The organism is Pseudomonas nabeulensis (genome assembly GCF_004682045.1).
GTDB lineage: Bacteria > Pseudomonadota > Gammaproteobacteria > Pseudomonadales > Pseudomonadaceae > Aquipseudomonas > Aquipseudomonas nabeulensis.
In genome coordinates this window covers 1-57,671 of record NZ_QUZT01000026.1, presented here as the reverse complement: position 1 = coordinate 57,671, position 57,671 = coordinate 1, and the positions used below count along the sequence as shown (strand labels likewise).

Here is a 57,671-nt window from a genome sequence, read left to right as displayed (position 1 = left end):
GGCGTTCGGCGTCCACCGGCAACATGCCGCGCCCCTGATAGAGTTGGTTCACCGCCAGCCAATCCGCCTCGCTTTGTACCCGGCGGATACGAAAGCCGCGGAACACGCGAGTGGCAGGGCGGTAGTCGGTAAACCACAGGCGCAGGGTATCGGACGGGTCGAGAAACAGTTGCTGCGGGTCGATCCCAAGGATTTGCTGGGGCGCGGCCACGTACAGCGCGATGTCGCGTTCACCGGCCTGTTCGTTGAGCAGTTCCTGGGCCAGGCTCGACGGATCGGGGAAGGTATGCCCGATCAGCAACCGGCCCCAACCGCAATGCACGGCAATCGGTTCGGCGCTTGAGGGGCTGCCATCTTCGGCCAGTCGGGCTTGCAGGCGCTCGTACGACGGCGCCTGACCCTTGATCAAGCGTTGGCTGTAAGCCGCTGCATGGGGTTTCATCGGTCAGATTCCTTGTTCACTGAGCCACAGGTTCAGTGCCGCCAGTTGCCACAGCTTGGAGCCGCGCAGCGGGGTCAATTGGCCTTGCGGGTCGGTGAGCAGGCGGTCGAGCATCGCCGGGTTGAACAGGCCGCGATCTTGGCTCGGGTCCAGCAGCAGTTCGCGCACCCAGTTCAGGGTGTCGCCCTGCAAGTGCTTGAGGCCGGGCACCGGGAAGTAGCCTTTTTTACGGTCGATGACTTCGCTCGGGATCACGCGGCGTGCGGCCTCTTTCAAGACCTGCTTGCCGCCGTCGGGCAATTTGAATTTGCCCGGTACGCGGGCCGACAGTTCAACAAGGCGGTAGTCGAGGAACGGCGTACGCGCCTCCAGGCCCCAGGCCATGGTCATGTTGTCGACACGTTTGACCGGGTCGTCCACCAGCATCACCGTGCTGTCCAGGCGCAGGGCCTTGTCCACCGCGGCATCGGCGCCGGGCATGGCGAAATGTTCACGCACGAAGTCGCCGGCCGCGTCATTGGCAGTCAGCCATTTCGGCGCGACGGTGGCGGCGTAGTCGTCGTAGCTGCGGTCGAAGAATGCCTCGCGATACGCTGCGTAAGGATCGCTCGCGCCGTCCACCTGCGGATACCAGTGGTAGCCGGCAAACAACTCATCGGCACCCTGGCCGCTTTGCACCACTTTGCAGTGCTTGGCCACTTCCCGCGACAGCAGGTAGAAGGCGATGCAGTCATGGCTGACCATTGGCTCGCTCATGGCGCGGAATGCCGCCGGCAGTTGCTCGATGATCTCGCTTTCGGCGATGCGCAGTTGGTGATGACGGGTGCCGTAGTGCTTGGCGATCAAGTCCGAGTATTGGAATTCGTTGCCCGCTTCGCCACCGGCATCTTCAAAGCCGATGGAGAAGGTCGACAGATCTTGCACGCCTACTTCCCGCAGCAGGCCGACGAGCATGCTCGAATCGACGCCACCGGACAGCAATACGCCGACATCCACCGCCGCACGTTGGCGAATCGCCACGGCTTCGCGGGTGCTGTCGAGCACGCGGTCGGTCCAGTCTTCCAGTGTGAGGTTTTTCTCGTCATCACGTGGACCGTACGGCAGGGTCCACCAGGTTTTCTGTTCGGTCTTGCCGCTGGCATCGATGCGCATCCAGCTGGCGGGCGGCAACTTTTCAATGCCCGCGATCAAGGTGCGCGGGGCCGGCACCACGGCGTGAAAGTTGAGGTAATGGTTGAGGGCGACCGGATCGAGGATCGGGTTGATATCGCCACCCTTGAGCAACGCAGGCAATGCCGAGGCGAAACGCAAGCGCTGGCCGGTACGCGACAGGTACAGCGGTTTCACACCGAGGCGGTCACGGGCAATGAAGAGACGCTGGGTATCGCGCTCCCAGATGGCAAACGCAAACATGCCGTTGAGCTTGGGCAGCAGCGCCTCGCCCCAGGCGTGATAGCCCTTGAGCAGCACTTCGGTGTCGCCACCGGAATAGAAGGCGTAGCCCAGGGCTTCCAGCTCTTCTCGCAGTTCCGGAAAGTTGTAGATCGCACCGTTAAAGGCTAACGACAAGCCCAACTGCGCATCGACCATCGGTTGGGCCGAGCCGTCCGACAGGTCCATGATTTTCAGGCGACGATGGCCCAGGGCAATCGGGCCTTGGGCATGGAAGCCCCAGGCGTCGGGGCCACGAGGGGCCAAGTGATGGGTGATGCGCTCAATCGCAGCCAGGTCGGCAGGTTGGGCATCGAAACGTAATTCTCCAGCTAATCCGCACATAAATTCCTTACCGGTTTTTCCGTTGGGGAGGGGAAACACTCAATACGCCCAGAGGACGCGTACCCAGAAACTGACCCGATGCATTTCTGGGAGTTTTAGAACAATAAGTTATAAGCGCGCAGGCGTTGTCGCCGACGAATGAGCGTGGCGGCCCATGGGGCCTGCGCTTGAGGGGTAGTAGATAAGGTGCGCTTGGACGCAAATTCCCGGTGAATCCGACCGCTGACCGGCCCGGTATTCGAATGCATTTGCGCGCGTGGGGCGCATAGGGTGTGAAGTCATCAATGGCCGCTATGAAGGAGCGATTCTGATGACGCTAACCCCCGACTTGATTGATGCCACTCCCTCCGTGACTGCGGACGAGCTGGACACCGCGCTGCTTGACCTTTCGGGCGACCTGGACAAAGCACGCGTACTGCGCCGAACCCTGGCGCCCTGGATGATCAAGGCCAAGCTGCAAACCTTGCAGGCACTCAAGCACGCTCATATCGATAGCGAAGAGCTGCGGCGACGTGCCAAGGCTCGGTTGGCGCGCTTGCAGCCTTTGGACAAGTTCTGCGCGGCCTTGCTCAAGGATTTTCTCGCGGCCAAGGGTTTTGCCTCGCTGGACATCGAGCGCGACACCCTGGAGTTGCCAAGACGCAAACTCTCAGGGGTCAGCCCGGACCTGGGAGGCGGCCTGATACAAACCGTCACCGTGACCAAGTACAGCCTGCTACAGGCTGCGATGCAGAATTTCACCCAGGCGCAGGCCGAGGGCAGTTTGTCGATTGCCGCGCTGATCCGCTCCCATGCCACCCAGCAGCCGATTTCCGATCTGAGCGCGCTGGCATTCGTCGGCTATTGCCGTGAGTTGGATCTGGGGGAGGCCTATCAGCGGCATGTGGTCGATGTCATGGGGGTGTTGCCCAAAGACGACGACGGCCATGCAGGGATGTCCTTCAACCCGGCAGCGGCGGACATTGGCCAGTCCCGGTGCCAGGACATGCAAATTGACCTGCACATTGCATTGGGCAAGGGGCATATCAGCGAGGCCACCTATTCCCGGTTGCTTGGGCTGATCAGGATCAATCGGCCCGCCAAAGAGTCGGAGCGTTTTTTTCCGTTGGAAAAACCCTGGATATGGCAGGGGGTAAATCTGCTTGGCGCCTGTCTATGGGGCGTTTTGGTGATTTCAGATGACGTGCCAGGCCAGTTGGTCGCTGACCCCGTTGTGGTCTACATGCCCAATGAACCGAATAGACCCTGGTACGAATACGCGTCGCTGGCTGACTTCCTGTTGTACCTGACATTGAATTTGCAGGTGGCGAGTTATCGGGCGTTCTTCAAAGGGTATCTGGATGAGTCCCAGTGCCTGAGCTTTTTTACCAAGATCGATGCGCCGGGGAGTGTGGCCCGGCTGGAAGCGATGCCAGTGGTCCTGTGTTTCGAGCACTTTTTCTTCAGCGCCTGCTTGGGAAAGATTCAGATGGACGCGCAAGTACTGGCGGTGCCCAAGGCTCAAGTGGATGACGATGCAAGTGAACGGCGTTGGCTGGCTTATATGGACGTGGGCCTGGATGTGTTGAACATCGCTGCATTTGTAGTACCCGTGATCGGGCAGTTGATGATGGGTGTGGCGGTCGGTCAGTTGCTGGGAGAGATCTTCGAGGGGGTCGAGGACTGGTCCCATGGTGACAAGACCGAAGCGCTTGGACATCTGATCAACGTGGCTGAAAACATCGCCACCATGGCGCTCTTTGCCGCTGGCGGGCGAGTCGTTGGTTCGCTTAAACCATCGACGATGTCCTCGACGCACTTCTTCGACAAATTCGAAGCCGTCAGCCAGGCGCCCGAGCGATTGCGGTTATGGCGACCACGGTTGTTCCGTTATCGGCAACCGAATGTGTTGAGCGAGCATGCGGTTGCCAATGCGCAGGGGGTCTATCAAGCGAATGGTCGGTCCTATATCAAAATGGATGGCGACCTGTATTGGATCAGTTATGAGCCAGGCCAGGGGCAGTGGCGTATCAATCACCCGACTCGCGCCACGGCTTATCGGCCTGCGCTGGTGCATAACCATCAGGGCGGCTGGCAACACGTCTACGAACAAACCGAGCGCTGGCGTGACATTCACTATCAACTGTCGCGCCTGGACCCCAGGCTGGCAACGTTGCCTCATGAGCAGCTGGACGGCGTCGCCTCGATCACCGGTGTGTCCCACGACAAACTGAATCGCTTGAGCCTGGAGCACCGGCCATTGCCCGAGCGGTTTCAGGACGCGGTGGCGCGCCTGCGTCAGGACCAGAAGATCCGCGATCTGAAGCATTACTTGCAGCGCGAACTCCAACCCCCTGCGACCACCGCGCGCACTCAACTGCTGGCATTGCCATTGATGCCCGAATGGCCCACCGGGCGTTTTTTCGAAGTGCTGGATGCTAAAGGTAATCTGCTTGAAAGCTACCCGAACATGGCGCCCTTCGATTATGAAGACCTGAGTATTCATATCACCCGGGACCAGCTTGAGGCGGGGGAGGTGATGCCCACCCTGTTGCAGCAATTGAGTGAGGAGGAGCGCGCGTCGCTAGTGGGCGAGGTGGCCGAAGGGGAACAGCCTGTACAGGCATTGTCGCGGCGATTATTGCTCACACTCAAGCAACACCATCAGGCTTTGCACGAACAGTTGTACCGGGACTACAACGGTAAGGCCGTTGAAGATCTGCTGCCTTTGAACACGCGCTTCCCGCACCTGCCGAATCGGCTGGGCCGAGAGTTGCTCGCCCAGGCCAGCGACGCTCAACGCCGGCACATGCGCGGCACCGGACGGGTTCCCTTGACCCTGGCCGAGCAGGCCCGCCTGGCTGCGGACAGCGTGGAGGAAGACAAAGCCTTGCTGGGGTTGTATGTGCCGGCCCTGGCCACCGATGCGACGCGCCGTGTCACTGTCGGCCTGCTTCAACATCTTTCCGGTTGGCCAGGCGATTTGCGGTTGGAGGTTCGCTTGCAGAACCTGCGTGGCAACCTATTGGCCTCGGTGGGCCCGACAACGGCACGGCTGCGGCACACGGTGCTCAAGACGGCTGCGGGGTTTCAGGCCGTGGACGCTGCCGGAGTGTCCTTGGGGACGGAGGCGACTGGGGTGGAGGGCTTCTATCAGGCCGTGGTTGATGCGTTACCTGCCGATCGTCGTACGCGTATGAACCTAAATTCGCCCTCGGCGGCGGGGATATTGAACAATCAGGTCAAGATGACTGCGCAAACGGAACGCCGCCGTCTCGCTGGCTATCTTTGGCCGGAGCGGGCTGAGCCGGAACCCCTGGCCTTGTGTGCCCTGGCGCAGTTGCCAGCGGTCGAGCCGCCTCCGCCGGCCTTGATGCGCAAGGTCAGGAAACTGTATCCCCTATTCACGGATACTCAGATTTCAACCTTTATCCAAGAGGCAGGCGCTGACCACTTGGCGCGTGCCAGAGCGGTGGACGGCCTTGAGCAGACCTTGCGTACGTTGCACCGTGCGTTGAAAACCTGGCGCAAAGACAAATCCAGCTACACGGCCAGTGACGCGCCCTTGTGGGATTACCGCTTGAGCCGCTTTCAAGTGGCACGGGCCATTGAGCAGAGCTGGAGACGCACGGTCCTGGTGACCAACCGGTACGGTGTGAAAGTCCAGGGATTGTCGTTACAGGAATTGCTGCGAGGCCGTTTACCCACGCTGCCGCCGCAGGTGAGCTTTGACCATGTGCAGCACCTGTGCTTGAAAGGCTTGAAGCTGGACGACGATTGCGCTTATTTCCTGAAGCACTTCAAGGGGCTGCGTAGCCTGGACCTGGCCGGTAACGCACTCACCCGACTGCCCGAAGTGCTCTCGCAAATGCCGAACCTTGAGCACCTGATCCTCGCGGGTAACAGGCTGCAGTTGAACCTGTATGACCGTAGCCGTTTGGCAGACATGCGGGGCCTTCAATCGTTGAACCTCAGTGATAACCCCTTGATCGATCCACCTGACGTTAGCCGCATGTTCGAACTGCGTGAACTGATCCTGCGCGACTGTCGGCTCAAAAGCTTTCCTAAGGAAGCGTTACGATTGCCGTATCTGGAGTTGGTCGACCTGCGCCAGAACGACATCGACACGTTGCCGGACGGGGTATTCAAGTTATCTCGTCAACGGGCGCAAGCCTACAATTTGCGTCACAACCCATTGGACGCGCGAACCCAAAGGTTGCTGCAAGACTTTCGTAACAACGTCGGGACGGGGATGGGCTTTGCCGAAGATGACATTCCACGTCTGAATGAGCAGCGCGCCCGGGAATTATGGTTGGCCGATGATGGGGTTGAGCGCTATCCGGAAAAAAACCTTATCTGGGCAGGCTTCAAGGACGAGCCGGAGTCCGACAGCCTGTTCAAGTTGTTAGGTGATTTGGGCGGAACCGCGGATGCCGTCCAGGTACGTGAAGACCTGGACCGCCGCGTGTGGCGGGTGCTGGAGGCTGGGGCGCGTGATTCTGGCTTGCGTGCTGAGCTGTTTGAGCGTGCGGCCACCCCCCTTAACTGTGATGACGCGGTGGCTAACAGCTTCAGCAACCTTGAAGTGCTGGTAGAGCTGCACGAGGCGTCAAAGCGGGTGGGCAGTGGTCCGGGCACCAGTAAATCGTTGCTCGCCCTGGGCAAAGGGCTGTTCAGGCTGGACCAATTGGAGTCGTACGCCCGCAAGCACAGTGATGAGCACCCCAGTGCCGACCCGCTGGAGGTCAGCCTGGCTTATCGAACGGGGCTGGCGGATCGTTTTCACCTGCCGGGCCAGCCCCGGCATATGCGCTTCTCCCGGCTCGGCGGGGTGACGGGACAGGCCCTTGCTCAGGCAGCAGTCGAACTGCGGGCCGCCGAGCAATCGCCGCGGATGTCGCAGTACCTCGCCAGGCTGCCGTTCTGGATCAGTCACCTCAAACGTACGGCCAGCAACCTGTTTGCCGGGGTTAATCTACCGTTCAATCAACGCATGGAAACGATCTTCGAACAGGCCGAAACCCTGGGCGATGTCAGTTACCGCGAGCAGATGGACACGGTCCTGCGCGAGCAGGAACAGGCTGAACACACGGAGGTGGTGCGTCAGACCGAAGAGGCGTTGAAGGTGGATACGCTGGAAGCCTGCGACTTGCCTTGATGAGCCTCATGGCCGGGGCGCATTGCTGCGAACCAGCGCCCGTACGGCGAAGCGGTTCGGATGGCAGGCCTCGGCCACGCTGCGCGGCAGTGGCAACGGCTCGTTATCCAGCCAGGCCGTCAGCAATTCGGCGGACAGCGGTGCGGTGATCAGTCCACGTGAGCCATGGCCACTGTTGACGTACAGGCCGTCCAGCCAGGGACAGGGCGTGTCCGGCGCATGCCGGGCGTCCTTGCGCAGTACGGCGTAGGCGTCGGCGAAGGCTACCGCGTCGGCCAGCGGACCGACGATGGGCAGGTAGTCCGGGCTGGTGCAGCGGAAGGCCGCGCGACCTTGCAACGTAGCCGGCTCGAGAGTGCTGGCGCCGAGGCGTTGGGCCAGGTCTTGGGAGATGTCGCTGAGCATCGCCAGGTTACCGGCGTGGTCGGCGGCGGTGGGCGTGAGGTCATCGCTCTTGAAATCGAAGCTGGCGCCGAGGGTGTGTTCACCCAGGCGCGGCGGGGCCACATAACCTTCGGCGCACACCACGGTGGCCAGTGCCACACTCGCGGCGGTCTGCGGTAACCGGGTGATTTGCCCGCGAATACGCTTGAGGGGTAGCTCGGTGAAACGCTGTACCTCGGCGGCACCGGCCAATACCACCACGGGCGCGCTGGCCAGCAGGCGCTCGCCGTCCCAGGCTTGCCACTGGCCGTCGGCTTGGCGCAGGTCGAGTACGTCGTGGTGGGGCAGCACGGTGACGCCAGGTTGATCCGCTTGCCATTCGCACAGCGCGGGCGGATGCACCCAACCGCCTTCGGGGAAAAACAGCCCACCGTGGTCCAGGGCGATACCCGCGCGGGCTTGGGCTTGATCGCGGTCGAGCAAGTGCAGCAAATCCGGCGCAAAGGCTTCGGCCAACTGCGCCTGGCGCTGGCCCTCCTTGGCATCGAAGGCTAGTTGCAGCACGCCGCAACCCTCCCAGTCCACGCCACGGTGCAGGTGTTCCAGCAGGCGACGGGTGTGACCGAAACCGGCGACGATCATCTGCGACAGCGCCGTGCCGTGGGCGGATAGCTTGAGGTAGAGCACGCCTTGCGGATTGCCCGATGCCTCCTGGGCGAGTGCGTTGTGGCGCTCCAGCAGACTGACCTGCCAACCCCGTGCGGCGAGGCTGGCAGCGGTGGCGCACCCCGCGAGGCCGCCGCCGATCACCAGGGCTTTGCGCTCACCGGTGACCGGTGCAGGTCGGGCGAACCAGGGTTTGACGGCAGGCGGTGGGGCGGCGTCTTCGGGCCAGCCAATAAATTCCCCACGCAGGATCTCCCATTTATGGCCGATGCCCGGTGTGCGTTTCATCTTGAACCCGGCGGCGTTGATCAGCCGTCGTACCCAACCGGTGCTGGTGAACGTGCTGATGGTCGAGCCCGGCGCTGCCAGGCGTGCCAGTTTGGCAAACAGCTCGGCGGTCCACATATCAGGGTTTTTCGCCGGGGCGAAACCGTCGAGAAACCAGGCGTCAACCTGTGCATCCAACTGCGGCAATTGTTCCAGGGCATCGCCGATCAGCAGGGTCAGGGTCACACGGCCGTTATCCAGCACCAGGCGCTGGAAGCCTGGGTGGATAGCGATGTATTGCGCCAACAGTTGCTCGGCAAACGGTTGCAATTCGGGCCAGAGGGAGAGGGCGCGTTGCAGGTCGGCGTGGCTCAGCGGGTACTTTTCCACACTGACAAAATGCAGCCGCGCACCGGGCACCGCGTGTTGTTCGAACAGTTGCCAGGCGCACAGGAAATTCAAACCGGTGCCGAAACCGGTCTCGCCAATCACCAACCGCCCACCCACGGGCAGTGCCGCAAAACGTTCCTGCAAGCGGTTTTGTTCAAGGAACACGTAGCGGGTTTCTTCAAGGCCCGATTTGTCGGAGAAGTACACGTCGTCGAACACCCGCGAGTGCGGGCGACCTTGGTCGTCCCAGTCGAGCTGGGCGTGGGTGATGGGGTTCATGGGCGGCTCGGTCAAGGCAAGGCCGCTATTCTAGCCGATCAACCGGCGTGGAATTGACCCAACGCAAGCATCGATGGAATTTCCTCCCGCGTGTTGCTGCCCAATCCGCTAGTCTTGAGCTATCTTGAAACGGAGCTGCCCATGTTCGAATCCGCCGAAATCGGTCACGCCATCGACAAAGACACCTACGAGGCCGAAGTACCGGCCCTGCGTGAAGCCCTGTTGGAAGTGCAGTACGAGCTGCAACAGCAGAAGCGCTTCCCGGTAATCGTGCTGATCAACGGCATCGAAGGCGCCGGCAAGGGCGAGACCGTCAAGTTGCTCAGTGAATGGATGGACCCGCGCCTGATCGAAGTGCGTACCTTCGACCAACAGACCGACGAAGAGCTGGCCCGCCCACCGGCCTGGCGTTACTGGCGGCAATTGCCGGCCAAGGGCCGCATGGGGATTTTCTTCGGTAACTGGTACAGCCAGATGTTGCAGGCGCGGGTGCACGGGCAGATCAAGGATGCCCGCCTGGACCAGGCCATCGCCGGTGCCGAGCGCCTGGAAAAGATGCTGTGTGATGAAGGCGCGCTGATCTTCAAGTTCTGGTTTCACCTGTCCAAGAAGCAAATGAAAGCACGGCTCAAGGCCCTGGCCGACGACCCGCTGCACAGCTGGCGCATCAGCCCGCTGGACTGGCAGCAGTCCGAGACCTACGACAAGTTCGTGCACTTCGGTGAACGTGTGCTGCGTCGCACCAGCCGCGACTATGCGCCGTGGCATGTGATCGAAGGCGTAGACAGCAACTACCGTAGCCTCACCGTCGGCAAGTTGCTGCTCGAGGGCATTCAAAATGCACTGAAGTTGCCCAAGGGCAAGGCCAGCGGCATGAACCCGGCGCCACTGATCGCCGCAGTGGACAAAAAGAGCCTGCTGGACAGCCTCGACCTGACTCAGCGCCTGGACAAGGACGATTACGAAGAACAACTGATTACCGAGCAGGCACGCTTCTCCGGCCTGATGCGTGACAAACGCATGCGCAAGCACGCACTGGTCACCGTATTTGAAGGCAACGACGCGGCGGGCAAGGGCGGTGCGATCCGTCGTGTCGCGGCAGCACTCGACCCGCGCCAGTACCACATCGTGCCGATTGCTGCGCCCAGCGAAGACGAGCGCGCCCAGCCATACCTGTGGCGGTTCTGGCAGAAGATCCCGGCGCGGAGCATGTTCACCGTGTTCGACCGTTCGTGGTACGGCCGTGTGCTGGTGGAGCGTATCGAAGGCTTCTGCACCCCGGCGGACTGGATGCGCGCCTATGGCGAGATCAATGACTTTGAAGAGCAACTGCGCGATGCGGGCGTAATCGTGGTCAAGTTCTGGCTGGCCATCGACAAGCAAACCCAACTGGAACGCTTCCAGGCACGCGAAGAGATCCCGTTCAAGCGCTTCAAGATCACCGAAGACGATTGGCGCAACCGCGAAAAATGGGACGACTACCGCGCCGCCGTGGGCGATATGGTCGACCGCACCAGCACCGAAATCGCGCCCTGGACCCTGGTAGAAGCCAATGACAAGCGCTGGGCGCGGGTCAAGGTGCTGCGCACGATCAACCGGGCGTTGGAAGACGCGTTCGACAAGTCCGACAAGCACGATAAAAAGAAGAAATAACCTGTGGCGGTGCTGTTCTGTGGCGAGGGAGCTTGCTCCCGTTGGGCTGCGCAGCAGCCCTGATCAAAACACCTCCGTGTGCCATGCAAACGCGCATCGGCTGATTTGGGGCCGCTTCGCAGCCCAGCGCGAGCAAGCTCGCTCGCCACAGGGTGCGGGGTGCGGGGTGCCCATGCTTTTGCATATGCGGGGTGAATGATCATCGCGATTGGGCAGGGCTGGATCTATCCTCGATCCATCTCCCAACCATCACAAGATCGAGGTAGCCCATGCGTGAAGTAGTGATCGTCGACAGCGTACGAACCGGCCTGGCCAAATCCTTTCGCGGCAAGTTCAACCAGACCCGTCCGGATGACATGGCGGCCCATTGCGTCAACGCGTTGCTCGTCCGCAACGGCATCGACCCGGCGACGGTGGAAGACTGCATTGTTGGCGCCGGCTCCAATGAAGGTGCGCAGGGCTACAACATCGGGCGCAATGTGGCGGTGCTGTCGCAACTGGGCACCGGCACGGCGGGGATGACCCTCAACCGGTTCTGCTCATCGGGCTTGCAGGCGATTGCAATTGCCGCCAACCAGATCGCTTCGGGTTGCAGCGACATCATTGTTGCCGGTGGCGTGGAGTCCATCAGCCTGACCATGAAAAGCGTCAACACCGACAACCTGATCAACCCGCTGCTAAAGGAGCAGGTGCCGGGTATTTACTTTCCCATGGGCCAGACCGCCGAAATCGTCGCCCGTCGCTACAACGTCAGCCGCGAAGAGCAGGACCTGTACGCCCTGCAAAGCCAACAGCGCACCGCTCAGGCCCAGGCCGATGGCTTGTTCAATGACGAAATCGTGCCGATGGCGGTCAAGTACAAGGTCGAGGACAAGAACACCGGTGAAGTCCAGGTACTCGACGGCGTGGTGGATCGCGACGACTGCAACCGCCCCGACACCACCCTGGCCAGTTTGCAGGGCTTGAAACCGGTGTTTGCCGAAGACGGTTCGGTGACGGCGGGCAATTCCTCGCAGCTTTCCGACGGTGCCTCCATGACCCTGGTGATGAGTCTGGAGAAAGCCTTGGCGCTGGGCCTCAAGCCCAAGGCGTTTTTCCGTGGCTTTACCGTGGCCGGTTGCGAGCCGGACGAGATGGGTATCGGCCCGGTATTCTCGGTGCCCAAATTGCTCAAGGCCAAGGGCCTGCAGGTGGCGGATATCGACCTGTGGGAACTCAACGAAGCGTTCGCATCCCAGTGCCTGTATGCGCGCAATCGCCTGGAGATTGATAACGCCAAGTACAACGTCAATGGCGGCTCGATCTCCATCGGCCATCCCTTCGGCATGACCGGCTCGCGGCAGGTGGGGCATCTGGTGCGTGAGCTGCAACGACGCAACCTGCGCTACGGCATCGTCACCATGTGCGTGGGCGGCGGCATGGGCGCCACAGGCCTGTTCGAAGCCGTGCGCTAATTTCAATTGGCTAAATGAGGTCAATGTGGGAGGGGGCTTGCCCCCGATGGCGGTGTGTCAGCCACTGCATTTGTAGCTGGCCCACCACTATCGGGGGCAAGCCCCCTCCCACATTTGAACTGCAGCGTATCGCGAATCGTGTTCTTCCCCCTAGAATGCCCACTCCACTTCCTCTGGCCTCTGGGGCACTCATGCACATTTCTTCCGGCCGCTGGGTCTATGGTTTCCTCCTGACCCTGCTGACCGCGTTTCTCTGGGGCATCCTGCCGATCAAACTCAAGCAAGTGCTGCAGGTGATGGACCCAATCACCGTCACCTGGTTTCGCCTGACGGTGGCCGGTGGTTGCCTGTTCATCTACCTCGCACTCACCAAACGCCTGCCCAGTCCCAAGGTGCTCGGCCCCAAGGGTAAATGGCTGGTAGGCATGGCCGTGTGCGGCTTGGTCGGCAACTACGTGTTGTACCTGGTGGGCCTGCAAATGCTCAGCCCTGGCACCGCGCAACTGGTGGTGCAGATGGGCCCGATCTTCCTGATGATTGCCAGCGTGTTTGTGTTCAAGGAGCGGTTCAGCCTGGGCCAGGTGTTGGGGCTGGTGGTGTTGATCTGTGGTTTCGGCTTGTTCTTCAACCAGCGCCTCACGGAATTGCTCACGTCCCTGGGGACTTATACCGCTGGCGTGCTGACGATCCTGCTCGCGACTTCTATCTGGGTGTTCTACGCCCTGGGCCAGAAGCAACTGCTGACGGTGTGGAATTCGCTGCAAGTGATGATGGTGATTTACCTCTCCTGCGCGCTACTGCTTACGCCTTGGGCCCATCCCTTGGAAGCGCTGGACCTGAGCCCATTGCAAGGCTGGCTGTTGCTGGCCTGCTGCATGAACACGCTGGTGGCCTACGGTGCGTTTGCCGAAGCGCTGGCGCACTGGGAAGCGTCACGAGTCAGTGCAACACTGGCGTTGACGCCCTTGGTGACCTTTGTCGCGGTGGCCCTGTCGGCCTGGTTGTGGCCGGACTATGTGCAGGCCGAAGAGATCAACGCCCTGGGCTATGCCGGGGCACTGGTGGTGGTGCTGGGGTCGGCGACCGTGGCACTCGCGCCGTCGCTGATTGCCGGGCTCAAGGCCCGGCGGTTGCGCATGGCGTCTTAGCTGCCCAGCATGTTTTCCGGGCGAACCCACTGGTCGAACTCGGCGTCGGTGAGGTAGCCCAGGTCCAGGGCGGCCTCGCGCAGTGTCAGCCCTTCGGCATAGGCCTTCTTGGCGATCTCTGCGGACTTGTCATAACCGATATGCGGGTTGAGCGCCGTCACCAGCATCAGCCCGCGTTCCAGGTGTTCGGCCATCTGCACGGCGTCGGGCTCAAGCCCGGCCACGCAATGTTCCTGGAAGTTATTACAGCCGTCGGCCAGCAGGCGGATTGACTCCAGCAGGTTATGGATGATCACCGGTTTGTACACGTTCAACTGCAAGTGGCCTTGGCTGGAGGCGATGCCGATGGTCACGTCATTGCCCAGCACCTGGCAGGCCAGCATTGACAACGCTTCGCACTGGGTGGGATTGACCTTGCCGGGCATGATCGAGCTGCCCGGCTCGTTGGCTGGCAACTTGACCTCGGCCAGCCCGGCGCGCGGGCCGGAGCCCAGCAGGCGCAGGTCGTTGGCGATTTTCATCAGGGCCACGGCCAGGGTTTTCAGCGCGCCGTGCAGGGTGACCAAGGGCTCATGGCCGGAGAGGGCGGCGAACTTGTTCGGTGCCGTGACGAACGGCAGACCCGAAAGTGCGGCCAGCTCGGAAGCAATCGCCTCGCCAAAACCGTGGGGCGCATTCAGCCCGGTGCCCACGGCGGTGCCACCCTGAGCCAGCTCGCACACGGCGGGCAGGGCGCTGCGCACGGCACGTTCGGCGTAGTCGAGCTGGGCGATAAACGCCGAGAGTTCCTGGCCGAAGGTGATCGGCGTGGCGTCCATCATGTGGGTGCGGCCGGTTTTCACCAGCTTCATGTGCTGCGCGGCCAGTTCGGCCAAGCCACCGGAGAGCGTGGCGATGGCGGGCAGCAAACGCTGATGCACCGCTTGTACCGCCGCGATGCTCATCGCGGTAGGAAAGCAGTCATTCGAACTTTGGGAGCGGTTCACGTGATCGTTGGGGTGTACCGGGCTTTTGCCACCCCGTTGATTGCCCGCCAGTTCGTTGGCGCGGCCGGCGATCACTTCGTTGGCGTTCATGTTGCTTTGGGTGCCGCTGCCGGTCTGCCAGACCACCAAGGGGAACTGGTCGTCGTGTTGGCCGGCAAGTACTTCGTCGGCGGCCTGTTCGATCAGTCGGGCGATATCGGCGGGGAGGTCGCCGTTGCGGTCGTTGACCCGTGCGGCGGCTTTCTTGATCAGGGCCAGGGCGTGCAATACCGCCAGTGGCATGCGTTGCTCGCCGATGGCGAAATTCACCAGCGAACGTTGGGTCTGGGCGCCCCAGTAAGCGTCATCCGGGACCTTCACATCTCCCAGGCTGTCGGTTTCGATACGGCTCATCGGGCACTCTCCTTGAAGTCGGTTTGCGCAGTTTAGGCCGTGATCGGCCGGGTGGGTTCCATTAAAGACTTTTCATCGGCTAATCCACGCCCGACAAGGCCCGGGGTTGAGCCATAAGGTTTATTAGGCGCAGAATGGGCGCCCTTGGGGTCTTACCTCGCCTGCTAGAAAAGGAAACTCGATGACTCGTCTTCGTGCCATCTGTACCGCGGTTGCTCTGGTTTGCGCCAGCGGCCAGGTTCTCGCCGATACCGCCAGCCACAACGCCAGTGCCGAAGCCTTCCTTACCCTGGCTCACGCCGACAAGCTGGGTACCCCGGTGTACATGCAAGTGCAGCAAATGTTCGCCCAGCGTTTCGAACAGACCAAGGCGCCTGCCGCCAAGCAGTCCGTACTGGACAGCTACCAGGCCAAGGCCAACGCCGCCCTCGACCAGGCTATTGGCTGGAATAAGCTGAAGCCGGACATGGTCAAGCTCTACACCACCAATTTCAGCGAATCCGAACTCAAGGACCTGGTCGCGTTCTACCAGTCGCCACTGGGCAAGAAAGTCCTGGAAAAAATGCCGCAACTGACCCAGCAATCGGCCCAGATGACCCAAGCCAAGCTGGAAAGCGCCGTGCCGGTGGTGAACAAGCTGTTGGAAGACATGACCAACGAGCTGACGCCCAAAGCCGCCGCTCCGGCCAAGAAGAAGTAAGCAGGAATGACCATGCAACAGCGTATCGAAACGGCGCTTGCCGCCCTGGGCACCGACCATTTGAGCGTGCTGGATGAAAGCCATATGCACAGCCGTGGGTTGCAGACCCACTTCAAGGCCGTGCTGGTCAGCCCGCAGTTCGAGGGGCTCAACCGCGTCAAGCGCCACCAGAAGGTCTACGCCATTTTGGGAGACCTGATGAGCGAATTTCATGCGCTGGCGCTGCATACCTACACGCCTGAGGAATGGGCGAAAATCGACGCAGCCCCGGCCTCGCCGACCTGCGCTGGCGGACACTGACACGGTAGTGTGTCGGCCTGCTGTGGCGAGGGAGCTTGCTCCCGCTGGGCTGCGCAGCAGCCCCAATACCGGCCACCGCGATCTTTCTGAAAGATTGCAATCGCCTGGTTGGGGCCGCTTCGCGGCCCAGCGGGAGCAAGCTCCCTCGCCACAGTAAAGAGGCGGTCCATAAACGTCGCCAATTTGTTAGAATCCGCAACGCGCCGCTTAGCCGGCGCGTTTTTTTTGCATCCGGTTCACCCTTTGCGAGGGTAGCCACCTGGAGAGAACACCCATGACTCAACCGATTGTCGTGGCGGCACTGTATAAGTTCGTCACCCTCGAAGACTACGTCGCCCTGCGCGAGCCACTGCTGCAGGCGATGGTCGACAACGGCATCAAAGGCACCTTGCTGATCGCCGAAGAAGGCATCAACGGCACCGTCTCCGGTAGCCGCGAAGGCATTGATGGCCTGATCGCCTGGCTGAAAAACGACCCGCGCATGGTCGACATCGACCACAAAGAATCCTATTGCGACGAGCAGCCGTTCTACCGCACCAAGGTCAAGCTCAAGAAAGAGATCGTGACCCTGGGCGTCGAAGGCGTCGACCCGAACAAAAAAGTCGGCACTTACGTCGACCCGCAGGACTGGAACGCGCTGATCAGCGACCCGGAAGTGCTGTTGATCGACACCCGTAACGACTACGAAGTGTCCATCGGCACTTTTGAAGGCGCGATCGATCCGAAAACTACCAGTTTTCGCGAATTTCCCGACTATATCAAAGCCAACTTCGACCCCGCCAAGCACAAGAAGGTCGCCATGTTCTGCACCGGCGGCATTCGTTGCGAGAAGGCGTCGAGCTACATGCTCAGCGAAGGGTTCGATGAGGTGTATCACCTCAAGGGCGGCATCCTGAAATACCTCGAAGAGGTGCCTCAGGAAGAAACCAAATGGCAGGGCGACTGCTTTGTTTTCGACAATCGCGTCACCGTGCGCCACGACTTGAGCGAAGGCGACTACGATCAATGTCATGCCTGCCGCACACCGGTGAGTGTCGAAGACCGCGCATCCGAGCACTACGTGGCTGGCATCAGCTGCCCGCATTGCTGGGACAAACTGCCGGAGAAGACCCGCCGTAGCGCCATCGACCGGCAAAAGCAGATCGAGCTGGCCAAGGCCCGCAACATGCCGCACCCGATTGGTTTCAACTATAAGCAAGCACCTTCCGAGGCCTGAGTCATGTCCGCACGCCTGCTCTACGTAATGGACCCGATGTGTTCCTGGTGCTGGGGCTTTGCCCCGGTGGCCAAGGCGTTGGTGGAGCAGGCCCAGGCGGCCGGCGTGGAGCTGCACCTGGTGGTGGGCGGTTTGCGCACCGGCAGTGGCGCGGCCCTGGAGCCGACCACGCGGCGTTATATCCTTGAACACTGGCAGGCGGTTACCGAGGCCACTGGCCAGCCGTTCACGCGCGAAGGCGCGTTGCCCGATGGCTTTGTGTATGACACCGAGCCTGCGTGCCGCGCCATCGTGACGGCACGCAGCCTGGCGCCGGATTGCGCATGGACGCTGCTGGGGCTGATCCAGCATGCGTTTTATGTGGAGGGCCGCGATGTGACCCTCGCCAGCGTGCTGGTGGAGCTGGCCGAGGAGGCGGGCATCCCGCGTATCGAGTTTGCCGGCGCGTTTGACCGTGCCGAGCAACACGCCGCGACGGCCGCCGATTTTACCTGGGTCCAGGACCTGGGCATCGCCGGTTTCCCGACCCTGCTGGCCGAGCGCAATGGCCAATTGGCGTTGCTGACCAATGGTTACCAGCCGCTGTCCGAGCTGTCGCCTCTATTGGGCCGATGGCTGGAGCGAGCAAGCTGTGCATGACCAGCCACAACGCACCGACCGACTGACCTGGGCGGAAATCCGCCGCCTGGCCTTGCGTCACAAGAAATCCCTGTGGATCGCCAACGGCGTCGCCGTGCTGGCGACCCTGTGCAGCGTACCGATCCCGCTGTTGTTGCCGTTGCTGGTGGACGAAGTGCTGCTGGGCCATGGCGATGCCGCGCTCAAGGTGATGAACCACGCATTGCCCTTGGGTTGGCAGAAGGCCGCCGGTTATATCGGCCTGATGCTGTTGGTCACGCTGTTTTTGCGCTGCGGTGCGCTGGTGTTCAACGTGGTACAGGCGCGATTGTTTGCACGTTTGGCCAAGGACATCGTCTACCGCATCCGCGTGCGCCTGATCGAACGGCTCAAGCGCATCTCCCTGGGCGAATACGAAAGCCTGGGCAGCGGGACCGTCACCACGCATCTGGTCACCGACCTGGACACCCTGGACAAATTCGTCGGCGAAACCCTTAGCCGCTTTCTTGTCGCGATGCTGACACTGGTCGGCACCTCGGCGATCCTGGTGTGGATGCATTGGCAACTGGCGCTGCTGATCCTGCTGTTCAACCCGCTGGTGATCTACGCCACGGTGCAATTGGGCAAACGCGTCAAGCACCTGAAAAAGCTGGAGAACGACAGCACGTCGCGCTTCACCCAGGCGCTCACTGAAACCTTGGATGCGATCCAGGAGGTGCGCGCCGGCAACCGCCAGGGCTTTTTCCTCGGGCGCTTGGGCCAGCGTGCCCAGGAAGTGCGCGACTACGCGATCAACTCCCAGTGGAAAAGCGACGCCTCCAGCCGCGCCAGTGGCTTGTTGTTCCAGTTCGGCATCGACATCTTCCGTGCCGCGGCGATGCTCACCGTGTTGTTTTCCGACCTGTCCATCGGCCAGATGCTCGCGGTGTTCAGCTACCTGTGGTTCATGATCGGCCCGGTGGAGCAACTGCTGAACCTGCAATACGCCTACTACGCGGCGGGCGGGGCGCTGACGCGGATCAACGAGCTGCTGGCCCGTGCCGACGAACCGCAGTATGCCGGGGGTGAAGACCCGTTCACTGGGCATGAGACCGTGGGGATCGAAGTGCGTGGCCTCGATTTTGGCTACGGTGAAGACCTGGTGCTCGACCAGTTGAACCTGACGATTGCACCGGGTGAGAAGGTCGCGATTGTCGGCGCCAGCGGCGGCGGTAAAAGTACCCTGGTGCAGCTGTTGCTGGGGCTCTATACCGCGAAGGCCGGCAGCATTCGTTTTGGCGGGGCCACCCAGCAGGAAATCGGTTTGGAGACCATTCGCGAGCACGTCGCGGTAGTGCTGCAACACCCGGCGCTGTTCAACGACACCGTGCGCGCCAACCTGACCATGGGCCGCGAACGTACCGACCAGGCCTGCTGGCAGGCACTGGAAATTGCCCAACTGGATGCTACCGTCAAGGCGTTGCCCCAGGGTTTGGACAGCGTGGTGGGACGTTCCGGGGTACGCTTCTCCGGCGGGCAGCGCCAACGTCTGGCGATTGCACGCATGGTATTGGCCGAACCGAAAGTGGTGATCCTTGATGAGGCCACTTCCGCGCTGGACGCCGCCACGGAGTACAACTTGCACCAGGCGCTGGCGCGGTTTCTCAGCGGCCGTACTACACTGATTATCGCCCACCGTCTGTCGGCGGTTAAGCAAGCCGATCGAGTCTTGGTGTTTGACGGCGGTCACATTGCAGAGGATGGCGACCATCAGCAGTTGATTGCCGATGGCGGCCTGTACGCCAAGCTATATGGACACTTGCAACAGGTGCGTTGATTTGGCCAAGGCCGAGCTACCGGGAGCGAATTTTCGCGTGCGTATCCAGCAGTGCATGTGCAAGGAGCTTCATGAAGCAAAAGCGGACTCTCGGAACGCCAAGGCTGTTGGGCATTGTGTGGCCCTTTATCGCCGTGGTGCTGTTCCAGGCATTGTTGGGTTGCGTCAGTCTCTACATGCTGTCGGCGGTGCGCGGCTATGTGGCCGGCGAGAGCCTATGGTCCAAGGGCCAGAAAGACGCGATCTACTACCTGACGCTCTACGCCGATAATCGCGACGAAGCCACCTATCTCAAATACCAACAGGCGATTGCCGTGCCCCAGGGCGGGCATGAGCTGCGTATTGCGCTTGATCTTTCGCCCCCTGATATCGCGGCGGCGCGCCAGGGCATTCTCAAGGGCGGCAATCACCCGGATGACGTTTCCAGCCTGATCTGGCTGTACCTCAACTTTCGCCATTTCAGCTATCTGGAAAAGGCCATTGAGCTGTGGACGGTGGGTGACGGCTACCTGATGCAGCTGGATGACTTGGCCAAAGAGATGCACCAGCAGATTACTCGTGATCAAGTCAGCGCCAACGATGTCAGCCAGTGGAAGGCCCATATCATTGCGATCAACGAGGGCGTTACGCCAGCCGCCAAGGCCTTTAGCGATGCGCTGGGAGAAGGCTCGCGGATGATCCTGCGGTTGCTGCTGATCACCAACCTGGCCACGGCATTGGGCTTGATCGTGTTGGCCTTGTTGCGCACGCATAAGTTGCTGGCCCAGCGCCACGCGTTCGCCGATGCCTTGCAAGAGGAGAAGGAGCGGGCGCAGATCACCCTTGAGTCGATTGGCGACGGGGTGATCACCACCGATGTCGACGGTTCAATCACCTTTATGAATCCCGCAGCCGAGGCGCTGACCCACTGGAATTCAGACCAGGCCCACGGCTTGCCCTTGGCGGCGCTGTTCAACCTGCTGGATGACAACGCTCAACCGGATGGCTTTACCCTGATCGAACATATCGTCAAGGGCCAGCTCAGCGGCGGCAGCGAGCACTCCAAAACCATCCAGCGCCTGGATGGCAGCACGGTTTCGGTGACCTTGGTGGGTGCGCCGATCCGCAGCGCCGGCAAGGTCAGCGGTGCGGTGCTGGTGTTGCACGACATGACCCAGGAACGCCAATACATCGCCAACCTGTCGTGGCAGGCGACCCATGACGCCCTGACCGGTTTGGCCAACCGTCGCGAATTCGAATACCGCCTGGAGCAGGTGCTGCATCCTGCCGGGCTCGGCCTGGGCGGGCGGCATGCGTTGATGTTCCTCGACCTGGACCAGTTCAAGCTGGTCAACGACACCTGCGGCCATGCGGCGGGGGACGAGTTGCTGCGGCATATTTGTGCACTGCTGCAATCGGACCTGCGCGAAGGCGACACCCTGGCACGCCTGGGAGGCGATGAGTTCGGCATCCTGCTGGAGAATTGCCCGGCGCCGGTGGCGGAGAAAATCGCTGAAAGCCTGCGCCATACCGTACAAAGCCTGCATTTTGTGTGGAAAGGCCGGCCATTCATGACCACCGTCAGCATTGGCCTGGTGCACCTGGGGCACACCCCAACCACCCTGGAAACCTCCCTGCGGGCCGCCGATATGGCGTGCTATATGGCCAAGGAGAAAGGCCGCAACCGCGTGCAGGTGTACCACGCTGACGACTCTGAGCTGTCTTTGCGTTTCGGTGAAATGGCCTGGGTGCAGCGCTTGCACATGGCCCTGGAAGAGAACCGGTTCTGCCTGTATGCCCAGGAAATTTCCGCGCTGGGGCATAGCGAGGGCGACACGGGGCATATCGAGATTCTGTTGCGTCTGCATGACGAGGCCGGGCGGATCATCCTGCCGGACAGCTTTATCCCGGCCGCCGAGCGTTATGGCTTGATGACCTCGCTGGACCGTTGGGTGGTGGAGAACGTCTTCAAGATCATCAACCGGTGCATGCAGGAACGTCCGGGGCGACCGATGGCGATGTGTGCGATTAATCTGTCAGGCATCACCATTGGTGATGACGACTTCCTCGGGTTCTTGCGTGAGAAATTTGATAGTTACAACATTCCGCCGGGGATGATCTGTTTTGAAATTACCGAAACCAGCGCGATTGCAAACTTGGGCAGCGCGATTCGCTTTATTAATGAACTCAAAGCCTTAGGCTGTCATTTCTCGCTGGATGACTTTTGTGCCGGAATGTCCTCATTCGCTTATCTCAAACATTTACCTGTAGACTTCCTGAAGATCGATGGAAGTTTCGTAAAGGATATGCTGGACGACCCGATTAACCGCGCGATGGTCGAAGTGATCAACCACATCGGCCACGTCATGGGTAAGCGCACAATTGCAGAATTTGTCGAGACACCGCAGATCGAACAGGCGTTACTCGAGATCGGTGTGGATTACGCTCAGGGTTACCTGATTGAACGACCGCAGTTGTTTACCTTTGATAGTTTGCAGTGTCGACCTGTGCGACCGCAGCCTTTGCTGTTCAAGGCGCCCGGCACATTCCGCTGAAACATTTGCTGGTCTGTACAATCACACTAAAAAAGGAGCCCGACAGTGATCGACACATTCAACAGAACCGGCCCGCTTATGGAAGCCTCGAGTTACCCCGCCTGGGCGCAACAATTGATCCAGGACTGTAGCGAGAGCAAGCGCCGCGTTGTCGAACACGAACTGTACCAGCGCATGCGCGATAACACGCTCAGCGCCAAGACCATGCGCCACTACCTGATTGGTGGCTGGCCCGTGGTTGAACAGTTTGCCTTGTACATGGCACAGAACCTCACCAAGACCAAATTTGCCCGCCATCCTGGGGAGGACATGGCGCGCCGTTGGCTGATGCGCAATATTCGCGTGGAACTGAACCACGCCGACTATTGGGTGCATTGGGCCCGCGCCCACGGCGTCAGCCTGGAAGAGCTGCAAGCCCAGAACGTGCCGCCGGAATTGCACGCACTGAGTCACTGGTGCTGGCACACCAGCTCGGCCGATGCGCTGATCGTGGCGATTGCCGCCACCAACTATGCCATCGAGGGGGCGACCGGGGAGTGGTCCGCCGTGGTGTGCTCCACCGGCGTGTATGCGGCGGCCTTCCCCGAGGAAGAGCGCAAGCGTGCGATGAAGTGGCTGAAGATGCACGCCCAGTACGACGACGCCCACCCGTGGGAAGCCCTGGAAATCATCTGCACCCTGGCCGGCACGAACCCGAGCAAGGCCTTGCAGGTTGAGCTGCGCCAGGCCGTGTGCAAGAGCTACGACTACATGTACCTGTTCCTGGAAAGCTGCATGCGCCTGGAGAAAGAAAAGGAAAAGGCGCCCGTAGCCGTTCGCGAGCGACAGGCGCGTGTGGCCAGCGAAGCTTAAGCAATAGAAAGAACGCGATATAACTTGTGGCGAGGGAGCTTGCTCCCGCTGGACTGCGCAGCAGTCCCATTCAACGAGTGGGGCCGCTCCGCGACCCAGCGGGAGCAAGCTCCCTCGCCACAGATACAGTGTTTTATCCTGCCATTGCCAGGCGATTCCGCCCTTCGCGCTTGGCCACGTACAACGCGCTGTCCGCCCGGCGCAACAGGCTTTCGGCCGACTCGGCAGCCAACAACGTCGAGCAGCCCAGGCTTACCGTCAATTCGATCCGCGTGCCATCTGCCCGATAATCCTGGGCCTGTGCCGCCTGGCGCAGGCGTTCACCGACCATCGCCGCCGCCTCACGGCCGGTGTTGGACAGCAGGATCAGAAACTCTTCCCCGCCAAACCGGAACACCATGTCCACATTGCGCAATTGACTCTTGATCGCCCCCGCGACGGCCCGTAGCACATTATCGCCAGCGGTATGGCCGTAGGTGTCGTTGATCACCTTGAAGTGGTCGATGTCCAGCATCAGCAATGACAGCGGGTTGAGATGGCGGCGCGCCATGTCGATTTCCCGTTGCAGGGTCTGGTCCATGGCGATGCGGTTACCGGTCTCGGTCAGCGGGTCGCGCAGGGCGCTGCGGGTCGCCGCGCGGTAGAGCAGGGCGTTGCGCATCGGGTACAGCAGGGTCGCCAGCAGGGATTCGAGTTGGCTGAGTTCTTCTTCCGTCAGGCGCTGGTTACGGCGAAAGATCAGCTCACCCAGATGCTCGCCTTCATGGCTCAAGCTGTAGCTCACCGAGTGGTGGCCGCGATGGCCGAACTCCAGGCGCAGGTCGCTGGCGTCGTGGCAGTATTTCAGGGCGTCCAGAGGTACCAGGCGCTGGATCTCGCGGAAAAACGCCGCCAGGATGCGCTCCGGCTCCAGGCTGGTCTGCAGTTGCAGGCCCAACTGCTGGCGTAGTTGTGTAAGGGTGACGGGGCGACGCGGTAGGAGAGACGGCTGACCAAAGCCCAGGCGTTGCAATTTGGCACTGTCAAAGTCAATTGCGTTGGTCTGGGTGGGTGTTTTCATAAACGAACGGCCTCTAAGCACTTAGCTGTCTTACAGGCTCGATGAGAGTGGCGAATGCCAAGCGTCTTACTGTTCCTTCAGTTCCGTAAAACATGTGTAGCAGTTTAAACCGCTTTGCAACGGGTTATAACCCCTGGGCACTGCCGCACGTCTTGTCATCGCGTAACCTGCTTGAAAAAACTTAGAGCGATGTTCCTGCAGAATCGTTTAATAAAAATAAAAAGCCTTATAAATCAAACGACTGTTTTTATCCCTAAGAACAGTCGCTGAACTATGGCGCCAGTTATTTGGCAAGTAAGGGTTGCTGTTACTGTTTTTGCGGATCGAATTGCTTATCGCGAATAAACAACGCCGGAATGACACCGCAGATAAAGTAAGCACCGCCCATCACCAAAAAGCCCATGCCGATGGAGCCGTGGGAGGCGAGGAAACCGATCGCCGCTGGCGCCACTGCCGCACCAATGCGCCCTATGTTGTAGGCGCCGCCCACCGCCGAACCGCGAAACTTCGCTTCGAAGCTTTCGGTCATGTACGTTGCGTTGACGCCATAGGGAATCCCGTACAGGAAGCCGAAGACCACCAGCATCCACAGGATGTTCTCGGGGCTCTGGAACAGTACGATCACCGGCAGGAAAATCGCCGTGCCCAGGGCACCAAATGCGAACACCGTTCGCCGTCCCAGGCGGTCCGCTGCCAGCCCGGCGAGGATCTTGCCGAAGATCATCGCCGCGTAGGTGCCGACCATGTAGCTGGTCATCGATTTGAAGTTCATCCCCAATTCGCTTTCCAGGTAGGACGGCATCCAATTGTTCACGCCGTAGTAGCCAAACTGCAGGAAGCCTGCGGTCAGCGCCCAGAGCAGGAACATGCGGCTGGCCTTCGGGTCGCTGAAGATCAGCTTGAACATGCCGTCGGGTTTTTTATTGGTGGAGTGCTTGGCGCCGCTGGCTTTTTCCTGGGCTCGCTCGGCCCGAGCGGTGAGCCAGGCCTGGGGTTCCGGGACCAGGCGCTGCATCAACACGGCAAGGATCACCGGGATGATCGCCACGTAGAACAACCAGCGCCAGCCGTGCTCAGGCAGGATCCAACCGGCCAGCAAGGTGGCGACGATGTAACCCACCGACCAGCCGGCCTGCAACGTGCCGAGTACGGTGGTGCGGTAGCGGGTGGGCACGTACTCGGCCATCAAGGTATTGCACGCCACATACAGTGCGCCCAAGCCGAGAGAGGCGAAGAACCGCGTGCTCGCGAACTGCCAATAGCTGTGGGTCATGCCCAGCACCGCCGTGCCGACGGAAAACAGCACGATGCTCCATACCACCGTCTTGACCCGACCAAAGCGGTCGCAGGCCCAACCCCCGTAGATACCGCCGATGGCCATGCCGGCCAGGGTAAAGCTACCCAGGCTGCCGGCTTCGACGCTGGTCAGGCCGAACTCGGCCTTGAGGCTGCTGAGGCTGTAGGACAGCAGCATCAAGTCCGCACCGTCGATCAACAGACCGAGGAAGCAGAAGATGAACACGACAATCCACAGTTTGCTTTTTGCAGGCGACAACGCGCCCGCCGATGCGGCGACTTCCATAGCGATACCTTGCTTGTAGTTGTTAGGGCATTGGGTATGGGTGGAGCAGTAAAACCTAGCGTTGCGCCGCGCGAATCATGTTGCGGGCAATCACCAACTGCTGGATCTGCGTGGTGCCCTCATACAGACGGAACAGACGCACATCCCGATAGAACCGTTCGATGGCGTACTCGCTGATATAGCCGGCGCCGCCATGAATCTGCACGCAACGGTCAGCCACTCGGCCGCACATCTCGGTGGCGAACATCTTCGAGCACGACGCCTCGGTGCCGATGTCCCGTCCTTCGTCACGCTTGCGTGCAGCGTCGAGCACCATGCAGCGCGCGGCGTAGATCTCGGCCTTGCTGTCGGCAAGCATGGCCTGGATCAACTGGAACTCGGCAATCGGCTGGCCGAACTGCTTGCGCTCGATGGCGTAGTTCAGCGCATCGCTGAGCATGCGTTCGGCAGCACCGACGCTGACGGCGGCGATGTGCAGGCGGCCTTTGTCGAGCACCTTCATGGCGGTCTTGAAACCCACGCCTTCGACGCCGCCGATCAACTGGCTGGCAGGTACGCGTACGTTGTCGAAGATCACGTCGCTGGTATGGGCGCCTTGCTGGCCCATCTTGTGGTCGCGCTTGCCGAGGGACAAGCCGGGGGTGTCACGCTCGACGATAAATGCGCTGATCCCGCCCGAGCCGCGAATCGCCGCGTCGGTGCGTGCCATCACCGTGAAGATCCCGGCGTGGGGCGCGTTGGTGATAAAGCGCTTGGTGCCGTTGATCACATAGTGGTCGCCATCGCGCACGGCGGTGGTTTTCAGCGAGGCGGCGTCGGAGCCGGAGTCCGGCTCGGTGAGGGCGAACGAACTGAGCAACGCGCCGCTGGCCAGCAACGGCAGGTAATGTTCTTTCTGCGCATCGGTGCCGTCCAGCAGGATGCCGATGGAGCCGATGCCATTGTTGGTGCCGAAGTAGGAGCGAAAGGCCGGGGAGGTGCGCCCCAGTTCAAAGGCAATGGTCACCTCTTCTTCCATGGTCAGCCCCAGGCCACCGTACGCTTCGGGGATGGTCAGGCCGAACAGGCCCATGTCCTGGAATTGGCTGACGATGTCCGCCGGGATGTCATCGGTCTCGGCGACTTCGTTTTCCCGTGGGATCAGCGCTTCGTCGACGAACTGCGCAATGGCGTCCACCAGGATATGAAGGGTTTGTGCGTCTCGGATCATGTGCATTCCTCAGCGGCCCGTTGAGCGGGCCTGTTATCGTCAATCTGCCGAGGCCGTGCACCTGTCCTGCTAGCGGGCGGCGGCCTCGATATTGTTCACCATGTGCTTGAGGCGGGGGCCGATGTCGTCTTCGAGTTTTTCCCGGGAGAGGTGAAAACTCGGTCCGCCACAGTTGAACGCCAGCAAGCCGTGTTGTGCGTGCAGCATGGGCACGGCGATGGCGTTGACATCGCGGTGCCACTCACCGATCGACATGCAATAGCCGAAATCGGTGTAGTCCCGGAAGGCGCGTTCCAGTCCCTTGCGGATTGTCGGCCAGTCCTCCAGATGACGCTGGCGGATATGGTCGAGGATGAACTCCCGCTCGTTTTCCGGCATCGCTGCCAGGCAGGCGCGGCCTGCGGAACTCAAGTGCAGCGGCAAGCGCGTGCCCACCTGGCGGCGCATGGTCATGTTCGCTTCGCCCTGGACCACGTCCAGGTACACCGCGTCCAGGCGGTCCCGGGTGGCCATCGCGACGGCGGCCTGGGCGTACTTGGCCATGGTCTCCATCAGCGGGTGGGCCACGGCCCGTACCGACAGGTTCGACAACATCGCGTAACCGAACGCCATCACGCCCACATCCAACTGATACCGGCCCGACTGCGGCAGGTGCTTGAGGTAACCCAGACGCGTGAGGGTGTGGGTCATGCGGGTGATCGTCGGCTTTGGCAGCCCGGTCTTGCGTGCCAGGTCCTGGTTGCCCAGTACGCTCTCGCTCGGCGTGAAACAACGCAGCAATTCCAGGCCGCGTGCCAGGGCGGTGACGAACTGGCGGTCTTTGTCCTCCTCCTCGTCGTTGTTCATCGGGTCGATCAACAGATGCTCAAAGGCGTTGTTGTTTGCAGGGACTTCGGGGGTGCCCGCGTCCGGGTTTCGACGGCGCATGGTAAGCCTCATTTTTTTATAAAATCAACAAAACAAAATCATATTCCGCACAGCGAAACTAAGCAACTTTTTGAAAGGTGATTCTGTTGTGGGATAAAACTCAATAAAACAGTGAGTTAGTTGCGGTTTTCCAATGAGATCGGGTTTTTACGTTTACACCTGCCGGGTCGATACTTATGATCATGGCTAAATACGGAATGTTGTTTCGCATAGCGAAACATTCAAGTATCCCCCTAACAAGAACAACGCAGCAGGAGTGAATGTGACCAACGCAGCCCCATCCGTGGTGACCCTCGACGTCCAGGACAATGGCGTGGCCGTGGTGCGTATCCACCGTCCCGAAGTGAAAAACGCCCTCAATGCCCAGGTGCGCGAAGCACTGGCCGAACACTTCCGGGCCTTGGCCAAGCGCCGCGATGTGCGCGCCATTGTGCTCACTGGCGGCGAGCAGTTTTTTGTCGCCGGTGCGGATATCAAAGAGTTCGCCAGCGCCAGCGCCATCGATATGTACCGCCGCCACACTGAATACCTGTGGGAAGCCATCAGCCGTTGTCCCAAGCCGGTGATTGCCGCGGTCAATGGGTTTGCCCTGGGCGGCGGTTGCGAGCTGGCGATGCACTGCGACTTGATCGTGGCCGGCGAGTCGGCACGGTTTGCCCAGCCGGAGGTCAAGCTGGGGCTGATGCCGGGGGCGGGTGGAACTCAACGTCTGGTTCGTGCGGTGGGGAAATTCCAGGCCATGCGCATTGCGCTGACCGGGTGCATGGTCAGCGCGAAAGAAGCCCTGGCCATGGGCATGCTCAGCGAAATGGTCAGCGACGAGCAGACACTGCCTCGTGCCATGGAGTTGGCTGCGCAGATCGCCGCACTGCCGCCATTGGCGGTGGCGCAAATCAAGGAAGTGATGCTGGCCGGTGCCGACCTGCCGCTGGAAAGCGCCTTGGTGCTGGAGCGCAAGGCGTTCCAATTGCTGTTCGACTCCAAGGATCAGAAAGAGGGCGCTGCGGCGTTCTTCGAGAAGCGCACGCCTGAATACCGGGGGGAATAACGATGACTGCCTCGATGAATACCTTGGGTCTGGTGGGCACGGGTGTCATGGGCGCCGGCATCGCGCAAATTGCGGCCCAGGCCGGTGTGCTGGTGCGCTTGTTCGATGCCCGCGACGGCGCTGCGCAGTCGGCCCGTGACGGCTTGAGCGCCACGTTCTCAAAGCTGGTGAGCAAGGGCAAGATCAGCCAGGCGGCGATGGATGCGGCGTTGGCCAATCTACAGGTGGCAGATGCTATCGATGGCTTGAAGGACTGCGACCTGGTGGTCGAAGCCATCGTCGAAAACCTTGAGGCCAAGCGTGGGCTGTTGCAACAGTTAGAAGGCATCGTCAGCACCACCTGCATTCTTGCTACCAACACGTCGTCACTGTCCATCACCGCCATTGCCACTGGCTGCCAGCACCCTGAGCGTGTGGCCGGCCTGCACTTTTTCAACCCGGTGCCGTTGATGCGGGTGGTCGAGGTAATCGACGGCCTGGCGACCGCGCCGCAGGTTGGCGATGCGCTGCTGGCGTTGGTCGCACGCACCGGTCATCGCGGGGTGCGCGCCAAAGACACGCCGGGGTTTATCGTCAACCACGCCGGGCGTGCCTATGGCACCGAAGCGTTGAAGATGCTCGATGAGGGCATCGCCGAGCGTGGCGATATCGACCGTATCCTGCGTGAAGGCGCCGGGTTCCGCATGGGGCCGCTGGAGCTGCTGGACCTCACCGGGCTGGATGTATCGCACCCGGTGATGGAGTCGATCTACAACCAGTTCTACCAGGAGCCGCGCTACAAACCGTCGCCGCTGACCCGACAGATGCTGGTGGGCGGCCGGCTTGGGCGCAAGACCGGGCATGGCTTCTATCAGTATGAAAACGGCCAGAGGGTTAACGGCCCTGAACCCCAGCCTGTGCCCTCGGTTCAACAGCCACCACCGGTGTGGATCGCCACTGAAAACACCGAAGACTACGAGCGCCTGAGCGCCTTGGTGATCAACCTCGGCGCCCATCTGGAAAGTAGCGCGCAACCTTCGTCCGAGGCGCTGTGCCTGCTCGCCCCTTACGGCCGCGACGCCACCAGCGCCTGCGTGCGCTTCGACACCGACCCGGCGCGCACCCTGTGCATTGACCTGCTGACGGACCTGTCGCGCCATCGCACCCTGATGCAAAACCCGCTCACCTCGCCGGCCATGCGCGATGCTGCCCACGCCTTGCTTGCAGCCGACGGAGTAGGAGTAACGGTGATCGGTGACAGCGTCGGTTTTGTCGCCCAGCGCACCTTGGCGATGGTGGTTAACCTCGCTTGCGATATCGCTCAGCAGCGCATCGCCAGCGTCGACGATATCGACCAGGCCGTGCAGCTGGGCCTGGGTTATCCACACGGCCCGCTGGCCTGGGGCGATGCCCTGGGACCACGGCGCCTGCTGACGATTTTGCAGCGCATGAGCGAACTCACCCACGACCCGCGTTACCGCCCGAGCCCGTGGCTGCGGCGGCGGGCGATGCTGGGTGTGTCCCTGCGTCATGAAGCGCCGACAGTCGGCTGATTTTCCACCTCACAGGATAAGAACAATGGGTGCTTTGACAGGTTTGCGAGTACTGGATTTAAGCCGTGTGTTGGCCGGTCCCTGGTGCGGGCAAGTATTGGCCGATCTCGGCGCAGAAGTGATCAAGATCGAACGCCCCAAAAGCGGCGATGACACCCGTGGCTGGGGCCCGCCCTGGATGAAGACCGACACCGGCGAGTCGTCTGGCGAGGCTTCGTACTACCAGTCCACCAATCGCGGCAAACTCTCCGTGGCCATCGATATCGCCAGCCCCGAAGGCCAGGAATTGGTGCGTGCATTGGCGGCCAGTTCCGATGTGTTGATCGAGAACTACAAGGCCGGCTCCCTGGCCCGTTATGGCCTGGACTATGCGACCCTGGCCGAGATCAATCCGCGCCTGGTGTATTGCTCCATCACCGGCTTCGGCCAGACCGGACCGCGTGCCGAAGAGCCGGGCTATGACTTCATCATCCAGGGCATCGGCGGCTTGATGAGCATCACCGGCGAGCGCGATGACCTGCCCGGCGGCGGCCCGCAAAAAGTCGGCGTGGCGTTTTCGGATTTGATGACCGGGCTGTATTCCACCGTGGCGATCCAGGCCGCGTTGCTCAGTCGGGAACGCACGGGCGTTGGCCAATACATTGATATGGCGCTGCTGGATGTGCAGGTCGCTACGCTGGCCAACCAGAGCATGAACTACCTGGCGTCGGGCAAGGTGCCGCAGCGCTATGGCAATGCCCACGCCAATATCGTGCCGTACCAGGTGTTCCGCGCTGCCGACCGTGACTTCATTATCGCTTGCGGTAACGACAGCCAGTTTATCGCCCTGTGCCAGAGCATCGGCCTGGCACATTTACCGCAGGACCCGCGCTTCCGGCGCAATGCCGACCGTGTGGCCCATCGTGAAGAGATCGTAGAATTGCTCTCGGCGCACTTCCTCGGCCGCAGCGCCGATGAGTGGGTGGCGTGCATTCACGCGTCGAAAGTGCCGGTGGGGGCGATCAACTCCATCGCCCAGTCCCTGGAAGAACCCCAGGTGATTGCGCGCAACCTGATGGTGAACATCCCCCACCCGCAAAACCCGGATTTCGCCATGGTCGGCAGCCCGATCAAGCTGTCCGGCACGCCGGTCGAATACGTGCGACCGGCGCCGAGGCTGGGGCAGCACACCGATGACATCCTTGGTGAGCGCTTGGGCTTGTCAGCGGAACAACTGGCCCAGCTCAAGGCGCGCGGGATCGTCGAGCAGCAGGGTTAGACCAGGGTAGAGCGGTCGATCTGCGCGATGGAGGTGACGCCGGTGAGGGTCATGGCCACGCGCATTTCCTTGGCGAAGATGTCCAGCAGGTTTTCCACGCCATGCTGGCCATCGGCGGCCAGTGCGTAGGCAGTGGCGCGTCCCAGTAGGCAGGCCTTGGCACCGAGGGCGAGCATGCGCACCACGTCGAGGCCGGAGCGGATGCCGGAGTCCACCAGCACCGTGAGGTCATCGCCTACGGCGTCGGCAATCGGTGGCAGCGCCTTGGCGGTGGACAGCACGCCGTCCAACTGGCGCCCGCCATGGTTGGAGACCACGATGCCGTCGGCGCCGAAGCTCACCGCGTCCTTGGCGTCCTGGGGGTCGAGGATGCCCTTGATGATCATCGGGCCCTTCCAGAACTCGCGGATCCATTCCAGGTCTTTCCAGCTGATCGACGCGTCGAAATTGTTCGCCAGCCAGCCGATGTAGTCTTCCAGGTGGGTCGGTTTACCCAGGTATTTGGAGATGTTGCCCAGGTCGTGGGGGCGGCCCATCAAGCCGACATCGAAGGCCCATTGCGGTTTGGTAACGGCTTGCAGCATGCGTCGCTGCGCCGCGAACGGTCCGGACATGCCCGAGTGCGCGTCACGGTAGCGCGCGCCGGGGGTTGGCATGTCCACGGTAAACACCAGCGTGGTCACGCCCGCAGCCTGGGCGCGCTCCAGCGCATTGCGCATGAAGCCACGGTCCTTGAGCACATAAAGCTGGAACCAGATGGCCTGGGCACTTTGTGACGCCACTTCTTCAATCGGACACACCGACACCGTCGACAGGCAAAACGGAATGCCCTTGTTCGCCGCTGCCTTGGCCGCTTGCACCTCACCACGCCGCGCATACATGCCGGTCAGGCCGACCGGGCTGAGAATGACCGGCATGTCCAGTTCCTGGCCGAGCACAGTGGTTTTCAGGCTCAGGTTGTCGACATTGCGCAGGATGCGCTGACGCAGGCTGATCTCGGCCAGGTCCGAACTGTTCGCGCGCATCGTGTGTTCGGCGTAGGCGCCGCCGTCGATGTAGTCGAACAGGAAGCGCGGCAGCTTGCGCTGGGCGGCTGCGCGGTAGTCGGAGGCGGACGAGATGATCATGAACGGTATCTCCACAAGGCAGGGCGGATCAGCATAGGCAAAATTATGGCATGATAAAAACAACTTTTATCGCTAGCAGCCAGTCGCAAAAGGAATACGGATGAACCTCAGAACATTACGCGCCTTTGTCGAGGTAGTGCGTCAGGGCGGTTTCTCCCAGGCGGCCGAGGTGGTGTCCTTGACTCAATCCACGGTGAGCAAGGCGGTGAAGACCCTGGAAGACGAGTTGGGTACGACGCTGCTCAATCGTCTTGGCCACAGCAACGAACTCACCGCTGCCGGCGAAATTGCCTACCGCCGCGCCCTGGTGCTGCTGGCCGAACAAAGCGCTCTGATCGATGAGATCAATGACCTGCGCGGCCTCAAGCGCGGCCGGTTGCGCATCGGCCTGCCACCGGTGGGCTGCGGCGTGCTGTTTGCCGCAATGTTTGCCACCTACCGCAGCCGTTATCCGGACATCGACATTGAACTCACCGAATACGGTAGCAAGAAACTGCGCGAGTGTTTGGAGGCGGGGGAGGTCGATCTGGCGGCGCTGTTACTGCCGGTGGACGAGGGTTTCGATTATCAGCCGGTACGCAATGAACCCTTGATCGCCGTGCTGCCGATCAGCCATCCGTTGGCCCAGCGCACTCGGGTGGACTTCACCGACCTGGCGGACTCGCCATTTATCCTGTTCGAAGCGGGCTTTGCCCTCAACGCCAAGATCCTCGCCGCCTGCGAACGCAAGGGCGTGACGCCGCGGGTTGCAGCCCGCAGCGGGCAGATCGATTTTATTGTCGACCTGGTGACGGCTGGCCTGGGCGTCGCCTTCCTGCCCCGCATGCTCGCGCACAAACATCAGCACGACGGCATTGCCCTGATCCCCCTCGACGAACCCCACACCGACTGGCACATCGCCCTGGCCTGGCGCGCCAGCGCCCACCTGCCACCGGCCGCGCTGGCCTGGTTGGAGTTGGCCAAGGAACAGCAGCTTTCAACCGGTCATCCGATTTAAACGCACCGATTGCCAGAGAAAGCTTGACTTCCCCTTTTTAATCAGTAACATACGGCGCATTCCGCGATAGCTCAGTTGGTAGAGCAAATGACTGTTAATCATTGGGTCCCTGGTTCGAGTCCAGGTCGTGGAGCCAGATAGCGACATAAAGAGAAGCCTGCAGCGATGCAGGCTTTTTTTTGCCTTGGATTTGGCCCAGCACCGCTCAATAAACCGCCCCAAACACCGCCCTCAATTCCTCAATCGCTTCCTCGCTCAAGGGCTCGGGCCGGGGGTGAGTCATCAGCCACAGGCGTGCGGTTTCTTCCAGTTCTTCCAATACGTGACTGGCCTTGGAAACCGAACTTTCCCACACCACAGGGCCCAGGCGTTCGAGCATGACGGCCCTGACCTGGTCGGCCACTAGGGACACTTGTTCAGCCACGCTTGGCGCACCGGGCCGTTGGTAGCCGATGAGCGGAACGCGTCCGACTTTCATGACTTGATAGGGGGTGATGGGCGGCAGGATATTGTCCGCGTGCCAGACGCCGGCCAATGTCAGTGCCACCAGGTGGGTCGAATGGGTGTGCACCACGCCTTTGGCGTGTGGGTTGCGGTCGTAGATCTTGCGATGCAGGGCCAATGTTTTCGAGGGTTTATCGCCGCTGCACCACGTACCGTCTGTCGAGACCTTGGCGATCTGCGCCGGGTCAAGGTGCCCGAGCGAGACGTCTGTCGGGGTGATCAGCCAGCCGTCCTCCAGCCGTGCGCTGATGTTGCCGGCAGTGCCCACGGTATAGCCGCGTTCATACAGGCTGCGCCCCACGGTGCAGATTTCATCGCGCAGTGCGTTTTCAAGCGTGCTCATGCGGTCGCCCCTTGCATGAAGCGCAGGGCTTTGATGAAAAAGTCCTGGCTGCCGAAGTTGCCGGATTTCAGCGTCAGCGATAAAGACTCGTCGCTGCCCAGTGACAATGTCAACGGCACACCGGGATCGATCATACGGCCGATGCGCAGCGCTTTGACATTCAGCGCTTTGACCACCGAGCCTGAGGTTTCCCCGCCGGCCACCACAAAATGCCGGAAGCCCGTGTCGAACAGGCGGCGGGCGATGTTACCGAGTGCCTCTTCGACCAGGGCGCCGGCCCGTTCTACCCCGAGTTTCTCTTGCGCAGCACGCACCGCTTGCGGGCTGCTGGTGGAGTAAATCAAGGCGGGTTCATGGGCCTGGGCGTAGGCAACGGCTTGCCCGACGACATCCTGGCCGTCGGCCAGTGCCAGCGGGTCAATGTGAAAGGCGGCGTTGCCTGCCTGCAACCATTCGGCGACCTGGGCGTTGGTGGCCTTGGAGGCGCTGCCCGCCAGCACCACGGCACGGCCATCGACGGTGTCCATGTGGGCGGCATCCAGTTGTCGCAAAGTGCCTTGGCGCAAGAAGTTGGCCGGCAAGCCTTGGGCGATGCCGGAACCTCCGGTGACCAATGGCAATGCGGCGCAGGCCTCACCGAGGGTGATCAGGTCGGCATCGGAGAGCGCGTCGGCAATCGCAATGCGCACCCCCTCAGTACGCAACTCATCGAATCGCGCCAGCACTGCTTCAGCGCCCTGGGCGACAGCGTCGTAACGCACCAGGCCAACTGGCGAAGGCGTTTGCTGGCTCAATACGCGCACCAGGTTGGCGTCTTTCATCGGGGTCAGCGGGTGATGCTCCATGCCGGACTCGCTGAGCAACCCGTCCTGCACAAACAGGTGACCGCGATACAAGGTGCGCCCGTTCTCGGGAAACGCCGGGCAGGCGATGGTGAAGTCACTGCCCAAGGCTTGCAGCAACGCATCGGTTACCGGACCGATGTTGCCTGCGGGGGTGGAGTCGAACGTCGAGCAATACTTGAAGAAAAACTGGCGGCAACCGCGTGCGCGCAGCCATTCCAAGGCTTCGAGCGACTCGCGGACGGCGTCTGCCGCCGGGCTGGTGCGCGACTTCAACGCGATGACCACCGCGTCGGCGTCGAGTGTGTCGGCCAGTTCGGCGTCCGGGATGCCGATGGTCTGCACGGTGCGCATGCCGCCTCGCACGAGAATACTGGCAAGGTCGGTGGCCCCCGTGAAATCGTCCGCGATGCAGCCGAGCAAGGGTGGGTTTGCAGCACTCATACAGTGATCTCCGGCGGCGTCAGCTCAATGGCCAACCCGCATGCTCCCCTGCTGGCATGACTCACCAGCAGTGTTAGAAAATGATAAAACCACACATGGGTATGGTCGGCTCTGCGCTGATATTAGGATAAAAATCGTTGCAGGTGTTAAGCGGTGTTAAATAAATTGACCTGAATGTGAATTTGCAACTATTGTCCTCCCACTCGGTAGCTGCATATCCATAACAATATTGTTCATCCGGTGGTTGCTTCCGACATTACCCTTCACCGAGGACGAACCATGAATTTCGAATTACTGTTTGCCGATCAAGCACAGCCCGTGCGTTATGCGCTGACCGGTGCAAAGGGTGGGTTTTCCCGCACGCTGCTGGCGCAGACCCTGAAAATGCCGCGGCTCCAAGCCGCAGCATTGTGCGACCTGGATGTCGCCGGTCTGCGTGCACTGTGCCTGGAACTCGGTTTCGCCGCCGACCGCCTGATCGAATGCGCCGATGCAAACGCCGTCGCGGCGGCGCCAGCTGATGCGATTGTGCTGGTTGCGGACGTCGAACTGCTGGCGGCTGCGACCTACGACATTCTGGTGGAGGCCACCGGCAATCCTGCCATCGGTTATCGCACTGCCCGCCGCGACCTGGAAGCAGGACGTCACGTCGCGATGGTCAGCAAGGAAGTCGATGCTGTGAGCGGTATCACATTGTCACGCCTGGCTGCCAAGCAGGGCGTGGTTTACACCACCGCAGACGGTGACCAGCCCGCCAACCTAATCGGATGGGTGAGTTGGGCGCGGGTGCTGGGCCTGGATATCGTTGCGGCGGGCAAATCCAGCGAATACGACCTGGTCTTCGACCCCCAGCTACAGACCATCACGCAGCTTGACCAAGTCATTGCGGCCCCGGCCATGGCCGACCTGTTGACGCTGGGCGACGACATCGCCGCCACGCTCACCGCGCGCCGCGCCGCACTCAATGGCTTGAAAACCTCCGCCACGGCGGACTACTGCGAAATGTCGGTGGTCGCCACCAACATCGGATTCGTCCCGGACGTCGAGTTGCTGCATTACCCCATCGCCCGTACCAGCGAGCTGGCCGACATCTACGCCCTGCGCGAGGACGGCGGCATTCTGGGCCGTGAAGGCGTGATTGAGGTGTTCAATGTCCTGCGCCTGCCCGATGAAGCCAGTTTTGCCGGCGGTGTCTTTGTGATCGTGCGCACCCATGACCAACCGACCTGGGAGTTGCTGGCACAAAAGGGTCATGTCGTGAGCCGTAACGGTCGTTATGCCTGCCTGTATCTGCCTTACCACTTCATGGGCGTAGAAACGCCGATCACCCTGCTCAATGCGGTGCTGCACAAGCGCGCTTCGGGCACTGACACACCCAGCCAGTGCACGGTGCTTGGCGGTCGCGCAACGGTCGATATCGCTGCGGGCACGGTGCTGACCATGGGTGGCCATCATCACGACGTTACCGGTGTGCAGGCAGTGCTGCTGGCGGCTGATGAGGCTGATGCGGAGGTCGCGCCGTTGTACCTGGCCGCACACGCCACGGCCAAGCGAGACATCAAGGCCGGGGCGCTGCTGAGCATTGCCGATCTCGAAGGGTACGACCCTGACTTGCTGGGCGCCTGGCGCGCCGGTCGTCTGCCAGCCTGAAGTTGAAGGCCCAGGCACTGGGCCTTTTTCGACGACGCAGCAGCACATTCCTTTCGCGTGCAAACAGGTTCAACAAAAATATGAATAGCGAACTGTTTATTTTCTCGATGGCTGCGGGTGCCATCGTTCTCCTGATCGTGTTGATCACCAAGCTCAAACTCAATCCGTTCCTGGCACTGACCATAACGGCCATCGGTCTGGGCATCCTGAGCGGTGTCAGCTCTGTGGAAACCATCGACAGCTTTGCCAAAGGCTTCGGTTCGGCGCTGGCCAAGACGGGCCCGGTGATCGGGTTGGGCACGTTGCTGGGCGGCATATTGCTGGGCTCGGGCGGCGCCGACCGTATCGCCAATGCGTTCATCGGCAAACGCCCGGTACAATATGCGCCCTGGGCGATCTGTGCGGCCGCGTTGCTGATCGGCATGCCTCATCTATTTGATGTCAGCTTCATCATGCTGGCGCCACTGGTGTACACGGTGGCCAAACGCACCAACAGTCACTTGCTGTATATCGGTTTGCCGTTGGCGGCGGGGTTGTACGTGTCGCACGGTTTGCTGCCACCGCATCCGGCGCCGACGCTGGCGGTCGCGGCGTTTCATGCCAATACCGGGCTGACCATTTTCTACGGGCTGTTGATCGCCATTCCCGTGGCGGTGATTTGCGGCCCGGTGTTCACGAAGCTGATCAGCCCGTGGTTCGGGCCGGCACCGGACTTGAGCGCAGGTCCCGTGGGGGCTCGCGAAATCGTCGAGGGCCAACCCCAAGCGTCGTTGACGGCGTCGATCATCAGCGTCCTGCTGCCGCCAGGCCTGATGTTGATCGGCACGCTGGGCCTCGCCTACAGCAGTAAAGGCACTGCGCTTTATGGTTTCTTCAATGCGTTGAACAACCCGATCCTGTCGTTGCTGGCGGCGGTTATCTTTGCCTTTTTCGCACTGGGCCTGCGCTCCGGTTTCAACCTTGGCCAAGTACAAAAGATGGCGGGGCAGGGGTTGGCGCCGTTGGGAGCAATCGTCATGATCCTGGGCGCCGGCGGCGGCTTCAAGGAAATGCTGACCACCATTCACCTGGATGTGCTGATTACCCATCACGCCTCCGGCTGGGCGATCAACCCGTTGATCCTCAGCTGGGGCATTGCCGCGCTGCTGCGCATTTGCCTGGGCTCTGCGACGGTCGCAACGGTGGCGGCCACCGGTATCGTCGCGCCGTTGGCACTGGCGCATCCTGAGTTGTCGCCGGAACTCTTGGTGCTGGCCACGGCGTCCGGCGCGGTCATGCTTTCCCATGTCAACGATTCGGGCTTCTGGTTGTTCAAGGAGTACTTTCAGCTGACCGTGGCGCAGACCTTCCGCACCTGGACGCTGATGCTTTGCCTGCAATCGCTGCTTGGCCTGATCGGGGTTCTATTGATTGAGGCGGTAATACGCTAAATTGTCGCGGCCAATCAGTGATTGATTGGCCTTGCCCCTTCAGGAGTTCAGATGCAGGACGAAGAAAACGGCGCCATGGGTGCTGGTGCACCGATCATCCCCGAACAGCGTCGGGAACTGATCCTGCGACAGCTGCGCAAACATCAGGTGCTGAGCGTTCATCAATTGATGGAGATGTTCGACTGCTCGCACATGACTGTGCGCCGGGACATCGCGGTGTTGGAGCAAGAGGGCAAGGCTTACTCGGTCGCAGGTGGCGTACGAATTGCCAGCCAGGTTCATCATGAGCAGAGCCACCAGCTCAAGGCTGTCACGGAACTGCCCGAAAAAGAAAACATGGCGCGGCACGCTGCCCAGTTATTGCGCGACAACATGACGGTCTACCTCGACGCGGGTACCACATTGCTCTCGCTCATTCCCTATATCGTCAAGTTGTCCGGCATGAGCGTGGTCACCAACGACTTCGGGATCGTTCACGCCCTGGCCGATGCCCAGCATGTAGATGTCATTCATACCGGCGGCCTGCTCGATCATCCCAACCGCTCCAGTGTCGGCGGCCTCGCAGCGGCGACCTTGCGCCAGATCGTGACCGACATTGCATTTATTTCCACCAGTTCATGGGACCTGCAACGCGGCGTCACCACGCCTTCGGCGCTGAAAGTCGAGGTCAAGCAGGCGGCCATGCAATCTGCCTCTCAAGTGGTGCTGATCGCCACCAGTTCGAAGTACGCCACCTTCGGAATGTACAAGATCGCGGGGTTGCATCAGTTCGACACGATCATCAGCGATATCAACCTGACCCAAGCGGCGGCGGATGGCATTCGCAAGCTGGGGGTTGAGTTGACGCTGGCTTAGGCCAGTGCACTCAGGAAATAAAACTCACGCCAAACGCCTCATAGAGGCCCTTCAATATCGGGAAACCGATGCAAATGAGCAGCAGCCAAAACTGCCAGCGCAGCAGGGTCATGCTCGATTCCAGTTTGGTAACGGCCCCCTCGAACTGGCTGCCTTGGCGTTCAATCAAGGCGCGCAGCTCAGTTCCTTGAGCCTGCAGGGCAGTGCTCAGGACTGTGCGTTGCTCTCGCAGAGCAGTGTTCAGCACTACGCCTTGCTCTCGGATTTCAGCCCCTTGCTCTTTAATCAACGTAGTCAGATCAGAGCGCAGCTCAGCAATTGAGTGTTCAAGACGGGCTTCGGTACGCTCCAGGTCAGACTTTGATGCTAGCTGTTGCACATCGGCCTCCCAAGCATCTACCACTGCTTTAGCTTTATCATTTGGCACGCTGATGGATGTCAACGCGTCGTATAGATTAAGCGATAGTCTCATCATGTCTCCCTTGATTGGCAAGCGATGCAGCGTCCAGCCCGGATAGTCGGCTCAATCGCTGTGACAATCCAGTCGGACGTTTCCTGCAATTTTGTAGTGTCGAGGCGGGATTTGGCGCACGGAGAGCGCTTTCGCTTTAAATGTCTGTAGGAATAATGCCCTGGCGAGGTCGCTCGCCAGGGCATTTTCGGTTTACGGCTTGGGCAGCGTATCCCGCAGTTGCTTCACTTGCGCGGCGCTGACATTCGGCGCCTGGTTGCCCCAACTGTTGCGGATAAAGCTCAGCAGTTGCGCCACTTCTTCATCCGACAAACGCCAGGCAAAACCCGGCATGCCCAGCTCCGAAGGGGCTGTGGCGGTGGCTGGCAATTTGCTGCCCTCCAGCACCAGGCGAATCATCGACACCGGGTCCTCCGACAGCACCGACGAGTTGCCGGCGATTTTCGGAAATACCCGCGCGTCACCCAGGCCGTTGGTGCGGTGGCAGGCGGCGCAGTTGTCGATGTACAGCTCGGCGCCACGGCTGCCTTCCTGGCCTGTGGCCAACGCTTTGGCGGTGGCTGGGTCGGCGGTGAAGCTCGACACCTGGCGCTCGCCGGCAGGCAGGGTTTTCAGGTATGCCGCCATGGCGTGCAGGTCGCTGTCGTTGAGGTTCTGGGTGCTGTGAACCACCACATCACCCATCGCCCCGCCCAGTACCGCATGGGTCTCGCTGCGGGCGCTGCGCAGAGTGGCGACGATGTCGTCGACGTTCCAGTTGCCCAGGCCGTCCGCCGCGTTGCCGCGCAGGTTCACCGCCAGCCAACCATCGATCACCGGCCCGCCGGACAAGTAGAGCGGGCTGGAGTCATCCAGCGCCTTCTCCTGCAAGGTCACCGCCCGTGGCGTATGGCAACTGCCGCAGTGGCCCAGGCCCTGCACCAGGTACGCGCCGCGTGCCACGTCGGCAGCCTTGTAGCCCTCGGCCTTGAAGGCCACGGCGTCAGGGGCGGGCGCGAACACCTTGCGCCAGATCGCCAGCGGCCAGCGCATGGACAATGGCCACGGCACCGCATTGGCGCGGTTTTCGGCATTGACCGGCGCGACGCCGTGCATGAAGTAAGCGTACAGCGCCTGCAGGTCGGCATCAGTGACCTTGGCATACGCCGGGTACGGCATGGCGGGGTACAGGCTGTCGCCGTTGGCCGCGATGCCGTGACGTACGGCGCGGTCAAAGTCTTCCAGCGAATAGTGGCCGATGCCGGTGGTTTTGTCGGGCGTGATATTGCTGCTGTACAGCGTGCCGATCGGCGAGGCAATCGGCAGGCCGCCGGCGAACGGTTGCCCGCCTTTGGCCGTGTGGCACGCCGTGCAATCGCCGGCGTCTGCCAGGTAGCGGCCTTTCTCGATCAGTGCAGCTTGCTCGGCTTGCGGTGCGTTTTGCAGCACACGGGTGTGCGTCGGCCAAAAGGCAAACACCAGCAATGCGACCAGCACCAGCACCGCCAAGCCCACCAGGCTCAAGAGAAACTTTTTCATCGATCTCTCTCCTTATGCCTGAACCAGCGGGCCGGGTTTTTTGAGGTACTGCTCACGAATCGCCTTGGCCGACCAGTAGGCCAGCGCGCCGACCATCCCGGTGGGGTTGTAGCCGTTGTTCTGCGGGAACGCATTGGCGCCGATGGCGAACACGTTATGCACATCCCATGACTGCAAGTAACGGTTCAACGCCGAGGTTTTCGGGTCGCTGCCCATGATCGCGCCGCCACAGGTGTGGGTGCTCTGGTACTTGGTGATGTTGTAGTGCTCGCCGGGCTTCTTGGCGTCGCCGGCCATGGCGGTCGGGTTGAGGATTTTCGACATCTCCAGCGCCTTGCCCACGAGGAACTGCGAGGCCTTGATCTCGTTGTCGTGCCAGTCGAAGTTCATGCGCAGCAGCGGTCGACCGAAGCCGTCCTTGTAGGTCGGGTCCAGGCTCAAATAGTGCTGACGGTAAGACATGCACGCGCCCTGCACCTCGAAGTAGAACGAGTGCCGGAACGCATCGCTGGCCGCCTGTTTCCACTGCGTGCCCCACGCGGGGGTGCCCGGTGGAACGTTGATGCCGCGTACCGGCCCGGCCCCCGGTTGACGCGCCCAGATGATCCCGCCGCCGACAAAACCCGCCTTGGCGTTATCCAGCTGGTTGCCGTTGAGGTTGTCCATGGTGGTGCCCGCACCGCCAATACCGATGAACTGGTTGGCCTGCACTTCCTTGCCGAAAAACAGCACCACGCGGTTGAGGTTCTGGTACGAGTAATTGCGCCCGATGGTGCCTTCGCCGCTCACCGGGTCATAGGGTTTGCCGATGCCCGAGAGCAACATCAGGTGCACGTTATACAGCGAGAATGCACACAGCAGCACCAGGTCGGCCTGTTGTTCCACTTCACGTCCCTGGGCATCCAGGTAGCTGACGCCGGTGGCCTTTTTGCCATCGCTGTCGAGGTTGACCTTCAACACCTGCGCATGGGTGCGCAACTCAAAGTTTTTGCGCTGGCGCAGTACCGGCAGGATGCTGATGTTCGGGCTGGCCTTGGAGTAGTTCAGGCAACCGTAGTCACTGCAGAATCCACAGGCGTTGCACGGGCCCATCTGGCATCCGTACGGGTTGACGTAGGGCGCCGACGCGTTGGACGCCGGAATCGGATACGGGTCCCAACCCATTTCCCGAGCGCCTTTGTAAAACATCTCCGCGCCCAGGTAATTCGGGTTTGGTCCCAACGGGAATTCACGCGAGCGTGAGCCTTCGAAAGGGTTGCCGCCAGCCTGGTTCACGCCCTGGATCACACCGGCCTTGCCGGAGGTGCCGCAGACGTATTCGAAGTGATCGAAGTGCGGTTCCAGCTCTTCGTAGCTGACCGGGAAATCCTGGATGGTCATGTCGGCGGGAATGAACTTGGCGCCATAACGCTGCTCGGTATTGCTGCGCAACTTGAAGTCTTCCGGCAGTGCGCGGAAGTGGCAACCCGACCAGTGACTGCCCGCACCACCCACGCCGGTGCCCGGCTTGAACGAACCCATCTGCCGATACGGCACGGCGGTGGCGGAGAGGTTGTGCCGGGCGGTGACGGTTTCCTGGGACAGGCTTTGCAGGTAGCGGCGATGCACCGAACCTTCCAGCTCATCCACCACCTTGGGGTAGGCGAAATCGGGTTGGGTGTCGCGGTCGGCACCGCGCTCCAGTACCACCACGTGCAGGCCTGCATCGGTGAGTTCCTTGGCCAGGATCGCCCCGGTCCAGCCCATGCCCACAATCACCACGTCTGCTTTTGCTTTGCTGTTCGCCATGCTCAACCCCTCCGTCCGGCCAGATCCACCGGCGGCAACGGGTACGGCTTGTCCCGCACCGTGACCCAGTCCATGTAATCGGCGCGCATGCCGGGATACCCGATCATTTTCCACGCGCCCATGTTTTTATTGCCGCCGTGGGACGGGTCGGCGAAGTAGCCGTTGCGCACTTCATTGAGCAGGTTGCTGAAGAACAACTTCGACGAGATGTCGTCCAGCGCCAGCTTGCCGCTCTCGGCGTTCTTCAACAGGTCTTCCTGCTGGGCCGTGGTGAGCTGGGCAAACGTCTTGCCGGAGAAGTTCTTTTGGCAACTGGCGTCGATGGCCTTGATCCCGACCCGCAGGGTTTCGCGCAGGGTCAGGCGGCCCTGGTAGCCAAACTCCGGCGCCGCTTCGATAAACGGGCCCTGCATGTACCAGATGCCACCGTTGGCATAGGGCGTCTGCATGTGACGGTCGAGAAATTGCGGCACACCGAGTTCAACGGCGCCCGGGCCGACCGCATCGGACGGGATCAGGCGGTCACAGGCGGCGATCAGGAACGCCCATTCCTGTGGGGTGAAGAAGGTCGGTGTGTAGTCGTCCGCCTTGAGCGGGGCGGATGGGGCGGCCTGGCTGTCGCTGGCCGGGGTTTGCGCGAAGGCGCCGGTGGGGAGGCCGGTACTGGCCAGTGTGACAACGGGGATCAGCGTCAACGACTTGCGTAAAAAGTCGCGACGCCCTGGGGAGGTATCGTTCTCGGACATCGGTTACTCACTCCTGAGTCTAAACACGGGTGTACGTTGGTTTTTCTTATGGTTTGTGGTGAGCGGGCTTGTCCCGCGCCGGGGGGGCGAAGCCGCCTTAAACCCAGGCCCCGCGATGTTTCAGGAACACCGAGGTGAATGGATTTGGGGCGGCTTCGCCTCCCAGCGCGGGGCAAGCCCGCTCACTACAGGGCGTGGTATTTTTGAGAGCTAGCTAATAATGATCAAGCTAACTAATCAGTCGTCACTAAAACAGCTATCGCCACCTGTTTCAAGGCAGCGGCGCGGTGGATCAGATCTTGAATTGGCGCACCAGGCTGTTCAGGTTGGCGCCCAGGGCAGACACATCGCGCATGGTGCGTGCGCTTTGTTCGGTTTCGTCGGCCAGGCTTTCCACCGCGCCGGCAATCTGATGCACGCTGCGGTTGATCTCTTCGGCAACCGAGGTTTGTTCTTCGGCGGCGCTGGCGATTTGTGCGTTCATCGCGTTGATGGTGCCGATCAGGTCCGAGATTGAATCCAGCGAAACGCCGACTTCATTGGTCTGCTGGTTGGCGCCTTCGCCCGCTTCGGTGGAGCGGTGCATGGCGGCGACTGAATCCGTGGTGCCGGTTTCCAGGCGGGTGATCATGCCCTGGATTTCCTGGGTACTCAGTTGCGTGCGGCTGGCCAAGGCGCGCACTTCATCGGCCACCACGGCAAACCCACGACCGGCTTCACCGGCGCGTGCGGCTTCAATCGCGGCGTTGAGGGCGAGCAGGTTGGTCTGGTCGGCAATCGAGCGGATCACGTCGAGTACCGAGACGATGGAGCGCACGTCTTGTTGCAGGCTGTCGAGGCTGGTGCCGCTTTGACGGATATCCGTCACCAGGGCGCTCATGCCCTTGATGTTGTCGCCCACCACTTTGCGTGCGGCGTGGCCTTGTTGATCGGTCTCGGCCGCGGCCTGGGCGGCACGTTGGGCACTGAGTGCGACTTCCTGGGCGGCCGCTGACATTTCGTGAATGGCAGTGGCGACCTGATCGGTCTCGTTGCGCTGACGCTGCATCGCCTGTTCAGAACGCAGGGTCTGCTGGGTCGCCTGATGCACCAGGCCGTCGAGGTCGGTGGTCATCTTCGCCACTTGGCTGACCATGCTGTGGATCTTGTCGATAAAGCGGTTGAACGACGCCGCCAGGTCACCCAATTCATCGTGGCTGGTGATCGCCAGGCGGTGGGTGAGGTCGCCGTCACCGGCGGCAATGTCATCCAGGTTGGTCTTGAGCACGCGCAGTGGGCGCACGACGCCGTTGGCGGTCCAGATACCGGCGGCCACGGTGACCAGCAACACCAGCAGGGTGACCAGGAAGATACTGCCGAGCAGGGCGCGGGTGCGTTCGGAGACCGAGGCCTGTTCCAACGCCATGGCGGCGTCGATGTCGTCCATGTTGATGGCGCTGCCGAGTACCAGGTCCCATTTGTCCAGGTACACGGTGTAGCCGAGCTTGGGCACCTGGACGCTTTCCTGGCCAGGTTTGGGCGCGAAGTAATCGACGTAGTGCTTACCGTTTTTCGCCACTTCGACGAAGGTTTGGTAATGGAAGGAACCGTCCGGGTCCTGGGTGTCCCAGAAGCTCTTGCCGACGCCGGCGCTGCTGTCACCTCGGAAGACACGGACGCCTTTGGTGTCGTAGCCGAAGAAGTAGCCTTCTTCGCCGAACTTGACCGGCTTGAGCAGTTCGAGGGCCTTGTCCCGTGCGGCCATGTCGCCTTTGGCTGAAGCGTCGTGCAATGGCTTGATGGTGGTCAGCGCCACCTCGACGTAGTTCTTCAGCACATCGCGATTGCGTTGAATCAGGCTCTCTCGGGTTTCGAGCATTTGCTGGTCGGCAGTACGCTGCAACATCCACGAGGCGAGCCCGCTGATAATCAATGCGAACAACAACGCGGGGACGATAGCCAGACACAGCAACTTGCCCTTGACTGTAAGCTTCATGAACGATTTACCCTCCAGGTCTTTGTGGTTTTTTTAGCGTATCGACCTCGTTGGAAATATCTTGATAGGAAATGATGGCATTTTGACGTCAATTATCAATCTATGGGTCTGGCGCTGTATTTTCTTTGGGTTTTGTAGGACCTGGCTGATTCATCTGTTTTGGCTAGTATCTTTTGCTTTTCCTCGCTAGATTTCTTCTCCAACGCATATGGGAAACCATGTGCCCACCTTCCGAGGCCCGTTGCGAGAAATCGCGCGGGCTTTCGTGTTTCTCATGGATGGGGAAATCGAAAATGGTGCAGTACATTGCTTATCTGGATGAGTTCGGTCACGTGGGGCAGTACGTTTCAAGACGGCATCCCACGTACAAAACCAGCCCGGTTTTTGGATTGGGTGGCATGCTGCTCCCAGCTCATGAAGTGCGCGAATTTGCGATCTACTTCTACAGGCTCAAATGCCAGCTGCTGGCCTGGGACCTGAAACATAAGAACCCAATGGGGTTGCCTGCTTATCACTGGGAGAAGAAAGGCTCTGCGCTTTATACGGTGGGGAACGTGCAAAAGTATCAGGCGCTCAGAAGGTCTTCATTCCGTTTGCTGAACCATATTCAGCGAGTGGGCGGGCACGTTTTTTATACGGGAGAACATAAAACCACGGCACCTGACGAGCACAATTCGACTGAGACCTTCAAGCGGGCCTTGCTGCAATCCATTCGCAAGATCGATCGTTTCTGCACGGGCAACAACGCTTCGTTCATTGTCCTGCTGGACGAGCAGAAGGCGGGCAATGAATGGCGAGAACGTAACGTCGAAGCCTGTACATTAGCGATGTTCGAGGACGCATCACAAAAGTGCCGGGCGTTGATCGAACCACCGCTTCAGGGCGAAAGTTATCTATTCCAGACGCTGCAATGTGCTGATTGGCTATGTGGGCTGATTGGTCGACTGACAACCTTTGCCGTCGCTCCGGAAGAATTCGAAGACTGGCAGCTTTTCGACACCTACTTCGCAGCACGTGTCGCTGAGGTGACATTGCCGTGCAGCGGTTTGACGTTCAGCCAGTCGCAGGGGCTACCAGCCGAGTTGGCGGAAACATGCTCTTGAGTATCGAAAATGCGCTGTAGCTAGAAAGCCTGTAGGAATACAGGCTTTTTGCTAATCAGCCCGGCTCACCTGGCGTCGTCTGCGCCAGCACCGTCAACACCAACCGACTCGCCTGCCCGACACCCATCAACACCGTGTTGCGCGCAACTTGCCGCCGTTCGCCAGACCCTTGCGCTTCGCCGCTGTTGGGGTTGACGTCGAAGCGCGGGAAGTTGCTGCTGGCGATATCCAGGCGCAGGCGATGGCCGCGCTTGAACAGGTTGCAGGTGGCGAAGGGTTCTATCACTACCTTGAACGCCTCACCCGGTGTGAGCGGCGAGGGGTGTTCCCACGAGTCGTGGTAGCGGCAGCGGATGATCCCGTCGGTGATGTTCATTGCATAACCTTCGGGGTAGTCGGGGCTGGGCGGGTACACGTCGACCAGCTTGGCGGTGAAGTCGGTGTCGGGTGCGCTGCTGTGCACCCAAAGTTCGATTTTCACCGGGCCTGCTACCCGCCAGTCGTGTTCCAGGGGCGGTGTCTCGAAACTGAGCACGTCCGCGCGCTTGCACAGGGGCGAGTGATCGCCCTGTGTGCCGAAGAAGTCCGGGCTCTCGACCTGGTTGAAGGCGCCCCCGGCAAACACCGGAGCCCCTGAGGTCAGTGAGCCGCCAATGGTCGGCACGGGGTTGGCGGGGTCGCTGAAGTAGCTCAACGATGAAGGTGGCGCTGCGTTCGGCACGCTCGACAGCGTTTGGTGTGGCGTGAGGTACAGGCTGTGTTCCTGGCTGCCGGGCAGCGGCCAGCAAGGCGCCTTGAGCCAGCGACCGCCATGTTCCAATCGGCCTTCTGCATTTTTGCGACCACTGCCGCCGCCCATCAGGAAGACGTCGATCTGATCGGCAGCCTCCTGCTCGGGCGTTGCAGGTTTCAGCCAGCGTTGCATCCATTCCACCCGGCAACTCAGCCAGTCCTGCCCCAGGTTGCCATCGAAGTTGGCCGCCTTTCCGAACTCGGCGTTGCCGCTGTGGCTGATATTGCGATCGCCGTGCAGCCATGGGCCCATGATCAAGCGTTGCGGCGATTGTTTGCTGGCGGTGAAGGCCTTGAAGTTGTCCAGCGTGCAACTGACATAGGCGTCGTACCAACTGGACATGAACAGCACCGGGATATCCGGGATCTGCGCGTAGAAACCTTCGGCGTAAATACCCAGCTGTTTCCAATACTGATCAAACTCGCCGTGGGACCACTGCTCGAACAGGTAGTTTTCGTACTCGGGGACGTGGCGCAGGGGCGAGTGCCCAGGGCGCCAGGGCATGCGCGCAAACCAGTCGAGAATGTCCTCGTGTTCCAACGCCTCTTTCAACCGTGGATCGTTTTGCACGGCCGCACTTTGCTGCGCCTGTTTATAGGCCCAGGTCGCTTGTTTGAGTTCGAAGGCGCCGCCCTGGCGAATGCCGCACTGGTAGGCATTGGCGAAGCCGCCCGAGTCCAGCACCATGGTCGTGAGACCTGGCGCATTGCAGCAGGCCATGGCCATTTGCGTGTGGGCCGCATAGGACAAGCCCATGCTGCCGATGCGGCCGTTGCACCAGGGTTGTGCGACGATCCAGTCGAGGGTGTCGTAGCCGTCCTCGCCCTCGTTGATGTATTTGCTGAACACGCCTTGTGAGCCGTAGCGGCCACGGCAATCCTGGAACACCGCCACAAAGCCTTGCTCGGTAAACGCGGCGGCCATCTGTTCGCGGGAGAGGTGCACGCCGTCCAGGCGTTTTTCCGAGCGCGAGGGGGCGGACTTGTCGTAGGGCGTGCGTTCGATAACCACCGGCCAGGGGCCGTCGCCGGGGGGGAGATAAATGTCCGTAGCCAGTTGCACGCCATCGCGCAGGGTAATCATCTGGTCGCGCACGATGCGCATGTTGTCGAAAGCAGGGGAGGTCATAACAACGCCTTGGTCGGTGGGGCTTCAGTAGCCAGTCAGTGCGGCAAAAGCCAGCAGCAGCAACGCCACCCCGGTGCAGAGCAGAAACAACGGCATGACAAACTTGGCCCACTGCACCCAGCCCACATTGGCCGCGGCCAGCAGCACCAGCAGGCCGCTGGACGTCGGGGTGATCATGTTGGTCAGGCCATTGCCCAGCAGGAAGGCATACACCGTGGTTTGCGGGCTCACGCCGGCCAGCTGGCCGAGTGGGCCGAAGATCGGCATGGTCACGGCCGCCTGGCCGCTGGTGGAGGGGATCACCACATCCAGGCCCATCTGCGCGAAGAACATGCCGAACGTGGCGGGCAGTTGGCCGTGCTGGCCGATGATCTGCGAGAGCCCGTTGACGATGGTGTCGAGCACTTGCCCACTGGCCAGGATCGACTCGACGGCGGTGGCCAGGGCGATCAGCACGCCCGCCATCAGCATCTTGTTCATGCCTTCCACGAAGATGCTGGCGGTGGTGCTGGGGCGCATGCCGGCGATGGCGGCAAAGGCGATGGTCAGCGCCAGGTAATAGGCGGACAGCTCGGGGTATTTCCAGTGCCAGGTGTTGGAGGCATACACCAGGAAACCGACGCCCAGCCCCAGAGTGATCAGGCTCAAGGTGTGACGCAGAGAGAGTGTATTGCCGCTGTGGGAAAACGTCGCCGAGGTATCGAAACCGCTTCGGCGGATATAGAACAAGAGGTAACCCACCGCCAACGCCACGAACGTGAAGTACGCGACCACGCGCATGCTCAAGCCACTGAACACCGGTAGCCCCACCAGAGGCTGGGCAACGGACAGGGCAATCGGGTTGGAGATGGAACCCATGTAGCCGGTCTTCACCGCCAGCGCGACTATCGCCAGGCCGACGATATTCGGCAGCCCCAAACGGTTCGCCATGGCCACCATCACCGGCACGAACATGATGTATTCCTTCGCCAGGCCCATGAACGTGCTGCCGGCCGACAATGCGAGCATCAGGGTCGGCACCAGGATGTAGACGTTGCCCTTGGTGACGCCGAGCAGCCGATCCAGGCCGGCATCGATGGTGCCGGTCTTGTTCAGCACGGCAAACATGCCGCCGATGAACAACACCATGAAGATCAAGCCGGCGCGCTTTTCGATGGCCAGCGGAATCGCCAGGAAGGTTTGCGCCAGTGACACCGGTTGCGCCACGGGCTTATCGGTCGAGCGTGGTTGCAGGCTGAACAGCTGGCTCAACGAGGTGTCTTTCTCCAGCACTTGATAGGTGCCGGGAATCACTCGAATGTCCTGGCGCTCGAACTGGCCGGAGCGCACCACATAGGTCAGCACCATCGCCAGGAACACAATGCTCAGCAAAATGATTGCCGGGTTGAGTGGACGACTGGTTTTTTTTGCGGGCGCGGAGTCGAGTGCCGGGGTGGCTGACATTGCGGTGTCCTCATCTTGTTTTTATGGGCTTAGCCATCGGCTACCGGCGCACAGTAGGACAATCGCAAATCGCCCACAACGTTATGACGAACCCGTATTGGCCTATGCGTTTTGTGTTGAAGATGGGGTGTTTGTCATAGCCTGATGCGCTTTCGTCATAACCTTGTGGCGGGCATTTCAATTCGTTAGCGTTCGTCTCGACGTGGGGCCATGACCCCTGTCAGTCATCAATAAAAAGTTGATTGATTTCTCACTCTCTGCCACCAAAAACGACAATACAGCTGAGGGCTTTAACATGCGTGCGTTTATGACGACCGGCGGGCTTTTGTGCGCCAGCTTAATGGTGCCTTGCCTACTAACTGCCCGAGCAGATGGTTTTCTGGACGACTCCACTGGCCACTTGGCGCTGCGTAACTACGCCTTCAACCATGACAACCGCAGCGGCGGCAACGATCGCGTCGAATGGGCCCAGGGTCTGTTACTGACCTTGCGTTCCGGCTTCACCCAAGGCCCGGTAGGTTTCGGTGTCGACACCTTGGGACTGCTGGGGGTGAAGCTCGATTCCAGCCCGGCCCATGCTGGTACAGGCCTGTTGCCGGTGCATGATGACGGCCGCGCGGCGAATGATTTTTCCAGCCTGGGGGTCACCGGCAAGCTGCGCTTTGCCGACGTGGTGGTGAAGACCGGCACCCTGTTGCCCAAGAATCCGGTGGTCAGCTACAACGATGGGCGTTTGCTGCCGCAGACCTTTCAAGGCACTCAGTTTGAATACACCGGCGTCGAACGTTTATTTGTACAGGGCGGGCGGCTGGATCAATCGAAGTTGCGTAACTCCAGCGATAACGTCGACTTGATCCCCAGCGGTTATAAAGGGCCGAAACATGGCGACTTTTACTTTGCCGGGGGTAACTATGCCGTCAATAAAAACCTGAGCCTGTCTTACTATTACGGCGAACTAGAAAACTTCTACCGCCAGCACTTTTTCGGCCTGGTGCATAAAGTAGCCATGGGCCCAGGCAACTTGACCACCGACTTGCGTTATTACGACAGCCTTGAAGCCGGGGCCGCTTATAACGGTGCGTCGGATGCGGACATGTTCGCCGGTGTCTTGAGTTACCGAGTCGGTGGGCACACCTTCGGCGGCGGTTACCAGCAACTGTCCGGTAACTCGGCATTGCCGTATTTGAACGGTGGCGCGACCACCTCCTTCACCAGCCCAGGCGTCAGCAAGTTCATCCTGGAGGATGAGAAAACCTGGATGCTGCGCTACGACTATGACTTCACCGCCGTGGCGATGCCGGGCTTGAACTTCATGGTTCGCTACTACAAGGGCTTTGACGCTAAATATTCCGGCAAACCGGCGGACGAGCATGAGCTGGACACCAGCCTCAAGTACGTGATCCAGAGTGGGACATTCAAAGGCGTCGGCGCCGAGTTTCGCAACACTGCGTACCGCTCGAATGTGCTCACAAGTTGGGACTACAACCGCCTCTACCTGACCTACGACATCAAGCTCTGGTAAGGCAGGCTGTGCAACTGGACGCCACAGGCTTTGCCGACGGACACTGCGTCCCGCCGTGTTCGCTTGGAGCCTGACCGTGAACCTCAAACAACTGGAAGCCTTCCAGGCCATCATGTCCACCGGGTCGACCATCGACGCCGCGACGCGTATGGGCGTGTCCCAGTCCGCCATCAGCCGTTTGCTCAGCCAACTGGAAGAGTCCCTGGGCTTTGCCTTGTTCCTGCGCAGAAAGGGCCGGCTCACACCAACTGCCGAGGCCGAGGCCTTCCTGCCGGAAGTCTCGGGGTTGGTGGACAACATGCAACGCGTCCAGCGCATGGCCGATGACTTGCGCCTGGGTCACTCCAGCCGGCCACTGTTGCGTGTAGCGGTGCCCACCAGCATGACCCACCAGTGCCTGCCCCGGCTGGTGGCTGAGTTCATGCAAGGTCGAGATGACCTGGTGATCGAGCTGGTGACGGGCTCCTACGATGCACTGGAGCGAGCGGTGCTGGACCGCAGCGTCGATTTTGCGTTCGTACGCTTGCCCACAGAGCTTCCCGGTTTTGACGTGATGCCCGTGCTGAAGGTGCAAGGCGTGTGCGTGATCCCGCAAGGGCATGCGCTGTGTGAAAAACCGGTTATCCATGTGAGTGATCTGCGCGGAATTCCCCTGGTGTTGTTGGGGCGCCAACGCAATCTACGCACCGAACTCGACCAGGTATTTCGACAGGCCTCCATCCTTCCCAATGTGCGGATGGAAGTGCATTCGGCAGGTGCTGCCTGTGCATTCGTGGCGGAAGGGCTGGGGGTTTCGATCATCAATGAATTGCTGGCTAATGACTTCTTGAGCCTGCCCATCGTGACGCGCCCCTTTGTGCCCGCGCTGCCTTATTCGTTTGGTCTGGTTTTCCGCAGTGATATTCCTCGAACCGCACTGGCCGAGGAGTTTTCCGCGTTGCTGAGCCAGCGTCTCACAGCGTCTTTACGATGATCAGGGCCGTGGATAATCCGCTTACCAAAATCCAGGTATAAAAAAAGGCGCTCTTGGGAGCGCCTTTGTTCATGGGCTTTACCCTAGCGTGTGTAGCTTGCCTGGGCTTCCACCTTCGCCCCACGCGCCTCCCACTTCGCAATCACCAACGGCGCCAACGCATTACCCAGCACATTCAGCGCCGTGGTCGGCATCTCCATCAGCCGGTACACCCCGGCAATAAACGCAATGCCTTCCAACGGCAAACCGGCGCTGGCCAATGTGGCCGACAGAATCACAAACATAAACCCCGGCACGCCTGCTGCACCCTTGGACGTCAGCACCATGGTCACCACCAGCAGCGCCTGGTCGCCGAGGCTCAGGTCGATGCCATACAACTGCGCGACGAACAGGGTGCCGATGCCGAGGAACAGCGAGGCACCGTCAAGGTTGAATGAGTAACCCACCGGCACCACGAAGCTCACCAGTGATGGCGGTACGCCGTAGGTTTCCAGCTTCTTCATCAATTGCGGCATGACCGATGCCGAGCTGGCGGTGGAGAAGGCGAGGATCAGTTCGTCCTTGATATGCCGCATCAGTGCAAACAGGTTGATCCCGCACAGGCGCGCCACCAGGTTGAGCACCACCAGCACAAAGAACGCGATGGACACATAGCTGACCAGGATCAGCTTGGCCAATGGCAGCAGCGAACCAAAGCCGAAGTTGGCCACGGTGACGCTGATCATGCCGAACACGCCGATGGGGGAGTAGGCCATGATCATCGACGTCACCTTGAACATCGCATCCGACACGCCACGCAGCAGGGCGATCACCGGGTCCTTGCGTTCGGCAGGCAGGCGCGCCACGCCGAGGCCGAACATCACCGCAAAAAACAGCACTGATAACAGGCTGCCCTGGGCCATGGCGCTGATCACGTTGTCGGGGATGATGCCGACGATGATCTGCCCCAGGCTGTGCCCGCTGCCGTTGCTGGTCGGCAGAGTGATATTCGCCGCGTGCAGGCTGGAAAGCTCAGTGCCGGCACCCGGTTTGAGCAGGTTGCCCAGCACCAGCCCGACGATGATCGCCAAGGTGGTGATGCAAAAAAAATAGCCCAGGGACCGCACGCCAATACGGCCCAGGGATTTGCCGTCACCGTGCCCGGCAATGCCCACCACCATGCAGGAGAACACGATGGGCACCACGATCATCTTCATCAGCTTGATAAAGATATCGCCCGCCGGTTGCAGGAGGTTGTCCACCAGCCATGGCCGGGATTCGGGGAAGCTGTGCAGCAGGGCTCCAATGGCGATGCCGGCGAGCAAGCCGATCATGATTTGCCAGACCAGCGCGATACGGGGCGTGTGCATGGGAATGCCTCATTTGAGATCAATGATTTTTAAGTTGTTGTTCTAGGCAGTCAAAAGATGGCCATCCGTTGGCCATCGGGTGTAGCGGGGGCCGTCAGCGCAGGTCGTGGCATGCGTCTTTGAGGCGGCGGCAACCTTCTTCGATCACGTCCAGGCTGCTGGCAAACGACAGGCGCACATAGGGCGACATGCCATACGCCGCACCGCTGACCGTGGCCAGGCCGTAGTCACGCAGCAAGTAGTCCACCAGTTGGGAGTCGCTCTCCAGGCGATCGCCTTGGGGCGTTCGCTTGCCCATCAAACCACTCACATTGGCGAACACGTAGAACGCACCGTCCGGCGGGGTAAAGCTCAGACCGGGAACCTCAGCCAGCAACTCCAACATCCGGGCGCGACGTTGTTGGTACTCCTCGCGCATGGCGGCGATGGGCGCCTGGTCACCGGCAAATGCCGCCACCGCCGCAGCCTGGCTCAGAGAGCTGGGGCACGTCGTGGTTTGCGACAGCAGCTTGGCGATGGCCGCGATCAGCCACGCGGGCCCGGCGCCGAAACCCAGGCGCCAGCCGGTCATCGCGTAGCCTTTGGAGGCACCGTTGATGATCAGCGTACGCGGCTTGAGGTCGGGTGCGATGCGCGTCAGTGGTATATGCCGGGCGTCGCCGTAGACAAAGTGCTCGTAGATCTCGTCGGCCATGATCAGCACATGAGGGTGCTTGCGCAACACCTGCGCCAGGGCCAGCAGTTCCGGCTCGCTGTACACCGCACCGCTGGGGTTGTTCGGGCTGTTGAGGATCACCCATTTAGTGCGCGGGGTAATCGCGTTTTCCAACGCTTGAGGCGACAGTTTGAAGCCCAGGTTTTCCTCACCAGGGATGATCACCGGGGTGGCATCGTTGAGCCGTGCGATATCCGGGTACGACACCCAGTACGGCGTGTGCACGATGACTTCATCGCCGCGATTCAAGGTGGCCGCCAACGCGTGATAGATGATGTGCTTGCCGCCGCAACCGGCCACCACTTCGTCCAGGCCATAGTTCAAGTCATTGTCGCGTTGCAGCTTGAGGCAGATGGCTTGGCGCAGGGCGAGGGTGCCGGTGGTGGCGGTGTAATGGGTATCGCCGCTGTGCATGGCGTGAGTGGCGGCTTCGAGGATGTGCGCCGGGGTGTCGAAGTCCGGCTCGCCCACGGTGAAGTTGACGATGTCGCGGCCCTGGGCGCGCAACTCGGTGACCAGCGCATTGGCAGCAATGCTCGGGGAGGGCGCGATGCCCAGCACGCGCTCCGACAGAAACTGTTTCATGAGGCCAGCCCTGCGTTATCCAGCACCTTGTCGATCCAGCTCTGGCGCACGGCGCCGCTGGCGATTTCAGCCTTGACGGCCTCTTCGTGCTCGGCATGTTGTGCGGCGCGACGCAGCACTTCGGCGGCATCCGCCTGGGAAAACGCGACCAGGCCATCCTCATCCCCCACCAGCACATCGCCGGGGTTGATCAGCATGCCGCCGATGGACACCGGCACGTTCACCTCGCCCGGGCCGGTCTTATAAGGGCCGGTATGCACCACCGCGCGGGCGTAGCACGGGGTGTCGTCAAAGCTGGCGACATCACGGATCGCACCGTCGATCACAAACCCCACGCAGCCGCGTTGCAGGGCATACAGCTTGACCAACTCGCCGATCACCGCGTTGTTGGTATCGCCCTGGCCATCCACCACCAGTACATGGCCCGGTTGCAGCAGGCTCATGGCTTTGTAGATCAGCAGGTTGTCGCCGGGACGGGTTTTCACGGTGATCGCCGTGCCCACCAATTTGCCGCTGCGGTTGTAGCGCGTCAGGCCACGGGCACCGATGTGCCGACCCAGGTTGTCGCTGATGTGCGGCGTAACGATTTGGGCAAATGCCTCAAGCAACTCGGGCGGGGCCATGGGCGCATTGGGAAGGATGCGTGAACCGGGCAAGGACATGGCAAAACTCCAGGATCATGGGATTTCGTTGGACGATGAGCGGATCTTAGGAGTGATGATCGAAGAGTTTTAGCGATATTTTATGATGTGCTAGCATCGCTTTTTTTCATGACTGGCTCACCATGATCACCTTCAAGCAAATCGATGCGCTTTACTGGATCGCGGAACTGGGCAGTTTCGAGGCCGCGGCCAACAAGCTGAACATGTCGCAGTCGGCCATCTCCAAGCGCATCCAGGAGCTGGAAGACACCTTTGATGTCGAGATCTTCGACCGCAGCAAACGCAACGCCCGGCTGACGGAAAAGGGCGGTGAACTGCTGGACTACGCCCGCGACCTGCTCAACAGCCGCGACCAGTTGCTGGAGCGCGTCAGCGCCCGCGAAGTGTTGGTCCGCAGGTTTCGCCTGGGCGTTACCGAACTGACTGCCCTGACCTGGTTGCCGGCCCTGGTGGACGCGCTGCGCCAGGCTTACCCCAAAGTGCAGATCGAACCGTCGGTGGAGCTCAGCAGTGAGCTGTTTCGCAAGCTGGAAAGCGACCAGTTGGACCTGGTGATCGTGCCCGACGTGTACAGCGACCCGCGCTTTCACAGCACGCCGTTGCAATGCGTGGAAAACGCCTGGATGTGTTCCCCCGGGCTGATCCCGGACGCCGACCCCATCAGCCTGGAAACCCTGGCAAGCTACACGGTGCTCACCCAGGGCTCGCAGTCTGGCACGGGGATGATCTACGAACGCTGGCTGGCCGCGCACAACATCCAACTGCCACGCACCCTCACCAGCCACAACCTGTTGGTGCAGGCGGGGCTTGCGTTGTCGGGGATTGGCGTGAGCTACCTGCCGGTGGGGTGCCTGTCCCATTTGATCGAACAAGGCACCTTGCGTGCCCTAGTCACCCAACCGGCACTGCCGGATATCCAGTACGTAGCGCTGCACCGGGTGGACCGGCAGTTTGGCTTGAACCAGGACGTGGCCAGGTTGGCCCAGGCGTGTTGTGATTTTTCGCGGTTGTTGTTCTAGCACTGCGTCCGACTGATTCAACAGGGTCCAAATGTGGGAGGGGGCTTGCCCTAATGCCAG

The 57,671-nt window shown here is 60.9% G+C and carries 43 protein-coding genes and 1 tRNA gene (1 of these 44 running past the window's edge); 23 read left to right on the top strand and 21 right to left on the bottom strand.

Going from position 1 to position 57,671, the window contains the following annotated elements; translation table 11 throughout:
• Both ngg and DYL61_RS15315 read right to left on the bottom strand, forming a co-directional pair.
• Positions 1-442 carry the start of an N-acetylglutaminylglutamine synthetase gene (ngg, locus tag DYL61_RS15320; RefSeq protein WP_135309002.1) on the bottom strand. It extends 1,292 nt beyond the left edge of the window, so only the first 442 of its 1,734 coding nucleotides appear in the window; its start codon is at positions 440-442; the stop codon falls past the left edge of the window.
• Between the two features lie 3 nt (positions 443-445).
• On the bottom strand, positions 446-2,218 hold the full coding sequence (locus DYL61_RS15315; protein ID WP_135309001.1) for an N-acetylglutaminylglutamine amidotransferase: 1,773 nt from the start codon (positions 2,216-2,218) through the stop codon (positions 446-448).
• Between the two features lie 310 nt (positions 2,219-2,528).
• On the opposite strand from DYL61_RS15315, the gene DYL61_RS15310 reads away from it, so the two are divergent.
• Entirely contained in the window at positions 2,529-7,355 is a 4,827-nt protein-coding gene (locus tag DYL61_RS15310) for an NEL-type E3 ubiquitin ligase domain-containing protein (RefSeq protein ID WP_135309000.1), read from the top strand.
• A gap of 6 nt (positions 7,356-7,361) precedes the next feature.
• Here the strand turns inward: DYL61_RS15310 and mnmC are convergent, their stop codons facing one another.
• On the bottom strand, positions 7,362-9,341 hold the full coding sequence (gene mnmC, locus DYL61_RS15305; RefSeq protein WP_135308999.1) for a bifunctional tRNA (5-methylaminomethyl-2-thiouridine)(34)-methyltransferase MnmC2/FAD-dependent 5-carboxymethylaminomethyl-2-thiouridine(34) oxidoreductase MnmC1: 1,980 nt from the start codon (positions 9,339-9,341) through the stop codon (positions 7,362-7,364).
• A 141-nt stretch (positions 9,342-9,482) separates the two neighbouring features.
• Between mnmC and pap the strand changes: the two genes are divergently transcribed.
• The 3 genes from pap to DYL61_RS15285 all read left to right on the top strand — a co-directional run bounded on the left by pap (position 9,483) and on the right by DYL61_RS15285 (position 13,596).
• Entirely contained in the window at positions 9,483-10,994 is a 1,512-nt protein-coding gene (gene pap, locus DYL61_RS15300) for a polyphosphate:AMP phosphotransferase (RefSeq protein WP_135308998.1), read from the top strand.
• 269 nt (positions 10,995-11,263) lie between these two features.
• Complete coding sequence (locus DYL61_RS15290) at positions 11,264-12,448, top strand: thiolase family protein (protein WP_135308996.1); 1,185 nt, start codon at positions 11,264-11,266, stop codon at positions 12,446-12,448.
• A gap of 191 nt (positions 12,449-12,639) precedes the next feature.
• Entirely contained in the window at positions 12,640-13,596 is a 957-nt protein-coding gene (locus DYL61_RS15285) for a DMT family transporter (RefSeq protein ID WP_135308995.1), read from the top strand.
• Here DYL61_RS15285 and DYL61_RS15280 read toward each other — a convergent pair.
• Entirely contained in the window at positions 13,593-14,975 is a 1,383-nt protein-coding gene (locus DYL61_RS15280; RefSeq protein ID WP_135308994.1) for a class II fumarate hydratase, read from the bottom strand. The two genes, DYL61_RS15285 and DYL61_RS15280, sit on opposite strands and share 4 nt — an antisense overlap.
• A gap of 181 nt (positions 14,976-15,156) precedes the next feature.
• Here DYL61_RS15280 and DYL61_RS15275 point away from each other — a divergent pair, with 181 nt between their 5' ends.
• From DYL61_RS15275 to DYL61_RS15245, 7 genes are all read left to right on the top strand, one after another.
• Positions 15,157-15,675: a DUF2059 domain-containing protein gene (locus DYL61_RS15275; RefSeq protein WP_105694968.1), complete on the top strand. Its 519-nt coding sequence runs from the start codon at positions 15,157-15,159 to the stop codon at positions 15,673-15,675.
• A 6-nt stretch (positions 15,676-15,681) separates the two neighbouring features.
• Positions 15,682-15,975 (top strand): BolA family protein, encoded by a 294-nt coding sequence (locus DYL61_RS15270; RefSeq protein WP_135308993.1) that lies wholly within the window; start codon positions 15,682-15,684, stop codon positions 15,973-15,975.
• Positions 15,976-16,249: 274 nt separating this feature from the next.
• On the top strand, positions 16,250-17,191 hold the full coding sequence (gene trhO, locus DYL61_RS15265) for an oxygen-dependent tRNA uridine(34) hydroxylase TrhO (protein WP_135308992.1): 942 nt from the start codon (positions 16,250-16,252) through the stop codon (positions 17,189-17,191).
• A 36-nt stretch (positions 17,192-17,227) separates the two neighbouring features.
• Entirely contained in the window at positions 17,228-17,830 is a 603-nt protein-coding gene (locus DYL61_RS15260) for a DsbA family protein (protein ID WP_193559444.1), read from the top strand.
• Complete coding sequence (locus tag DYL61_RS15255) at positions 17,823-19,625, top strand: ABC transporter ATP-binding protein (protein WP_135308990.1); 1,803 nt, start codon at positions 17,823-17,825, stop codon at positions 19,623-19,625. Before DYL61_RS15260 ends, DYL61_RS15255 begins: the two co-directional genes overlap by 8 nt.
• A gap of 71 nt (positions 19,626-19,696) precedes the next feature.
• Positions 19,697-22,159, top strand: coding sequence for an EAL domain-containing protein (locus DYL61_RS15250; protein WP_135308989.1), 2,463 nt, complete (start codon positions 19,697-19,699; stop codon positions 22,157-22,159).
• Between the two features lie 78 nt (positions 22,160-22,237).
• Positions 22,238-23,011: an iron-containing redox enzyme family protein gene (locus tag DYL61_RS15245; RefSeq protein WP_374956520.1), complete on the top strand. Its 774-nt coding sequence runs from the start codon at positions 22,238-22,240 to the stop codon at positions 23,009-23,011.
• A gap of 133 nt (positions 23,012-23,144) precedes the next feature.
• On the opposite strand, the gene DYL61_RS15240 is transcribed toward DYL61_RS15245, so the two are convergent.
• From DYL61_RS15240 to DYL61_RS15225, 4 genes are all read right to left on the bottom strand, one after another.
• Complete coding sequence (locus DYL61_RS15240; protein WP_135308988.1) at positions 23,145-24,071, bottom strand: GGDEF domain-containing protein; 927 nt, start codon at positions 24,069-24,071, stop codon at positions 23,145-23,147.
• 307 nt (positions 24,072-24,378) lie between these two features.
• Positions 24,379-25,653, bottom strand: a complete 1,275-nt coding sequence (locus DYL61_RS15235; protein WP_135308987.1) for an MFS transporter — start codon at positions 25,651-25,653, stop codon at positions 24,379-24,381.
• A gap of 55 nt (positions 25,654-25,708) precedes the next feature.
• Positions 25,709-26,863 (bottom strand): acyl-CoA dehydrogenase family protein, encoded by a 1,155-nt coding sequence (locus tag DYL61_RS15230; protein ID WP_135308986.1) that lies wholly within the window; start codon positions 26,861-26,863, stop codon positions 25,709-25,711.
• Between the two features lie 69 nt (positions 26,864-26,932).
• A complete protein-coding gene (locus DYL61_RS15225; RefSeq protein WP_135308985.1) occupies positions 26,933-27,790 on the bottom strand; it encodes an IclR family transcriptional regulator in 858 nt (285 codons plus the stop codon).
• A 262-nt stretch (positions 27,791-28,052) separates the two neighbouring features.
• On the opposite strand from DYL61_RS15225, the gene DYL61_RS15220 reads away from it, so the two are divergent.
• From DYL61_RS15220 to DYL61_RS15210, 3 genes are read left to right on the top strand one after another with little or no spacing between them, the layout of a single operon-like run.
• The gene (locus DYL61_RS15220) at positions 28,053-28,838 is read left to right on the top strand and encodes an enoyl-CoA hydratase (protein WP_135308984.1); all 786 of its coding nucleotides are present in this window, start codon (positions 28,053-28,055) and stop codon (positions 28,836-28,838) included.
• 2 nt (positions 28,839-28,840) lie between these two features.
• A complete protein-coding gene (locus DYL61_RS15215) occupies positions 28,841-30,370 on the top strand; it encodes a 3-hydroxyacyl-CoA dehydrogenase (RefSeq protein WP_135308983.1) in 1,530 nt (509 codons plus the stop codon).
• Between the two features lie 25 nt (positions 30,371-30,395).
• Entirely contained in the window at positions 30,396-31,628 is a 1,233-nt protein-coding gene (locus DYL61_RS15210) for a CaiB/BaiF CoA transferase family protein (RefSeq protein ID WP_135308982.1), read from the top strand.
• Here DYL61_RS15210 and lldD read toward each other — a convergent pair.
• Positions 31,625-32,755 carry an FMN-dependent L-lactate dehydrogenase LldD gene (lldD, locus tag DYL61_RS15205; protein WP_135308981.1) on the bottom strand — a complete coding sequence of 377 codons (1,131 nt, stop codon included), beginning with the start codon at positions 32,753-32,755 and terminating at the stop codon, positions 31,625-31,627. The two genes, DYL61_RS15210 and lldD, sit on opposite strands and share 4 nt — an antisense overlap.
• A gap of 100 nt (positions 32,756-32,855) precedes the next feature.
• On the opposite strand from lldD, the gene DYL61_RS15200 reads away from it, so the two are divergent.
• Positions 32,856-33,752 (top strand): LysR family transcriptional regulator, encoded by an 897-nt coding sequence (locus tag DYL61_RS15200; protein WP_135308980.1) that lies wholly within the window; start codon positions 32,856-32,858, stop codon positions 33,750-33,752.
• Positions 33,753-33,812: 60 nt separating this feature from the next.
• Positions 33,813-33,888: transfer RNA gene (locus tag DYL61_RS15195), tRNA-Asn, on the top strand.
• A gap of 69 nt (positions 33,889-33,957) precedes the next feature.
• On the opposite strand, the gene otnC is transcribed toward DYL61_RS15195, so the two are convergent.
• Complete coding sequence (gene otnC, locus DYL61_RS15190) at positions 33,958-34,599, bottom strand: 3-oxo-tetronate 4-phosphate decarboxylase (RefSeq protein WP_135308979.1); 642 nt, start codon at positions 34,597-34,599, stop codon at positions 33,958-33,960.
• Entirely contained in the window at positions 34,596-35,885 is a 1,290-nt protein-coding gene (gene otnK, locus DYL61_RS15185; protein WP_135308978.1) for a 3-oxo-tetronate kinase, read from the bottom strand. The genes otnC and otnK overlap by 4 nt, the downstream gene beginning before the upstream one ends.
• A gap of 279 nt (positions 35,886-36,164) precedes the next feature.
• Between otnK and DYL61_RS15180 the strand changes: the two genes are divergently transcribed.
• From DYL61_RS15180 to DYL61_RS15170, 3 genes are all read left to right on the top strand, one after another.
• Positions 36,165-37,535 (top strand): homoserine dehydrogenase, encoded by a 1,371-nt coding sequence (locus DYL61_RS15180; protein ID WP_135308977.1) that lies wholly within the window; start codon positions 36,165-36,167, stop codon positions 37,533-37,535.
• 80 nt (positions 37,536-37,615) lie between these two features.
• Positions 37,616-38,965: a GntT/GntP/DsdX family permease gene (locus DYL61_RS15175; RefSeq protein ID WP_135308976.1), complete on the top strand. Its 1,350-nt coding sequence runs from the start codon at positions 37,616-37,618 to the stop codon at positions 38,963-38,965.
• A gap of 51 nt (positions 38,966-39,016) precedes the next feature.
• Complete coding sequence (locus tag DYL61_RS15170) at positions 39,017-39,820, top strand: DeoR/GlpR family DNA-binding transcription regulator (RefSeq protein WP_135308975.1); 804 nt, start codon at positions 39,017-39,019, stop codon at positions 39,818-39,820.
• Between the two features lie 10 nt (positions 39,821-39,830).
• Here the strand turns inward: DYL61_RS15170 and DYL61_RS15165 are convergent, their stop codons facing one another.
• The 5 genes from DYL61_RS15165 to DYL61_RS15145 all read right to left on the bottom strand — a co-directional run bounded on the left by DYL61_RS15165 (position 39,831) and on the right by DYL61_RS15145 (position 46,319).
• Positions 39,831-40,292 carry a DUF1640 domain-containing protein gene (locus DYL61_RS15165; RefSeq protein ID WP_135308974.1) on the bottom strand — a complete coding sequence of 154 codons (462 nt, stop codon included), beginning with the start codon at positions 40,290-40,292 and terminating at the stop codon, positions 39,831-39,833.
• A 192-nt stretch (positions 40,293-40,484) separates the two neighbouring features.
• On the bottom strand, positions 40,485-41,810 hold the full coding sequence (locus tag DYL61_RS15160) for a cytochrome c (protein ID WP_135308973.1): 1,326 nt from the start codon (positions 41,808-41,810) through the stop codon (positions 40,485-40,487).
• Between the two features lie 12 nt (positions 41,811-41,822).
• Positions 41,823-43,598 carry a GMC family oxidoreductase gene (locus DYL61_RS15155; RefSeq protein ID WP_135308972.1) on the bottom strand — a complete coding sequence of 592 codons (1,776 nt, stop codon included), beginning with the start codon at positions 43,596-43,598 and terminating at the stop codon, positions 41,823-41,825.
• A 2-nt stretch (positions 43,599-43,600) separates the two neighbouring features.
• Positions 43,601-44,344 (bottom strand): gluconate 2-dehydrogenase subunit 3 family protein, encoded by a 744-nt coding sequence (locus DYL61_RS15150; protein WP_135308971.1) that lies wholly within the window; start codon positions 44,342-44,344, stop codon positions 43,601-43,603.
• Between the two features lie 292 nt (positions 44,345-44,636).
• Positions 44,637-46,319, bottom strand: coding sequence for a methyl-accepting chemotaxis protein (locus tag DYL61_RS15145; protein WP_105694995.1), 1,683 nt, complete (start codon positions 46,317-46,319; stop codon positions 44,637-44,639).
• A 293-nt stretch (positions 46,320-46,612) separates the two neighbouring features.
• Between DYL61_RS15145 and DYL61_RS15140 the strand changes: the two genes are divergently transcribed.
• Entirely contained in the window at positions 46,613-47,422 is an 810-nt protein-coding gene (locus tag DYL61_RS15140) for a DUF3800 domain-containing protein (protein ID WP_238704566.1), read from the top strand.
• Between the two features lie 55 nt (positions 47,423-47,477).
• Here the strand turns inward: DYL61_RS15140 and DYL61_RS15135 are convergent, their stop codons facing one another.
• Positions 47,478-49,319 (bottom strand): CocE/NonD family hydrolase, encoded by a 1,842-nt coding sequence (locus DYL61_RS15135; RefSeq protein ID WP_135309019.1) that lies wholly within the window; start codon positions 49,317-49,319, stop codon positions 47,478-47,480.
• 48 nt (positions 49,320-49,367) lie between these two features.
• Positions 49,368-50,786, bottom strand: a complete 1,419-nt coding sequence (locus DYL61_RS15130) for a YfcC family protein (protein WP_135308970.1) — start codon at positions 50,784-50,786, stop codon at positions 49,368-49,370.
• A gap of 295 nt (positions 50,787-51,081) precedes the next feature.
• Between DYL61_RS15130 and DYL61_RS15125 the strand changes: the two genes are divergently transcribed.
• Together DYL61_RS15125 and DYL61_RS15120 are read left to right on the top strand one after the other, a co-directional pair.
• Positions 51,082-52,308 (top strand): OprD family porin, encoded by a 1,227-nt coding sequence (locus DYL61_RS15125; RefSeq protein WP_135308969.1) that lies wholly within the window; start codon positions 51,082-51,084, stop codon positions 52,306-52,308.
• 76 nt (positions 52,309-52,384) lie between these two features.
• Positions 52,385-53,281 (top strand): LysR family transcriptional regulator, encoded by an 897-nt coding sequence (locus DYL61_RS15120; protein ID WP_135308968.1) that lies wholly within the window; start codon positions 52,385-52,387, stop codon positions 53,279-53,281.
• A gap of 83 nt (positions 53,282-53,364) precedes the next feature.
• Here the strand turns inward: DYL61_RS15120 and DYL61_RS15115 are convergent, their stop codons facing one another.
• The 3 genes from DYL61_RS15115 to DYL61_RS15105 form a co-directional block, all read right to left on the bottom strand.
• Positions 53,365-54,630, bottom strand: a complete 1,266-nt coding sequence (locus DYL61_RS15115) for a cation:dicarboxylate symporter family transporter (protein WP_135308967.1) — start codon at positions 54,628-54,630, stop codon at positions 53,365-53,367.
• Between the two features lie 94 nt (positions 54,631-54,724).
• Positions 54,725-55,930: a pyridoxal phosphate-dependent aminotransferase gene (locus tag DYL61_RS15110; RefSeq protein ID WP_135308966.1), complete on the bottom strand. Its 1,206-nt coding sequence runs from the start codon at positions 55,928-55,930 to the stop codon at positions 54,725-54,727.
• Entirely contained in the window at positions 55,927-56,592 is a 666-nt protein-coding gene (locus tag DYL61_RS15105; RefSeq protein WP_135308965.1) for an RraA family protein, read from the bottom strand. Before DYL61_RS15105 ends, DYL61_RS15110 begins: the two co-directional genes overlap by 4 nt.
• Before the next feature lie 122 nt (positions 56,593-56,714).
• Here DYL61_RS15105 and DYL61_RS15100 point away from each other — a divergent pair, with 122 nt between their 5' ends.
• The gene (locus DYL61_RS15100; protein WP_135308964.1) at positions 56,715-57,611 is read left to right on the top strand and encodes a LysR family transcriptional regulator; all 897 of its coding nucleotides are present in this window, start codon (positions 56,715-56,717) and stop codon (positions 57,609-57,611) included.
• Positions 57,612-57,671: the final 60 nt, after the last annotated feature.

Coding starts and splice junctions, on each gene's coding strand:
- DYL61_RS15150 (WP_135308971.1), bottom strand. CDS start 44,344: ATGTCCGAGAACGATACCTCCCCAGGGCGTCGCGACTTTTTACGCAAG.
- DYL61_RS15225 (WP_135308985.1), bottom strand. CDS start 27,790: ATGCGCCGTCGAAACCCGGACGCGGGCACCCCCGAAGTCCCTGCAAAC.
- DYL61_RS15165 (WP_135308974.1), bottom strand. CDS start 40,292: ATGAGACTATCGCTTAATCTATACGACGCGTTGACATCCATCAGCGTG.
- DYL61_RS15115 (WP_135308967.1), bottom strand. CDS start 54,630: ATGCACACGCCCCGTATCGCGCTGGTCTGGCAAATCATGATCGGCTTG.
- DYL61_RS15260 (WP_193559444.1), top strand. CDS start 17,228: ATGTGTTCCTGGTGCTGGGGCTTTGCCCCGGTGGCCAAGGCGTTGGTG.
- DYL61_RS15285 (WP_135308995.1), top strand. CDS start 12,640: ATGCACATTTCTTCCGGCCGCTGGGTCTATGGTTTCCTCCTGACCCTG.
- otnK (WP_135308978.1), bottom strand. CDS start 35,885: ATGAGTGCTGCAAACCCACCCTTGCTCGGCTGCATCGCGGACGATTTC.
- mnmC (WP_135308999.1), bottom strand. CDS start 9,341: ATGAACCCCATCACCCACGCCCAGCTCGACTGGGACGACCAAGGTCGC.
- DYL61_RS15270 (WP_135308993.1), top strand. CDS start 15,682: ATGACCATGCAACAGCGTATCGAAACGGCGCTTGCCGCCCTGGGCACC.
- DYL61_RS15245 (WP_374956520.1), top strand. CDS start 22,238: ATGGAAGCCTCGAGTTACCCCGCCTGGGCGCAACAATTGATCCAGGAC.
- DYL61_RS15175 (WP_135308976.1), top strand. CDS start 37,616: ATGAATAGCGAACTGTTTATTTTCTCGATGGCTGCGGGTGCCATCGTT.
- DYL61_RS15125 (WP_135308969.1), top strand. CDS start 51,082: ATGCGTGCGTTTATGACGACCGGCGGGCTTTTGTGCGCCAGCTTAATG.
- DYL61_RS15290 (WP_135308996.1), top strand. CDS start 11,264: ATGCGTGAAGTAGTGATCGTCGACAGCGTACGAACCGGCCTGGCCAAA.
- DYL61_RS15110 (WP_135308966.1), bottom strand. CDS start 55,930: ATGAAACAGTTTCTGTCGGAGCGCGTGCTGGGCATCGCGCCCTCCCCG.
- lldD (WP_135308981.1), bottom strand. CDS start 32,755: ATGATCATCTCGTCCGCCTCCGACTACCGCGCAGCCGCCCAGCGCAAG.
- DYL61_RS15160 (WP_135308973.1), bottom strand. CDS start 41,810: ATGAAAAAGTTTCTCTTGAGCCTGGTGGGCTTGGCGGTGCTGGTGCTG.
- DYL61_RS15170 (WP_135308975.1), top strand. CDS start 39,017: ATGCAGGACGAAGAAAACGGCGCCATGGGTGCTGGTGCACCGATCATC.
- DYL61_RS15315 (WP_135309001.1), bottom strand. CDS start 2,218: ATGTGCGGATTAGCTGGAGAATTACGTTTCGATGCCCAACCTGCCGAC.
- DYL61_RS15310 (WP_135309000.1), top strand. CDS start 2,529: ATGACGCTAACCCCCGACTTGATTGATGCCACTCCCTCCGTGACTGCG.
- DYL61_RS15140 (WP_238704566.1), top strand. CDS start 46,613: ATGGTGCAGTACATTGCTTATCTGGATGAGTTCGGTCACGTGGGGCAG.
- DYL61_RS15215 (WP_135308983.1), top strand. CDS start 28,841: ATGACTGCCTCGATGAATACCTTGGGTCTGGTGGGCACGGGTGTCATG.
- DYL61_RS15105 (WP_135308965.1), bottom strand. CDS start 56,592: ATGTCCTTGCCCGGTTCACGCATCCTTCCCAATGCGCCCATGGCCCCG.
- DYL61_RS15180 (WP_135308977.1), top strand. CDS start 36,165: ATGAATTTCGAATTACTGTTTGCCGATCAAGCACAGCCCGTGCGTTAT.
- otnC (WP_135308979.1), bottom strand. CDS start 34,599: ATGAGCACGCTTGAAAACGCACTGCGCGATGAAATCTGCACCGTGGGG.
- DYL61_RS15200 (WP_135308980.1), top strand. CDS start 32,856: ATGAACCTCAGAACATTACGCGCCTTTGTCGAGGTAGTGCGTCAGGGC.
- DYL61_RS15240 (WP_135308988.1), bottom strand. CDS start 24,071: ATGAAAACACCCACCCAGACCAACGCAATTGACTTTGACAGTGCCAAA.
- DYL61_RS15210 (WP_135308982.1), top strand. CDS start 30,396: ATGGGTGCTTTGACAGGTTTGCGAGTACTGGATTTAAGCCGTGTGTTG.
- DYL61_RS15100 (WP_135308964.1), top strand. CDS start 56,715: ATGATCACCTTCAAGCAAATCGATGCGCTTTACTGGATCGCGGAACTG.
- DYL61_RS15235 (WP_135308987.1), bottom strand. CDS start 25,653: ATGGAAGTCGCCGCATCGGCGGGCGCGTTGTCGCCTGCAAAAAGCAAA.
- DYL61_RS15280 (WP_135308994.1), bottom strand. CDS start 14,975: ATGAGCCGTATCGAAACCGACAGCCTGGGAGATGTGAAGGTCCCGGAT.
- DYL61_RS15230 (WP_135308986.1), bottom strand. CDS start 26,863: ATGATCCGAGACGCACAAACCCTTCATATCCTGGTGGACGCCATTGCG.
- DYL61_RS15130 (WP_135308970.1), bottom strand. CDS start 50,786: ATGTCAGCCACCCCGGCACTCGACTCCGCGCCCGCAAAAAAAACCAGT.
- DYL61_RS15250 (WP_135308989.1), top strand. CDS start 19,697: ATGAAGCAAAAGCGGACTCTCGGAACGCCAAGGCTGTTGGGCATTGTG.
- DYL61_RS15275 (WP_105694968.1), top strand. CDS start 15,157: ATGACTCGTCTTCGTGCCATCTGTACCGCGGTTGCTCTGGTTTGCGCC.
- DYL61_RS15135 (WP_135309019.1), bottom strand. CDS start 49,319: ATGCGCATCGTGCGCGACCAGATGATTACCCTGCGCGATGGCGTGCAA.
- pap (WP_135308998.1), top strand. CDS start 9,483: ATGTTCGAATCCGCCGAAATCGGTCACGCCATCGACAAAGACACCTAC.
- DYL61_RS15145 (WP_105694995.1), bottom strand. CDS start 46,319: ATGAAGCTTACAGTCAAGGGCAAGTTGCTGTGTCTGGCTATCGTCCCC.
- DYL61_RS15155 (WP_135308972.1), bottom strand. CDS start 43,598: ATGGCGAACAGCAAAGCAAAAGCAGACGTGGTGATTGTGGGCATGGGC.
- trhO (WP_135308992.1), top strand. CDS start 16,250: ATGACTCAACCGATTGTCGTGGCGGCACTGTATAAGTTCGTCACCCTC.